Annotated in this window: 48 protein-coding genes; 23 read left to right on the forward strand and 25 right to left on the reverse strand. The window is 70.7% G+C overall.

Going from position 1 to position 57,671, the window contains the following annotated elements:
- Window positions 1-768, reverse strand: a 768-nt coding sequence (locus CIK71_RS05895) for an ABC transporter substrate-binding protein (protein ID WP_141393693.1), incomplete at its 3' end; no start/stop codon positions are given.
- Between the two features lie 332 nt (window positions 769-1,100).
- On the opposite strand from CIK71_RS05895, the gene CIK71_RS05900 reads away from it, so the two are divergent.
- The 3 genes from CIK71_RS05900 to CIK71_RS05910 all read left to right on the forward strand — a co-directional run bounded on the left by CIK71_RS05900 (window position 1,101) and on the right by CIK71_RS05910 (window position 4,876).
- Complete coding sequence (locus CIK71_RS05900) at window positions 1,101-2,798, forward strand: sodium:solute symporter family protein (RefSeq protein WP_096164271.1); 1,698 nt, start codon at window positions 1,101-1,103, stop codon at window positions 2,796-2,798.
- Between the two features lie 22 nt (window positions 2,799-2,820).
- Window positions 2,821-3,156: a hypothetical protein gene (locus CIK71_RS05905; protein ID WP_096164272.1), complete on the forward strand. Its 336-nt coding sequence runs from the start codon at window positions 2,821-2,823 to the stop codon at window positions 3,154-3,156.
- A 190-nt stretch (window positions 3,157-3,346) separates the two neighbouring features.
- Complete coding sequence (locus CIK71_RS05910) at window positions 3,347-4,876, forward strand: S10 family peptidase (protein ID WP_096164273.1); 1,530 nt, start codon at window positions 3,347-3,349, stop codon at window positions 4,874-4,876.
- 268 nt (window positions 4,877-5,144) lie between these two features.
- Here CIK71_RS05910 and CIK71_RS05915 read toward each other — a convergent pair whose 3' ends face one another.
- Window positions 5,145-6,575: an FAD-dependent oxidoreductase gene (locus tag CIK71_RS05915; RefSeq protein ID WP_176485564.1), complete on the reverse strand. Its 1,431-nt coding sequence runs from the start codon at window positions 6,573-6,575 to the stop codon at window positions 5,145-5,147.
- Between the two features lie 128 nt (window positions 6,576-6,703).
- On the opposite strand from CIK71_RS05915, the gene CIK71_RS05920 reads away from it, so the two are divergent.
- Complete coding sequence (locus CIK71_RS05920) at window positions 6,704-8,584, forward strand: glycoside hydrolase family 15 protein (protein WP_096164274.1); 1,881 nt, start codon at window positions 6,704-6,706, stop codon at window positions 8,582-8,584.
- Between the two features lie 20 nt (window positions 8,585-8,604).
- Here CIK71_RS05920 and CIK71_RS18215 read toward each other — a convergent pair whose 3' ends face one another.
- Window positions 8,605-8,955, reverse strand: coding sequence for a YbdD/YjiX family protein (locus CIK71_RS18215; protein WP_338022863.1), 351 nt, complete (start codon window positions 8,953-8,955; stop codon window positions 8,605-8,607).
- Between the two features lie 14 nt (window positions 8,956-8,969).
- The gene (locus tag CIK71_RS05930) at window positions 8,970-11,195 is read right to left on the reverse strand and encodes a carbon starvation CstA family protein (protein ID WP_096164329.1); all 2,226 of its coding nucleotides are present in this window, start codon (window positions 11,193-11,195) and stop codon (window positions 8,970-8,972) included.
- A gap of 435 nt (window positions 11,196-11,630) precedes the next feature.
- On the opposite strand from CIK71_RS05930, the gene CIK71_RS05935 reads away from it, so the two are divergent.
- The 6 genes from CIK71_RS05935 to CIK71_RS05960 all read left to right on the forward strand — a co-directional run bounded on the left by CIK71_RS05935 (window position 11,631) and on the right by CIK71_RS05960 (window position 18,569).
- Window positions 11,631-13,118, forward strand: coding sequence for an NAD-dependent succinate-semialdehyde dehydrogenase (locus CIK71_RS05935; RefSeq protein WP_096164275.1), 1,488 nt, complete (start codon window positions 11,631-11,633; stop codon window positions 13,116-13,118).
- Between the two features lie 217 nt (window positions 13,119-13,335).
- The gene (locus tag CIK71_RS05940; protein WP_141393694.1) at window positions 13,336-14,319 is read left to right on the forward strand and encodes a hypothetical protein; all 984 of its coding nucleotides are present in this window, start codon (window positions 13,336-13,338) and stop codon (window positions 14,317-14,319) included.
- A 107-nt stretch (window positions 14,320-14,426) separates the two neighbouring features.
- On the forward strand, window positions 14,427-14,747 hold the full coding sequence (locus CIK71_RS05945; RefSeq protein WP_096164277.1) for a DUF3870 domain-containing protein: 321 nt from the start codon (window positions 14,427-14,429) through the stop codon (window positions 14,745-14,747).
- A gap of 158 nt (window positions 14,748-14,905) precedes the next feature.
- Entirely contained in the window at window positions 14,906-16,057 is a 1,152-nt protein-coding gene (locus CIK71_RS05950) for a DUF819 family protein (RefSeq protein ID WP_096164278.1), read from the forward strand.
- Window positions 16,054-17,325, forward strand: coding sequence for a dipeptide epimerase (locus tag CIK71_RS05955; RefSeq protein ID WP_096164279.1), 1,272 nt, complete (start codon window positions 16,054-16,056; stop codon window positions 17,323-17,325). Before CIK71_RS05950 ends, CIK71_RS05955 begins: the two co-directional genes overlap by 4 nt.
- Window positions 17,326-17,441: 116 nt before the next feature.
- Window positions 17,442-18,569 (forward strand): C40 family peptidase, encoded by a 1,128-nt coding sequence (locus tag CIK71_RS05960; RefSeq protein WP_096164280.1) that lies wholly within the window; start codon window positions 17,442-17,444, stop codon window positions 18,567-18,569.
- A gap of 182 nt (window positions 18,570-18,751) precedes the next feature.
- Here the strand turns inward: CIK71_RS05960 and CIK71_RS05965 are convergent, their stop codons facing one another.
- The 5 genes from CIK71_RS05965 to CIK71_RS05980 all read right to left on the reverse strand — a co-directional run bounded on the left by CIK71_RS05965 (window position 18,752) and on the right by CIK71_RS05980 (window position 24,307).
- The gene (locus CIK71_RS05965; protein ID WP_096164281.1) at window positions 18,752-19,354 is read right to left on the reverse strand and encodes an NlpC/P60 family protein; all 603 of its coding nucleotides are present in this window, start codon (window positions 19,352-19,354) and stop codon (window positions 18,752-18,754) included.
- A 214-nt stretch (window positions 19,355-19,568) separates the two neighbouring features.
- On the reverse strand, window positions 19,569-20,504 hold the full coding sequence (locus CIK71_RS05970; RefSeq protein WP_096164282.1) for a serine hydrolase: 936 nt from the start codon (window positions 20,502-20,504) through the stop codon (window positions 19,569-19,571).
- A 116-nt stretch (window positions 20,505-20,620) separates the two neighbouring features.
- Entirely contained in the window at window positions 20,621-20,953 is a 333-nt protein-coding gene (locus CIK71_RS17670; protein ID WP_114355993.1) for a hypothetical protein, read from the reverse strand.
- A 381-nt stretch (window positions 20,954-21,334) separates the two neighbouring features.
- Window positions 21,335-22,183, reverse strand: a complete 849-nt coding sequence (locus CIK71_RS05975) for an aldo/keto reductase (RefSeq protein ID WP_096164283.1) — start codon at window positions 22,181-22,183, stop codon at window positions 21,335-21,337.
- A 411-nt stretch (window positions 22,184-22,594) separates the two neighbouring features.
- On the reverse strand, window positions 22,595-24,307 hold the full coding sequence (locus CIK71_RS05980) for an IlvD/Edd family dehydratase (protein WP_096164284.1): 1,713 nt from the start codon (window positions 24,305-24,307) through the stop codon (window positions 22,595-22,597).
- Between the two features lie 123 nt (window positions 24,308-24,430).
- On the opposite strand from CIK71_RS05980, the gene CIK71_RS05985 reads away from it, so the two are divergent.
- The gene (locus CIK71_RS05985; RefSeq protein ID WP_096164285.1) at window positions 24,431-25,447 is read left to right on the forward strand and encodes a zinc-dependent alcohol dehydrogenase; all 1,017 of its coding nucleotides are present in this window, start codon (window positions 24,431-24,433) and stop codon (window positions 25,445-25,447) included.
- Window positions 25,448-25,478: 31 nt separating this feature from the next.
- Here the strand turns inward: CIK71_RS05985 and CIK71_RS05990 are convergent, their stop codons facing one another.
- Together CIK71_RS05990 and CIK71_RS05995 are read right to left on the reverse strand one after the other, a co-directional pair.
- On the reverse strand, window positions 25,479-25,946 hold the full coding sequence (locus CIK71_RS05990; RefSeq protein WP_096164286.1) for an NUDIX domain-containing protein: 468 nt from the start codon (window positions 25,944-25,946) through the stop codon (window positions 25,479-25,481).
- Entirely contained in the window at window positions 25,943-26,578 is a 636-nt protein-coding gene (locus CIK71_RS05995; protein WP_096164287.1) for a PTS sugar transporter subunit IIA, read from the reverse strand. The genes CIK71_RS05990 and CIK71_RS05995 overlap by 4 nt, the downstream gene beginning before the upstream one ends.
- Window positions 26,579-26,862: 284 nt before the next feature.
- On the opposite strand from CIK71_RS05995, the gene CIK71_RS06000 reads away from it, so the two are divergent.
- On the forward strand, window positions 26,863-27,819 hold the full coding sequence (locus CIK71_RS06000; RefSeq protein WP_096164288.1) for a sugar-binding transcriptional regulator: 957 nt from the start codon (window positions 26,863-26,865) through the stop codon (window positions 27,817-27,819).
- 294 nt (window positions 27,820-28,113) lie between these two features.
- Here the strand turns inward: CIK71_RS06000 and CIK71_RS06005 are convergent, their stop codons facing one another.
- Window positions 28,114-29,010, reverse strand: a complete 897-nt coding sequence (locus CIK71_RS06005; protein ID WP_096164289.1) for an aminotransferase class IV — start codon at window positions 29,008-29,010, stop codon at window positions 28,114-28,116.
- 263 nt (window positions 29,011-29,273) lie between these two features.
- Here CIK71_RS06005 and CIK71_RS06010 point away from each other — a divergent pair, with 263 nt between their 5' ends.
- Window positions 29,274-30,266, forward strand: a complete 993-nt coding sequence (locus tag CIK71_RS06010; RefSeq protein ID WP_241964261.1) for a DMT family transporter — start codon at window positions 29,274-29,276, stop codon at window positions 30,264-30,266.
- A 31-nt stretch (window positions 30,267-30,297) separates the two neighbouring features.
- Here the strand turns inward: CIK71_RS06010 and CIK71_RS06015 are convergent, their stop codons facing one another.
- The 3 genes from CIK71_RS06015 to CIK71_RS06025 form a co-directional block, all read right to left on the reverse strand.
- Window positions 30,298-31,119 (reverse strand): hypothetical protein, encoded by an 822-nt coding sequence (locus CIK71_RS06015; protein ID WP_241964260.1) that lies wholly within the window; start codon window positions 31,117-31,119, stop codon window positions 30,298-30,300.
- A gap of 341 nt (window positions 31,120-31,460) precedes the next feature.
- On the reverse strand, window positions 31,461-32,777 hold the full coding sequence (locus tag CIK71_RS06020; protein WP_217990145.1) for a GHMP family kinase ATP-binding protein: 1,317 nt from the start codon (window positions 32,775-32,777) through the stop codon (window positions 31,461-31,463).
- Entirely contained in the window at window positions 32,774-33,607 is an 834-nt protein-coding gene (locus tag CIK71_RS06025) for a nucleotidyltransferase family protein (RefSeq protein WP_245857335.1), read from the reverse strand. The genes CIK71_RS06020 and CIK71_RS06025 overlap by 4 nt, the downstream gene beginning before the upstream one ends.
- Before the next feature lie 150 nt (window positions 33,608-33,757).
- On the opposite strand from CIK71_RS06025, the gene CIK71_RS06030 reads away from it, so the two are divergent.
- Entirely contained in the window at window positions 33,758-34,180 is a 423-nt protein-coding gene (locus CIK71_RS06030) for a DUF2695 domain-containing protein (RefSeq protein ID WP_096164291.1), read from the forward strand.
- Here the strand turns inward: CIK71_RS06030 and CIK71_RS06035 are convergent.
- From CIK71_RS06035 to CIK71_RS06055, 5 genes are read right to left on the reverse strand one after another with little or no spacing between them, the layout of a single operon-like run.
- Window positions 34,168-35,313 carry a cysteine desulfurase family protein gene (locus tag CIK71_RS06035; protein WP_096164292.1) on the reverse strand — a complete coding sequence of 382 codons (1,146 nt, stop codon included), beginning with the start codon at window positions 35,311-35,313 and terminating at the stop codon, window positions 34,168-34,170. The genes CIK71_RS06030 and CIK71_RS06035 overlap by 13 nt on opposite strands.
- A gap of 18 nt (window positions 35,314-35,331) precedes the next feature.
- On the reverse strand, window positions 35,332-36,327 hold the full coding sequence (gene nadC / locus CIK71_RS06040; RefSeq protein ID WP_096164293.1) for a carboxylating nicotinate-nucleotide diphosphorylase: 996 nt from the start codon (window positions 36,325-36,327) through the stop codon (window positions 35,332-35,334).
- Window positions 36,321-38,048: an L-aspartate oxidase gene (gene nadB, locus CIK71_RS06045; RefSeq protein ID WP_096164294.1), complete on the reverse strand. Its 1,728-nt coding sequence runs from the start codon at window positions 38,046-38,048 to the stop codon at window positions 36,321-36,323. Before nadB ends, nadC begins: the two co-directional genes overlap by 7 nt.
- Window positions 38,049-38,050: 2 nt before the next feature.
- Entirely contained in the window at window positions 38,051-39,397 is a 1,347-nt protein-coding gene (nadA, locus tag CIK71_RS06050; RefSeq protein ID WP_096164295.1) for a quinolinate synthase NadA, read from the reverse strand.
- Window positions 39,398-39,424: 27 nt separating this feature from the next.
- Complete coding sequence (locus CIK71_RS06055) at window positions 39,425-40,111, reverse strand: NUDIX hydrolase (protein WP_096164296.1); 687 nt, start codon at window positions 40,109-40,111, stop codon at window positions 39,425-39,427.
- A 192-nt stretch (window positions 40,112-40,303) separates the two neighbouring features.
- On the opposite strand from CIK71_RS06055, the gene CIK71_RS06060 reads away from it, so the two are divergent.
- Together CIK71_RS06060 and CIK71_RS06065 are read left to right on the forward strand one after the other, a co-directional pair.
- Complete coding sequence (locus CIK71_RS06060) at window positions 40,304-41,731, forward strand: MFS transporter (protein WP_096164297.1); 1,428 nt, start codon at window positions 40,304-40,306, stop codon at window positions 41,729-41,731.
- Entirely contained in the window at window positions 41,718-42,446 is a 729-nt protein-coding gene (locus CIK71_RS06065; RefSeq protein ID WP_096164298.1) for a hypothetical protein, read from the forward strand. Before CIK71_RS06060 ends, CIK71_RS06065 begins: the two co-directional genes overlap by 14 nt.
- A gap of 33 nt (window positions 42,447-42,479) precedes the next feature.
- Here CIK71_RS06065 and CIK71_RS06070 read toward each other — a convergent pair whose 3' ends face one another.
- The gene (locus CIK71_RS06070) at window positions 42,480-43,154 is read right to left on the reverse strand and encodes a GntR family transcriptional regulator (protein ID WP_096164299.1); all 675 of its coding nucleotides are present in this window, start codon (window positions 43,152-43,154) and stop codon (window positions 42,480-42,482) included.
- A 91-nt stretch (window positions 43,155-43,245) separates the two neighbouring features.
- Window positions 43,246-44,706, reverse strand: coding sequence for an FAD-dependent tricarballylate dehydrogenase TcuA (gene tcuA / locus CIK71_RS06075; protein WP_096164300.1), 1,461 nt, complete (start codon window positions 44,704-44,706; stop codon window positions 43,246-43,248).
- Window positions 44,707-44,920: 214 nt separating this feature from the next.
- Between tcuA and CIK71_RS06080 the strand changes: the two genes are divergently transcribed.
- The 4 genes from CIK71_RS06080 (at window position 44,921) to CIK71_RS06095 (ending at window position 49,850) form a co-directional block, all read left to right on the forward strand.
- Window positions 44,921-45,904 carry a Bug family tripartite tricarboxylate transporter substrate binding protein gene (locus CIK71_RS06080; RefSeq protein ID WP_096164301.1) on the forward strand — a complete coding sequence of 328 codons (984 nt, stop codon included), beginning with the start codon at window positions 44,921-44,923 and terminating at the stop codon, window positions 45,902-45,904.
- 8 nt (window positions 45,905-45,912) lie between these two features.
- Complete coding sequence (locus tag CIK71_RS06085; RefSeq protein ID WP_176485565.1) at window positions 45,913-46,653, forward strand: tripartite tricarboxylate transporter TctB family protein; 741 nt, start codon at window positions 45,913-45,915, stop codon at window positions 46,651-46,653.
- Complete coding sequence (locus tag CIK71_RS06090; protein ID WP_096164333.1) at window positions 46,653-48,179, forward strand: tripartite tricarboxylate transporter permease; 1,527 nt, start codon at window positions 46,653-46,655, stop codon at window positions 48,177-48,179. The genes CIK71_RS06085 and CIK71_RS06090 overlap by 1 nt, the downstream gene beginning before the upstream one ends.
- Window positions 48,180-48,326: 147 nt before the next feature.
- On the forward strand, window positions 48,327-49,850 hold the full coding sequence (locus tag CIK71_RS06095) for an OFA family MFS transporter (protein WP_096164334.1): 1,524 nt from the start codon (window positions 48,327-48,329) through the stop codon (window positions 49,848-49,850).
- A 116-nt stretch (window positions 49,851-49,966) separates the two neighbouring features.
- Here CIK71_RS06095 and CIK71_RS06100 read toward each other — a convergent pair whose 3' ends face one another.
- On the reverse strand, window positions 49,967-51,178 hold the full coding sequence (locus CIK71_RS06100; RefSeq protein WP_096164303.1) for an NAD(P)/FAD-dependent oxidoreductase: 1,212 nt from the start codon (window positions 51,176-51,178) through the stop codon (window positions 49,967-49,969).
- Between the two features lie 286 nt (window positions 51,179-51,464).
- Between CIK71_RS06100 and CIK71_RS06105 the strand changes: the two genes are divergently transcribed.
- Window positions 51,465-52,970 (forward strand): glutamate-cysteine ligase family protein, encoded by a 1,506-nt coding sequence (locus CIK71_RS06105; RefSeq protein ID WP_096164304.1) that lies wholly within the window; start codon window positions 51,465-51,467, stop codon window positions 52,968-52,970.
- Window positions 52,971-53,076: 106 nt separating this feature from the next.
- The gene (locus tag CIK71_RS06110; protein WP_096164305.1) at window positions 53,077-54,087 is read left to right on the forward strand and encodes a bile acid:sodium symporter family protein; all 1,011 of its coding nucleotides are present in this window, start codon (window positions 53,077-53,079) and stop codon (window positions 54,085-54,087) included.
- A gap of 146 nt (window positions 54,088-54,233) precedes the next feature.
- On the opposite strand, the gene CIK71_RS06115 is transcribed toward CIK71_RS06110, so the two are convergent.
- Window positions 54,234-56,033: a BCCT family transporter gene (locus tag CIK71_RS06115; RefSeq protein WP_096164306.1), complete on the reverse strand. Its 1,800-nt coding sequence runs from the start codon at window positions 56,031-56,033 to the stop codon at window positions 54,234-54,236.
- Window positions 56,034-56,251: 218 nt separating this feature from the next.
- Window positions 56,252-56,791 (reverse strand): DUF2306 domain-containing protein, encoded by a 540-nt coding sequence (locus CIK71_RS06120; RefSeq protein ID WP_096164307.1) that lies wholly within the window; start codon window positions 56,789-56,791, stop codon window positions 56,252-56,254.
- 82 nt (window positions 56,792-56,873) lie between these two features.
- Between CIK71_RS06120 and CIK71_RS06125 the strand changes: the two genes are divergently transcribed.
- Entirely contained in the window at window positions 56,874-57,527 is a 654-nt protein-coding gene (locus CIK71_RS06125; protein ID WP_096164308.1) for a MerR family transcriptional regulator, read from the forward strand.
- Window positions 57,528-57,671 lie beyond the last annotated feature (144 nt).

Here is a 57,671-nt window from a genome sequence, read left to right on the forward strand (position 1 = left end):
CCGATGTCCTGCGACATAACAGATCTTGTCGGCCAGGATGCCGTCCCAGAACTCCGCCATCCGCATCGAGGCGTCGTCGGTCATGTCCACGATCCAGCCGTCACCCTCGGGCCGGAACCAGACCGCGCCGGTCTGCATCGCCCAGGCGATCGGGTGGGAGCCGTCGGAGGGGTCGAGGCTGATGAGCTTCTTGCCGGCCTCGGAGACGATGCCCGCGGTCTCGCGGAACTCGTCCCAGGTGGCGGGGGCCTGCAGCCCGAGCTCGTCCTCGAGGACCTCCCGGTTGTAGAACGTGGCCACCGGCCCCGTGTCCTGCGGGACGGCCCAGTAGGAGTCGCCCACCTTGACCTGGGAGATCGCGCCCGGGTCGAAGGCGTCCGCCTGCTCGGCGAAGCCGTAGCGGGTGAGGTCCACGAGCGCACCGGCCAGGGCGAACTCGGGCACCTGCCGCAGCTCGACCTGCGCGATGTCGGGGCCGCCGCCGGCGGCGACCGCGGAGAGGATCTTGGCGTAGCCGCCGGTGTTGCCACCGGGGATCCAGGTGGTCTCCACCCGGATCCGGTCCTGCGTCTCGTTGAAGACGTCAGCGACCTTCTGAAGGTCCTTCAGCCAGGCCCAGTAGGTGACGGTGACAGGACCGTCGGATGGCGGGATGGTCGCCTCAGCATTGATGTTGCCGGGGTTCGGCGGGGCGCAGGCGGCGAGCGCTGCGGCCATGCCGGCGGCTCCCGTGCCCGCGAGTGCCGCACGCCGTGTGAAGCTGCTCATGAGGGATGGTCTCCTTCCTCCTCGTCGAGGGTGAACGTTCACGATAGCCGGGTTGCCGTCGAAATCGTCACCCATGATCAGGTCGTGACCTGCGGGTGTGCCACGTCACAGCTCGCATGCTTGGCAACTTCACGAATCGCCTGCGCTCAGGATTGTGCTGTGATATGCGCATCGTCCACCGCCTCGGGGCGTCCGCGGCGGTGGGGAAATACTTTCACAGTGGTAGCGTGACCGGCCGGTAGCCGAGGCTGCCGCCGCCCACGAGCACCCCCATGCGACTGCCGAGGGCCCTGTTCACCCCGCCTCATCCCCCCTCTTCAAGGATCATCCCTATGGTCGACATCCGCCTGGATGCTCAGTGGATCGACTACGCGATCATCGCGTTGTACTTCGTGTTCGTGCTCGGCGTCGGCTGGTACGCGAAGCGCGGAGTCTCGAATTCGATCGAGTTCTTCCTCTCCGGCCGCTCGCTGCCCGCCTGGGTCACCGGCCTCGCCTTCATCTCCGCCAACCTCGGCGCCGTCGAGATCATGGGCATGTCCGCCACGGGCGCCCAGTACGGCATGCCGACCATGCACTACTTCTGGGTGGGCGCGATCCCCGCGATGCTGTTCCTCGGCGTCGTGATGATGCCGTTCTACTACGGCTCCAAGGTGCGCTCTGTCCCCGAGTTCATGCGCATGCGCTTCGGCACCGGGGCGCACCTGGTGAACTCCCTCAGCTTCGCGGTCGCCCAGCTGCTGATCGCGGGCGTCAACCTGTCGCTGCTGGCCACCATCGTGAACCGGCTGCTGGGCTGGCCGCTCTGGGTGGGCCTGGTGCTCGCCGCCGCGTTCGTGCTCTTCTACATCACCGTCGGCGGCCTCTCCGCCGCGATCTACAACGAGGTGCTCCAGTTCTTCGTGATCGTCGCGGCCCTGCTGCCGCTGACGCTGATCGGCCTGCACCGCGTGGGCGGCTGGAGCGGCATGAAGGAGCGCATCGCCGGTGACGGGATGCTCGGCTCCGAGCAGCTGCACTCCTGGCCCGGCCAGGCACTGTCCGGCTTCGACAGCCCGGTGCTGTCGGTCGTGGGCATCGTGTTCGGCCTCGGCTTCGTGCTCTCCTTCGGCTACTGGACCACGAACTTCGTCGAGGTGCAGCGTGCGATGGCCTCCAAGTCCATCACCGCCGCCCGGATGACGCCGATCATCGGCGCCTTCCCCAAGATGTTCATCCCGTTCATCGTGATCATCCCCGGCATGATCGCTGCGGTGCTGGTGAACGAGCTGACCGAGTTCAAGCAGCTTGAGAGCGCGGGCGACGCCGCAGGTGCGGCCGCCACCGGCGTCAACTACAACGACGCCCTGCTGCTGCTCATGCGCGACGTGCTCCCCAACGGTCTGCTGGGCGTCGCGATCGCCGGTCTGCTGGCCGCGTTCATGGCCGGCATGGCCGCGAACATCTCCGCCTTCAACACCGTGGTCACCTACGACCTGTACGAGCAGTACGTGAAGAAGGACGCCCCGGACGCCCACTACATCAAGGTGGGTCGGATCGCGACCGCCGTCGCCTGCGTGATCGCGATCTTCACGGCGCTGATCGCCGGGCAGTTCTCGAACCTGATGGACTACCTGCAGACGCTCTTCGGGTTCTTCAACGCCCCGCTGTTCGCGACGTTCATCCTGGGCATGTTCTGGAAGCGGATGACCCCGACGGCCGGGTGGACCGGTCTCGTCGCAGGCACCCTCTCGGCGGTCGCGCTGTGGAGCTCCTCGACCTTCTTCGACGCGTTCGAGCTGCCCGGACAGGGCCTTGCCTTCGTGAGCGCGGCGACCGCGTTCGTCGTCGACATCGTGGTCTCCGTGGTCGTCACGCAGTTCACCGCCCCCAAGCCGGTCCACGAGCTGAAGGGCCTCGTCTACTCCGAGACCCCGAAGGCCGATCTGGTCGACGCCGACGAGAAGGACCTTCCCTTCTGGCGCCGCCCCGTCCCCATGGCGGGCATCGGCCTCGTCCTCGTCGTCATCCTGAACATCGTCTTCGCCTGAGCGCGGACGGAGGAGAACACCCATGAGTGCACACAAGGATCAGAATCCGGGCGCGGCCGCGGCCGACGCCCCTGAGGGCGCGAAGGTCGAGACCGCCGGCGCGTTCGACATCCGCAATTTCATCGGCACCCTGCTGGGCCTGTTCGGCCTGATCCTGGTGGCGATGGGGCTGTTCGCGTTCAACGACGCGGAGGCCGCGAAGACCGAGGGGCTCAACGCCAACCTGTGGGCGGGGCTGGCCATGGTCGTCGTGGCGATCCTCTTCGTCCTGTGGACGAAGCTTGACCCGATCCGCATGGTGGTGCGCGAGAACGAGGAGGGAGCCGACGTCCCCAAGGACATCGCTCCCCTCGACTGACCCGGCCTCTGCCGGCGGCCCCGCGCCCATCCGTCGGCCGACGCCCCACAGCGCGCGCCCGCCCCAGGGGTGACGCTCCGGATATGCACGAATCCCCCGATCTGCGCCCTCAGCGGCACGGATCGGGGGATTCGTGCCTCCTGCCCCGCGTAGCATCGACGCCGACGCCGCACCCGACGAAGGAGCACGAGTGACCGAGCAGACCACCACCCCCTCCCCCGACAGCCCGACAGGCAGGAGCAGCACGAGCAGCACTGCCCCGCCCGAGGATCACCTGGTCACGACCCTGCACTCGCTCGACCTGCCGGATGGTCCGCTGAACTACACCGCGACCACCGGCACCGTGGTGCTGACGGAGGAGCCCGAGGGCGAGGAGTACGGGCGCGGCTGCGCCTATGCCGAGCTGTTCTCCGTCTCCTACGTCGCCACCGCCTCCGGCGCCTCCTCGGCCGACGCCGCCGAGCGCCCGGTGCTGTTCGCCTTCAACGGCGGCCCCGGCGCCTCGACGGTCTGGCTGCACCTGGGCCTGCTGGGCCCGCGCCGTGTGGACTCGGGCGACGCCGGCTCCCCCGCCGATCCGCCGCATCACCTGCTGGACAACCACGAGACGATCCTGCGCCATGCGGATCTCGTGGTGGTCGACGCGATGACCACCGGCTACTCACGGCCCGCCCCCGGCGCGAAGCCGGCCCGCCACCACGGCCTCACCGCGGACCGCGATCTGATCGCCTCGTTCGTCATCGACTGGCTGACCCGCAATCAGCGCTGGACCTCCCCCGTCTTCCTGGCCGGCGAGTCCTACGGCACCACGCGCGCCTCGGCCGTCGCCGCGCGCCTCATGGATCGCTACTACCTGGCGGTCGCGGGCATCGCCCTGATCTCCCCCGTGCTGGACTTCGGCACCATCAGCTTCGATCCCGGCAACGACTGCCCCTACGTGCACTACCTGCCCACCTATGCGGCGATCGCGCATGCGCACGGCAAGCACGAGGGCCGCCTGCTGCAGGACGTGGTCGACGAGGCCGAGGCCTTCGCCGAGCAGGAGTACCCGGCGCTGCTGGCCGCGGGGCTGCGCCTGTCGACCGAGCAGGTCCGTGAGGCGGCCGCCCGCATCGGCGCCCTGATCGGCGTGGATCCGGGCTGGGTGGAGCGTGCGGACCTGCGGGTGGAGCACATGGCGTTCCTCGCGGAGCTGCTGCGCGATCAGGGCCTGGTCACCGGGCGCATCGACGGCCGCTTCACCGCGCCGCTCGGCGACGGCAACGCGGCCTCGATGGAGACCGATCCGTCGATCGACCAGCTCGCCCCGTCCTACACGGCGACCATCAACCAGTACCTGCGCGCGGAGCTCGAGTTCTCCAGCGACGTGGTCTACGAGATCATGTCCGGCCGGGTGCATCCGTGGAGCTACAAGGACTTCGAGAACCGCTCCGTCGAGGTCGCCTCGGATCTGTCGCGCCTGCTGCGGAAGTCCCCGCACACCACCGTGCTGGTCTCCCACGGCTATCACGACGCGGCGACGCCGTTCCACGCCAGCGAGCACGTGCTCGCCCAGCTCGCGATCCCGCGCTCGGACTACGACGAGCGGATCCGCATCGAGTACTACGAGGCCGGGCACATGATGTACTGCCACGAACCCAGCCGCCTCGCGCTCTCCCAGCACCTCGCGGAGTTCGTGACCGGTGAGGACGCCGCCGTGGACGCCTCACCCGAGAAGTAGCCTCCACGCGCAGCCCAGCGGTCGATCCAGAACGCGCGTCCCCGCCGCGGGCCGGAACGCACGCCCCTGACCGCCCCCGACCGGCTCCTCTCGCAGTAGTGCACCGCAGCGACCGATGCCACCTCGCGCATCGGTCTCTGCGGTGCATCATGGGCGGTCCGTGGCACGGGCCCGCGGGTTCGGGGGCGTGCGAGCGCGGAGGCCGGGGCAGGGCCGGGCGGGTGAGGGTCGGGGCCCGGGCGATAGCGGCCGAAGGCGCCGCACGGTCTCACCCCTCGTAAGGGGCGAGCTTCCCGAGGGTCTCGTTGAGCGCCTCGGTCGAGGAGGGATGGGTCCAGATCCCGTCACGCAGCTGCGTGGCCGTGGTGCCGGTGCGCATCGCGAGCGCCACGAGGTTGATGACCTCCTGGGCCTCGACGTGGAACAACCGGGCTCCGAGGATCTCGTCGGTCTCCGCGTCGACCACGTACTTCACGATCCCGCGAGGGTCGCCCAGGGCCTTCGGGCGCGGCATCGCCTTGATCGTGGCGACCTTCTGGGAGGCGACGAGGATCGTCCGGCCCTCGGCGAGCGCTTCGTCGGCGGTGAGGCCCACGGTCGCGAGCGGCGGGGTGAGGAAGGTGGTCGCAGGCACGGCGACCCGGTCGGTCGTGGTGCGCCGGCCGCCGCCCTGCAACTGGGACAGGACCACGCGGTTGTCGTCCAGGGAGAGGTACGTCTGCTGGGCGCCGCCGTGGACATCGCCCATGGCGTAGACGCCGTGGGCGCTCGTGCGCAAGTGCTCGTCGACCACTACAGCGCCACGCCCGTCGGTGTCGACCCCCGCGGTGTCGAGTCCGAGGCCGGCCGTCGCGGGGCGTCGCCCGGTGGCCAGCAGCACGGCCTCCGCCTCGAGCGTGCGCTCCTCACTGCCCACGCGTACGACGACCGCTGCAGCCTCGGCCCCGTCCTCGATCCGCACTGCCGAAGACTCGTGCAGCAGGTGGATGCCGGCGTCCTCGAGCACCTCGGCGACCTCGGCGGCGACGTCCTCGTCCTCCGCCGGCAGCAGGCGCTCGCGTCGGTTCACGACGGTCACGTCGGATCCGAATCCGGCGAACATCGAAGCGAACTCCAGACCGATGGGGCCCGCACCGATCACGACGAGACGCTCAGGCAACGGGTCCACGTGCTGCAGCGAGGTCGAGTCGTGCACGCGCGGTGAGTCGATGCCGGGCAGGTCGGGACGCGTCGGGGTGGCGCCGGTGTTGACGATGACGACATCGGCCGACGCGGTGAGCAGGTCATCGCCTCCGGTGACCTCCACGGTGCGTTCGGCGGTGAAACGGGCGCGGCCGTCGATCAGGGTGACGGCATCGAGCTCGGCCAACATGTGGTGGTTGACCTCGCGCATCTTTCCTACGACCGTGTCACGGCGGGAGACGGCGCGGCTCCAGAACTGCTGGGCGTCGTCATCCTCGCGGCGCTGCTCGGCGTCGTGGACGAGCGTCTTGGTGGGCACGCAGCCGATGTTGATGCAGGTGCCGCCGTGCATGGTGTCGAACTGCTCGACCATGCCCACTCGGGTCCCGGTGCCGCCGAGCGCTGCGGCGAGCGTCTTGCCGCCCTTGCCCCAGCCGATCACCAGCAGGTCGAAATCCAGGTGAGGGGTATCGCCGTCGTTCCGTATGGTCGTGGAGGTAGAAGTCGAAGTGCTCATAGGGCAACAGTACCCCCGGGCCACGGCGGGCGATCGCCCAGAGGGGCTTCGGTCCGCGCCGCACGCCACATCTTCATCGGCCTGCGCGATCCGATCCCCGCCAGATTCTGCGGGTGCAGACTGGAAGCATGACCAGTGTGCCCATCGAAGATCACGCCCTGCTCTCGGACCAGCGCGCCTCGGCGCTCGTGACACGAGAGGGGGACATCGACTGGCTGTGCCTGCCCCGCTTCGACTCCGCTGCCCTGTTCTGTTCCCTCCTCGGGGAGGACGAGCACGGGCACTGGTCGCTGCGGATCGCCGACGGTGAGGTCGTCTCCCGCCGGTACCTGCCGGGCACGATGGTGCTCGAGACGGTGTGGCGGTCCCCCACCGGCACCGCGGCGGTCACCGAGCTGATGCCGATCGGAGACGGCGGACGCCCTCGGGGCCAGGGTGGTGAGGATCCGGCCGGAACCGCGCCCACCGCGCTCCCCTTCGGCGCCACCTCGCTGGTCGGCGACGTCGACGACCAGGCGGATCTCGTCCGCAGCGTGACCTGTCTCGAAGGCGAGGTCCACGTGGTGCAGCAGCTGGCGATCCGCTTCGACTACGGACAGACGGTGCCGTGGGTGCGGCGCGGTGATGACGCGGGTGGCGACAAGGTGCTGATCGCCGTCGCCGGCGGGGACGGCATCGCCCTGCACGGGCCCGCGCTCACCGCCCACGGCCGCATGCACCGCGGTGAGCACCGGCTGCGGGCCGACGAGACCGCCGCCTGGGTGCTCACCTGGTTCCCCTCCTGGCAGGGAGTGCCCGGCGCCGTCGATGTGGAGGACGTCCTGCAGCGCACGGTCGCCGAGTGGACCGGGTGGCTCGGCCAGATCCGTGTGCAGGAGGAGTACTCGCAGCCGGTGGCCCGCTCCCTGCTGGTGCTGCGCGCGCTGACCCACCGGCGCACCGGCGGGATCATCGCCGCCGCCACCACCAGCCTCCCCGAGGACATCGGCGGAGTGCGCAACTGGGACTACCGCTTCTGCTGGTTGCGCGATGCCGCTCTGTCCCTGGAGGCGCTGCTGGCCCACGGGCATGTGGATGCGGCCAGCACCTGGCGCGACTGGCTGCTGCGCGCGATCGCCGGCGATCCCGAGCGCCTGCAGATCATGTACTCGATCACCGGCGACCGGAACCTGCCCGAGCGCGAGCTGGCGCATCTGCCCGGTTATGCGGACTCGGTGCCGGTCCGTGTCGGCAACGGTGCGGCCGACCAGTACCAGGCGGACGTGGTGGGCGAGGTGATGATCGCCCTGGGCGCGATGCGCGAGGCGGGCCTGGAGGAATCCGAATGGTCCTGGCCGCTGCAGAGGGCCCTGGTCCGCTACACCGAGGCCCGCATCGACCAACCGGATCAGGGCATCTGGGAGATGCGCGGCGACCCTGCCTTCTTCACCCACGGCCGGGTGATGGTGTGGGCGACGTTCGACCGCGCCGTGCACGCCGTGGAGCGTCACGGGCTAGCCGCCGCTCCGGATGAGCTCGAACGCTGGCGCCGCCACCGTGATCAGGTGCGCGAGGAGGTCCTGAGCCGCGGCGTCGGGGCCGACGGCGCCTTCACCCAGACCTATGGCAGCGCCGAGGTGGACGCTTCCCTGCTGCAGATCCCGCACACCGGCTTCCTCCCGGCCGACGACCCCCGCATGCTCGCCACCGTCGCCCGGATCGAGCAGGACCTGCGCACCGAGGAGGGTCTGATCCTGCGCTACCGCACGCAGGGCCAGGACGGGCTGCCCGGGGACGAGCACCCCTTCTTGGTGTGCTGCTTCTGGCTGGTCGAGCAGTACGCCGCCGCCGGGCGCGTCGACGACGCCGAGAAACTGCTGGACCAGCTGCTGACCTGCGCCAATGACCTGGATCTGCTGGCCGAGGAGTACGACGGCAGCGCCGGGCGCATGATCGGCAACTTCCCCCAGGCCTTCAGCCACCTCGGCCTGATCCGGGCCGTCGACGCGCTGGCCCTCGCACGCAGCTGACCGGCGCCCGCTCGCCCTGCTCAGCAGCAGCGGCCCTGCGGGTTCCGGTCCTCCTCGGCGTACTTCTCCCGCCAGAACTCGCGCTCGCTCAGCGGTGCGTGGGTGCAGCCCGTGACGCGGTGATGGGTCAGGTACTTGTCGTAGGCGTCGGAGCCCATGATGCCGCGCGCGAACCGGCGCACCTCACGCAGGACGACGCCGACCCGGGCGCGGACGTCGGCCGCGGAGCCGGCACCGCGGGCACCCGCGGCACCCGTGCCCGCCGCCCGAGCGCCCGCCGCCCCCGTTCCCGTTCCCGTCGCACTGGTGCCCACGCCCGCGCTCGCGCTCGTGCCCATCATCCGGGCGTCCGTCGTCCGAGAGCCGGTCATTCGCGCGTCCGTCATCAGTGGTGACCCCCTCCGGCAAGGTCCTTCTCCGGGTGCTGGCCGAGATACTCGGTCCAGCGGCCCTGGAGCTCCTTCTCCGCCGGCGAGGCCACCATCCCGGACGGGGCGAAGTACTCGGACTCGACGTACGGATCCTCGGTGTCCAGGATGTTGTGGCCACGCAGCGCCTGCAGGGTGCGCCAGAGCGAGACGATCATGACGATCACGGCGCACACCACGAACAGGATCGACAGCGAGCCCTGCACGGCGGTGTTGAACACGACCGTCTGCATGTCCTCGACGTTGGTCGCCAGGCCCAGGCTGGTCTCCCCCGCGGCGAGCGCGTCGCGATAGGCGATGTGGTTCGCCCAGTAGCCCACCTGCGGGTCGCTGGAGAAGATCTTCAGCAGTGAGCCGTACACGGTGATCACGGCGGTGAAGAGCATGGGCACGGCGATCGTGAGCAGGATCCAGCGGTGGCCCTTACGGGCGAACACCACCAGGCAGATCGACAGGGCCACGGCCGCGAGCAGCTGGTTGGCGATGCCGAACAGCGGGAAGAGCGTATTGATCCCGCCGAGCGGGTCCATGACGCCCATCAGCAGGATCGAGCCCCATCCGGCCACCATCAGCGCGGTGGTGATCCAGGCGCCCACGCGCCAGGACGGGTCGCGGAAGCGCTCGTGCGCGCCGCCGAGGAGGTCGCCGAGCATGAAGCGGGCCACGCGGGTGCCGGCGTCGACGCTGGTGAGGATGAACAGCGCCTCGAACATGATGGCGAAGTGGTACCAGAACGCCATCATCCCGGCGCCGCCGACGACCTTGTGCATGATCCCCGCCAGACCCACGGCGAGCGTGGGGGCTCCGCCGGTGCGCGAGACGATCGATGCCTCGCCGACGTCCTTCGCGGTCTGATCGAGAGTCGCGGCATCGACGTTCACACCGGTCAGGCCCAGGGAGTTCACGAACTGCGCAGCACCTTCGGCGGTGTTGCCGGTGGCGGCGCCCGAGGAGTTCATGGCGTAGTAGATGCCCTGGTCGATGGAGACCGCGGCAACCAGCGCCATGATCGCCACGAAGGATTCCATGAGCATGCCGCCGTAGCCGATCATGCGGGCCTGGGACTCCTTCTCCACGAGCTTCGGGGTGGTGCCCGAGGAGATCATCGCGTGGAACCCGGACAGCGCCCCGCAGGCGATCGTCACGAACAGGAACGGGAACAGTGCGCCGGTGAACACGGGGCCGTCGGTGCGGGAGGCGAACTCGCTCATCGCGGGGGCCTCGATCACGGGCCGCACCACGACGATCGCGAGGGCCAGCATCACGATGGTGCCGATCTTCATGAAGGTCGAGAGATAGTCGCGCGGGGCGAGCAGCACCCACACCGGGAGCACCGCGGCGAGGAAGCCGTAGATGATGATCGCGACGGCGAGCCAGGTGCGCTCGATGTCGAACAGCTCGCCGCCCCAGCCGGATTCGGCGACCCAGCGGCCGGAGATGATCGCGAGCAGCAGCAGCGCGCAGCCGATCACGGAGACCTCGAAGACCTTGCCCGGGCGGATGTAGCGCAGGTAGATGCCCATGAAGATGGCGATCGGGATGGTCAGCCCGACGCTCCAGACGCCCCAGGCGCTCTCGCCCAGCGCGTTGACCACGACCATCGCGAGGATCGCGACGATGATCAGCATGATCGACAGGGTCGCGATGAAGGCCGCGATGCCGCCGACGAGTCCCAGCTCGTCGCGGGCCATCTTGCCCAGCGAGCGTCCGCCGCGGCGCATGGAGATCACGAGCACCAGCAGGTCCTGCACGGCACCGGCGAGGATCACGCCGACGACGATCCAGATCGTGCCGGGCAGATAACCCATCTGGGCGGCGATGACGGGGCCCACGAGCGGCCCGGCGCCGGCGATCGCGGCGAAGTGGTGGCCGAACAGGATGCGGCGGTCGGTGGGGACGAAGTCCTTGCCGTCGTAGGCGTACTCGGCAGGGGTCGCGCGGCGGTTGTTCGGCCGCACCAGCTTGTCCTCGATGAACTTGCCGTAGAAGCGGTAGGCGATCAGGTAGGAGCACACGGCGGCGAACACGAACCAGATCGCGTTCACGTTCTCGCCGCGCCAGATCGCGACCATGAACCAGCCGGCGCCACCCAGCAGGGCGATCACCGCCCACAGGGCGATCTTCGTCGGAGTCCAGCGCCTGTGCTCGCGCTCGTGCGCCGGGTCGACGACGGTGGGCGGCATGGTGGCTGCGGTGGTGGCCTCGGGGCCGGGTGAATCCGGTGCGCCGGGCGATCCGGGTGCGCCGGAACGGCCGGTGCCGGAGTCCGACGCGCCGGATGAGGGTGAGCCGGGGGCGGGCGTGCTGGGCACGGGGATCCTCCTGGATCGACGTTGACCTGGGGAAGGCGAGGAGCAGGGATGCTGCCGCCGTGCCATGGCGCCGGGTGGCAGCGGGAACCGATGCTACGCCTTCGCCGACGCCCCGACGTACACAGGGCACAGGGCACAGGGCACAGGGCACAGGGCACAGGGCACAGGGCACAGGGCACAGGGCACAGGGCACAGGGCACAGGCATGGTCGTCGAACCGTCCGGTCGCGACCACCGCTCCCCTGCACCCCCTCCGTGCACCGGGGTGCAGACTGGGGGAACCATCCGTCGATCGAGGAGGAACACCATGTCTGCTGCGACCACCCGCCCCACGATCACCCCGGCTCGCATCTCCGACCTGCTCGAGCGCGTCCCCCGCAGCTCCTTCGTCGGCGGCTCGTTCCTCGGCGGCACCCCCTCGCTGGCCGTGCTCGACCCGGCCACCGGCACCGCCCTCACCGAGGTGGTCGACGCCGATGCCGCGACCGTCGGCCGCCAGGCGCTCGACGCCGCCGTCGCCGCGCAGGACGACTGGGCCGCCACCCTGCCCCGCGAGCGCTCGGAGATCCTGCGCCGCGCCTACGAGCTGTGCCACGAACGGGCCGACGACCTGGCACTGGCGATGACCCTTGAGATGGGCAAGCCGCTGGCCGAGTCCTACGGCGAGGTCACCTACGGCGCCGAGTTCCTGCGCTGGTTCAGCGAGCAGGCGGTGCGCGCGCCGGGCGAGTTCCGGCATGCCCCGTCGGCCGAGCACGCGATCCTCACTGTGGCCCGTCCCGTCGGACCCGTCCTGGCGATCACGCCCTGGAACTTCCCGCTGTCGATGGGCACCCGCAAGCTCGCCCCGGCGCTGGCCGCCGGCTGCACCGTGGTGCTCAAACCCGCCCAGAAGACTCCGCTCACCTCGCTGCTGCTGATGGAGATCCTGCGCGACGCCGGTGTGCCCGCAGGCGTCGTGAACTGCGTGGTCACCTCGGATTCGAAGGGGCTCTCCTCCACGGCGATGTCCGATCCCCGCCTGCGCAAGGTCTCCTTCACCGGCTCCACCGGCGTGGGACGCACCCTGCTGTCCCAGGCTTCCGAGCACGTGCTGAAGGCCTCGATGGAGCTGGGCGGGAACGCCCCGTTCCTGGTGCTCCCCTCGGCCGACATCGACACCGCGATCACGGCCGCGATGCCCGCGAAGTTCCGCAACAACGGCGAGGCCTGCACGGCCGCGAACCGCTTCTACGTCCACTCCTCCGTCGCCGAGGAGTTCACGCAGCGCCTGGTGGCCGAGACCGAGAAGCTCGTCGTCGGCCCCGGCATCGAGGACGGCACGACGCTGGGCCCGCTCATCGACGACGCCGCGGTGCAGAAGGTCGAGGAGCTGGTCACCGACGCCGTAAGCCGCGGAGCACGCGTGCTCACCGGAGGGAAGCGCCTGGATCGCGAGGGCTTCTACTACGCGCCGACGGTGCTCGCCGATGTCCCCTCCGACGCCCGCGTGAACCACGAGGAGATCTTCGGCCCCGTCGCCCCGATCATCGTGATGGACGATGTGGATGCCATGATCGCCGCCGCCAACGACACCGAGTTCGGGCTCATGAGCTACGCCGTCGGCGCCGACCTCGCCGAGGTCACAGACGCTGCGGGCCGCATCGAATCCGGCATGGTCGCGGTCAATGTCGGCGTGGCCTCCGACGCCGCCGCGCCCTTCGGCGGGATCAAGGAATCCGGTCTCGGCCGCGAGGGCTCCCACGAGGGTCTCGAGGAGTACCTCGAGATGACGTACGTGCGCCTGCCGGTGTGAGCGGGCATCGCCCGGAGGATCTCCCGATCGCCCAGGTGGCACCGTGAAAGCGCTCGCCGACCCGACGACGACGAGCACATGAACTCGCGTTGACCGATTCACATCGATCTGCGCGGATCGGTTGCGAGGTGCGTCACAGCCCGATACGGTCGCCGAGGAACCCTTCCCTCACCCTGCCGCCGGCGCTCCTCCGTGCACGGCGCATCTAGGAGCCGACGTGCGCACCCTTTATCGCTCGATGACCGTCCTGTCCACCCTGGCCCTCGCCTCCGCCGGCGTCGCCCTCGGAGCCGGTTCGGCCTCCGCAGGGCTGACCACCTCCTGCGAAGGCGATGCCTCCGATACGACTGTCCCCGGCGAGCTCGTGGTCAAGGAGGGCAACTCCTGCGTGCTCGACTCCGTGACCATCAACGGGTCGGTCGAGGTCCAGGCGGGCGCCGATCTGCTGATCACCAACTCGAGCGTGGCCGAGGGCGTCGAGGTGGCCGCCGACGGCTACTTCGACTCCACCGGCTCCGAGGTCGCGGGCGACGTCACCTCCACCGCCGGCTACGGCGTGTACCTCGACGAGACCGCCGTGGACGGCGCCTACACGGGCGACGCCGGCGAGGGCGCCGATCCGTTCCTCTACTCCTACGACTCCTCGATCGCGGGCGAGGTGACCGTCGGTCAGGGTCTCGTGCACCTCCAGACCGTGAACGTGGGCGGGCCCGTCTCCACTGAGGGCGCCCTCTACACGGACATCGTCGATTCCACCCTCGCTGACGACCTCACCGTCAGCGGCAACGCCGAGGGCGCCACCTTCTGCGGCAGCGAGGTCGACGGTGCGTCGACCTTCACTGGCAACACGGGCGTGCAGATCGGTACCGGCGGCGCCATCATCGACTGCGAGGACGGCAACTACTTCGGCTCGGACCTGACGGTCTCCGACAACACCGACGGCGTGGACGTCTCCTCCACCATCATCCGCGGCGCGCTCTCCGGTGAGGGCAACGACCCGGCCCCGACCGGCAGCGACCTCCGCGTGCGCGGTGAGGTGAGCGGCCAGTTCGTCGACCTCTCGCCGGCATCGCAGAAGATGTCCCTCAAGGCCCAGTCCGCCGTGGAGAGCCACTCCTCGACCCTCGACACCAAGCGCGATGAGCGTCGCGCCGTCGCCGAGGAGCAGGCCGAGCTCTCCGGTCCCGCGAACCTGGGCTGATCCGGGCGCCTGCCCCGCATCCCGGGGCAGGCGCGCGGCAGGTCCCACCGGTGCCCGCTGCAGCGGGACCGGCCGCGAGCTGGGCCGGTCCCGCATAGGCTTCGGCCATGGGCACCACCATCTACCTCACCGGCGAGTCCAAGGCCCCCAGCAACAATCCGATCACCGAGCAGTGGGGATTGTTCTTCATCGGCCTCATCGTCGATACTGAGACCCACGTCATCCGCGAAGCGGACTGCACCGCCATGCTGTCCCTCACCGTCGAGTTCGTCCGCGAGCTGCTGGTAGGGCGTTCGCTGCTCGAGGATGACGCGCTGGTGGAATCGATCACCGACAGGTACCACGGGTCCTCGCAGAGGGCGCTCGCCACGGCAGTGCGCAACGCCGCCGCGAAGTACCGCGACTTGTCGGCCGGTGCCGCCGTCTAACTCCATACCCGCCACCGTCAGCCCGGAACCTCACCGAACCGGATCCCGTCGGAAGCACGCAGGCCACGTCTCCTGGAGACGTCGGTCCGCCGTGCTTCCGATTTTTTTATCCCCGGATGGCGGCGCCACCGACCACCCCTCACCGAGGAGATCTCCCGATGATCACCAACGGCCTGCTCATGCTCGGCGTCCTGCTGGCGCTGTCATGCGTGCTGATCGTGCTCGAGCGCACGACCGGCTGGAAACTGTTCAAATTCGTGCCCGGCATGGTGCTGATGTACCTGCTGTGCGCCACGCTCAACTCGTTCGGCGTGTTCGGCGACGACGACGCCACCCGCGCACCGATCGAGCAGGTCAAGGACGTGCTGCTGCCGGCGATGATCTTCCTGTTCCTGTTCGGCTGCGATCTGCGAAAGATCATCAGGCTCGGCCCCAAGCTGCTGCTGACCTTCTTCGTCGCCGCCCTCTCGCTGACCGTCGGCATGATCGGCGTGTACGCCGTGTTCCAGGGCTTCCTGCACAGCGAGGCCTGGAAGGTGTTCGGTGCGCTGCTCGCCTCCTGGACCGGAGGCAGTGCCAACATGGTCGCGGTGCAGGACATCCTGCAGGCGCCCGAGTCGATCTTCGGCTACGCGCTGATCACCGACACGCTCGGCTACTCCGTGTGGCTGATGCTGATGTTCGCCTCCGTCGCCGTCTCCCCGCGGTTCAACAAGTGGACCAAGGCGGACACGTCCTACCTCGAGGTCCACGAGGGCGCCTTCGACCAGGAGAAGAAGCCGGTCACCACGGCATCGCTGGCGATCGTGGTGTTCGGGTCGATCTTCGTCTCCACCCTCTCGATCTGGGTGGGCGAGCTGCTCCCGGAGTGGGGCGAGGTCGTCAACGCCACTACCTGGACCATCCTCATCGTCTCCGTGCTGGGTCTGCTCGTGGCCCTCACCCCGCTCGGGGAGACCGCCGGCTCCAGCGAGGTCGCCGGACTGATGCTGTTCGTGGTGATCGGGCAGATCGCCTCGGGCTCGGACTTCACCGCGATCACCCAGGCCCCGATCTACCTGGTCATGGGCGCGCTGGTCCTGCTCATCCACGCCGCGATCATGGTGGTGTACGCCAAGCTCACCAAGACCGAGCTCTTCTCTCTGGCCGTGGCCTCGACCGCGAACGTCGGCGGCATCGCCTCGGCGCCCGTCGTCGCCGCCGCCTTCAACCGCCAGCTGGTACCCGTCGGCGTGCTGTTCGCGCTGATCGGCTCGTTCATGGGCACGTTCGTGGGTCTCATGGCCGCCCAGCTGATGGCGGCGCTGTGAGCGGGCAGCCAGGGCCTGAGCACCTCGATGAGCCGCTCGTCGTCGTCGCGGTGCGCCGGCATCGCCATCGGGCCCCGCTGCTTCGCCCCTTCGTCACCGCTGCGCGGCGCACGGAGGCCGTGGAGTACGTGGTCGCCGAGGTGGAGCTGGCCGACGGCACGATCGGGCAGGGCAGCGCAGCGGAGACCGTCGCGATCACCGGGGAATCGGCCGACACGATCGAGGCAGCTCTGGAGGGCCCGCTGCGCGCAGCGATCCAGGGCCGTACCGGCACGATCGTGGAGCTGTCCGCCCGGGTCGCCGGCGCGCTCGAGGGCTCCACGAGTGCGAAGGCCGCGCTCGAGATCGCGCTGCACGACGCCTGGGCCAAGGCCCTCGATGCTCCGCTGGTGGAGCTGCTGGGCGGCCGGCTCACCGATGGCCTGCTCAACGACATGACCATCTCGTTGGAGGATCCGGAGGTGATGGCCGGGCATGCCCGCGAGGCCGTCGCCGGCGGAGAGCAGATCCTGAAGATCAAGCTCGGCCACGACATCTCCGAGGATCGCGAGCGTCTGGCCGCCGTGGTGGCCGCCGTGCCCGACGTCCGCCTGCGGCTCGACGCCAATCAGGGCTGGGGGCCGGAGCAGGCGATCGACATCATCACCGGTTTCCTGGCCGACGGCCTGCCGATCGACCTGGTCGAGCAGCCCGTGGCGGCCGCGAACATCGAGGGCCTCGCCCGCGTGACCGCTGCGGTGGACGTGCCGATCATGGCCGACGAAGCCGTCTGGAACGCCGAGGACGCCCATCGTCTGGTCGAGTCCGGCGCCGCGGACCTGCTGAACATCAAGCTCGCCAAGACGGGCGGGCTGCGCGGAGCCCTGGAGATCGCGGACGTCGCCCAGAAGGCCGGGGTGGAGTGCATGGTCGGCGCCATGATGGAGCCCCGCATCTCGATCACCGCGGCAGCCCACCTCGCCGTCGCGCATCCGGCGATCACGATGATCGACCTGGATCCGCCGTTCTGGTTCGCGTCCGACGAACCCGCCGGCGGGTACACGCAGGAGAACGGCTGGTTCCGTCTGGCGGGCGGGCCGGGCCTCGGGCTCGAGCTGCTCGCCGCCGACGTCGACCCGGCTGACGCCGATCTCGTCCCGACCCACCCGGTTGGACTTTCGGCCGGTGCAGAACCGTCGGCCGCCGTAGAACCATCGGACCCGTCGGGCCACTCGAACCCGTCGAACCCGTCGAACCTGTCGGACCCTCGCGCAGGAGGTGGTAGGTGAGCGACAGAGACGGCCCGTCGCCCGGCGCTGCCGGGCGCCGGACCCGCTTCCCCGCATGACCTGTGCATCCGTCATCTGATGCCCCGCACGCGTCGGGGCACGTCGAAGGAGATCCCATGTCCTTGCACGTTCCCGAACCCCAGCTGACCCGACGCGGCGGCCTGCGCCTGGCTGCGACCGGCACCGCCGGACTCGCCGTCGCCGGCGTCGCTGCCATGGCCCCTGCGGCGATGTCCGCGCCTGCGAGGGCCGACGCTCCTGCCGGACACCCGCGGAATCAGCCCGCACCGGGCGCCGATCTCGCGCCGGGCGACACCGCCCATGTCGCCGTCACCGCGACCACGTTGTGGGTGGAACCGGACAGCGCCCGGCCCGACGTCGATGCCCCGTCGCTCACCAACCCCGTCGACCTCGACGCCTGGAACGCGAACATGGAGGACACCGAGACTCGACGCTGGCTGACCGGCGAGCTCGAGACGCAGGCCGTTCTCGGCAGCGAGGTGATCGTCGATGAGATCGACGGCGACTGGGCGCACGTGGTGGTCACCGCACAGGGCACCCCGCGCGACCCACGCGGCTACCCGGGCTGGGTGCCGACGGTGCACCTGGTGGCGGACGAAGGCTTCGCCCATCGCGCCGCCGCATCGCCCACGGCGACCGTCACGGCGCTGACCAGCACACTCACCGGGACGCCGTCCGGGAACCACCCGAGCATCGACGTCTCCTTCGACACGGTCCTGCCGGTGCTGGGGCGGACCGGGAAGGCCGTGCGCGTGGCCGTACCCGGCGGTCGACCCGCCTACCTCCCGAAGGACGATGTCGTGGTGCGCGAGCAGGGCGAGGAGCCGCCGCTGCCCACTGCCGAGGACATCGTCGCCACCGGCGAGCGGTTCCTCGGGCTGCGCTATCTGTGGGCGGGGGTGAGCGCGTACGGCTTCGACTGCTCCGGCTACACGTACACGCTGTTCCACCATCACGGCATCGCGATCGACCGCGACGCCGGGGACCAGATGAACCATTCGGGTCTGGACCCGGTGGAGCGCGAGGACCTCCAGCGCGGCGACCTCGTGTTCTTTGCGACCGAGCCCGGTGGCGATTCGATCCGCCACGTCGCCCTCTACCTCGGGGACGACCAGATCATGCAGGCCCCCAACGCCGAGCGCAGCGTCGAGATCATGTCGCTCACCGAGTACGACCCGACCGGAGAATACGCCGGCGCCCGGCGTGTTCAGCTCGCCGACTGACCACCGGGGCCCGGCCCGGCGGGTTCAGCTCGCCGACTGACCGTCTGGGCCCGGACCCGGACCGGCGGTGCGTCGGATGCACGGTCTGCGTCGTCAGCCGACCGTGCAGCCGAGCTCGCCGCTCGCCCTGTCAGCCGGTCCCGTCAATCGGCCCTGTCATTCGACCGTGTCAGTCGGTCCCATCAGTCGACGATGAGGTCGTACCGGAACGGGTGGAAGTTGTCGAGGCCGTCGTACGGGTAGGCCGCTGTGCGGGACGTGGTGCCACCGGCACCGTAGGACTGCTCGAGCACGTTGTACCCGCCGTCGACCCATCCGTTGAACAGCACCACGTGCCCGACGCCGCCCTCGGAATCGGCGTTCTTCTGGAGGATGAAGTCGCCCGGGAGCAGGTCGCCCTTGGAGATCGCGTGCGAGATCTCGTAGCCGCCGTCGGGATGCAGGGTCTCGGTGGTCAGACCGGTCGGGTTGTCGTCGAAGCGGGCTGCCAGGGCCATCGAGACGAAGCCGGAGCAGTCCATGCGCCAGAGGATGTCCTGATCCTCCTCCGGACCGATATCGAAGTTCTCCATGCTGTACGCGCGGGGATCGTCGACCCAGAACATCGCGCGCTCGATGACCTCGTCGCGCGAGATCTTCTCGTTGAAGCCGGGCACCGGGGCCGCCGAGGCGGACGGCGCGAACACGGTCGGGACGGCGGCGCCGGTCACAGCCGCCGCACCGGCGACGCCGAGGCCGCGGAAGAACGTCCGACGGGAGTGCGGGGAGAGTTCCTGATCAGTCACGGTGGATACCTCCGTGTCGTCTGCACGGCCGCCGTGCGCCCGACCTCCGGTCGATCAGGCAGCGGTCCCGTGCGGGATCGTGCCCTCCACTGTGACCACGGTCACGACGCGGATTTCAACCCCTCCAGCGTCACCCTCACATTTATTTTACTCACCGTTCATCGGCTGACCTGGGCTTTTCGCACTCCGTCCGGCCGACGTGGGCGTCCTGTGCTCAGGCCGTGGCAGCGGGCAGCAGGTCGCGCACGAGCTGCGCGATCCGCGCGTCCGCCTCCTGCGGCTGGAGGCCGGAGGTCATGGCCGCGAGCACGTGCAGCTCCTCCCCGTCGGGGTCACCGAGGAAGGCGACGTCGTGCCGGTAGCCGTCGACCCATCCGGATTTCGAGCCGTGGTCGACGTCCTCGCGCACCGCGGTGGTGATGAGGGGGATCTGCTGGGCGCGCAGGGCCGCTCGCGCGAGCTCGACGGAGGCGATGGACAGCGAGGGCTGAGGAGACTGCGCGGCCCGTGGGTCCCATGCGGAGTGTCGGGCCTGCGTGGACCGTCGGGGTTGCGCGGACTGGCGGGACTGCGCGGGCAGCGTGGCAGGGTGCCTAGCGCGGTGCGCGTCGGGGCCTGCCGTCGCCTCATCTCGCCGCACGAGGGCGAGCATCGTGCGAGCCAGATCGTCGGCGCTGGTCTCGTTGGTCCTCCCGGCTTCCAGGGCGGCCGCGTCACCGATCAGGCGTTCCACCCGGGTCGCGCCCAGCTCGAGACGCTGGATCGTCTCGTCGACGGCGTCGATCCCGATGAGCTCGACGAGATGGTTCGTGGCTTCGTTGCTGGAGCGATCGATCATCCGCCGCAGCAGGTCCCGCACCGAGATCGCGGCGCCGTCGGCCGGATGCGTGGGGTCGAGGTGATCGCCGCCCAGGGTGAACCGGGTGCCGTCGCAGCAGGTGAAGGTGCGGGTCGCGGGGACAGTCGCCTCCAGATCGAGCGCTCCGCCGTCGGCCGCGCGCAGAGCCGTCAGCAGCACGTGCAGCTTGATGGTGCTGGCCGCGTAGTACGGCCGATCCGCCCCCTCGGCCGCGAGCACTCCCCCGGCCCGGTCGATCAGGCAGAACGAGACGGAGACCCGGTCAGGAGCGGCGGCAGTGGGGATCGACATGTCTCGACCCTACGGACCGCACGACGTCGTCGGCCACGACGCGCCGTGCCCGAGCCTCCGGGGCACGCACGACGCGTTCCCTCCGCGGGAACAGGTGTCGCGATCAGAAGTCGCGATCAGATGTCGCGAGGGCGTGCGAGCGGATCGTCCTCGACGAAGGGCTCGTCCTCGAAGGCCTCGACGGCCTCGTCGTCCCCGTCGAGCTCGCTCACCTCGTCCAGATCATCGCCCTCGGAGATCATCTCGTCGCCGTCGCGATTGCCCTGGTCGGCAGCAGCGGAGTCCTCCTCCCCCAGCTCGCGGGGGAAGTCGGCGGCGTCCTCGGACCGGGTCGCGGCATCCCTCTCACGCTCCAGCTCGAGGATGCGGTCGGCGCTCTCGACGCCGTCGGGGCCCGTGAAATCCTGAGGCTCCTCGCCGGTATCGGTGTCGTACGGGTTCTCGCTCATGGTGATCCTCCGACTGTGATTCGACTGCGTGCTCCCGACCCTACGACGTTGCGAGGGATGACGTGGAGGCGACCGCAGACCAGGCGGTCCGGGCCGAGCCAGGCGGGCCGGGCGGGCGGAGTGCGCCGGGCGGGCGGAGTGCGCCGGGCGGCACGTGCGGGCCGAGTGCGCCGGGCGGGCCGGGCGGCACGGGCGAGCCGAGCGGGCCGGCGGGCCTGGCGAGCCAGGTCGTCCGGATGGCACGGACGACGCCCGGTGCACCACGGGCCCGGCCTCCCCCGCCGCTGCGGGAGGGGCCGAGCCCGACATGGGGTGTCGACAGCGGGCGAGGGACGCTCACCGACCGATGGTCGACGACGGGCCGTCGGCGCCGTCCTGCGGTCAGGCGCCCTGGTGCGCGATCATGTCGTCCGGGTTGCCGCCCTGACGGCCAGCCTCACCCTTGTGCAGGCCGGTGATCTGCGCGATCTCGTCATCGCTGAGCTCGACCTCGAGGGAGGCGAAGTTCGAGATGATGCGCTCGGGCGTCACGGACTTGGGGATCACCACGTTGCCCAGCGCCAGATTCCAGGCGATGACGACCTGCGCCGGGCTCGCGCTGTGGGTCTCGGCGATCTTCTGGACGACGGGGTCCTCGAGCTCGCCGCCGCCCTGACCCAGCGGCGACCAGGACTCGGTGACGATGTTCTTGGAGGCGTGGAACTCGCGCAGCTCGGGCTGGTTGAAGTACGGGTGCAGCTCGATCTGGTTGAGCACGGGCAGCACACCGGTCTCGGCCTCGAGCTTCTCGAGGTCCTCGATGCGGAAGTTGGACACCCCGATGGAGCGGATGCGGCCCTGCTCCTGCAGCTCCACGAGCGCCTTCCAGGTCTCCACCGCGAGACCCTTCGACGGTGCGGGCCAGTGGATCAGGTAGAGGTCGAGCTCATCGAGGCCGAGGTCGGCCATGGTGGCGTCGAAGGAGGCGAGCGTCTTGTCGCGGCCCTGGTCCTGGTTGGGAACCTTGGAGGTCACGAACACGTCGTCGCGCTCCAGGCCGGCAGCCTTCAGGGCGCGCCCCACGCCGGCCTCGTTGTTGTAGCCGCGGGCGGTGTCGACGTGGCGGTAGCCGGCCTCGAGGGCCTTGACGACGACGTCGGCCGCGACATCGTTCTCGACCTGCCACACGCCGTAGCCGAGCTGCGGGATGGACCGGCCGTCGTGGAAGGTGACAGAGGGAGAGACAGGCATGATGCTCCTCGAGATCGGGACGCGGCGCCGTGCCGCACTGCAATGACCCCACCAGGCTAACGCTTTCCCTCTGCCTCTGACCAGCGCCGACGCCGCCCCCTCGGCGCGGGGCGCGATCCTCTCCCCCGGAGCCCCTCTCCACCCGGCGATCTTCTCCGCCCGGCGACGCGAGAAATGTACCGGCACGACCGATGCTGCGCCCGACATCGGTCGTCCGGGGACAAAACTGGGCGCAGAACGCGAAGCGAGGAGTGGAGAACCCCGAGCGCGCCAGGCGAGCGGGATGCGCGCGTGCGCGGCCGGTGCAGCATGACCAGCGCAGCACGACCACCGCAGCACGGCCAGTGCGGCACGCTCACCGCAGCACGGCCAGTGCGGCACGCTCACCGCAGCACGACCAGTGCAGCACGGTCAGTGCGACTCGCGCGGCACCTCGGAGCCACTGGCGCCGACGAGGAAGTCCAGGTCGGCGCCCGTATCTGCCTGCTGCACGTGGTCCACGTACAGCCGCTCCCAACCGCGCTGCGGGTTCGCGAAGGCCTCGGTCATCGCGGCCGACGGCTCGCGCGCGGCGAGCTCCTCCGCGCTCAGCTCCACGTCGAGGCGTCGCCCGGCGACGTCCAGCACGATCCAGTCGCCGGTGCGCACCAGGGCGAGAGGTCCGCCGGCGGCGGCCTCGGGCGCGACGTGCAGCACCACGGTGCCGTAGGCGGTGCCGGACATGCGACCGTCGCAGATCCGCACCATGTCGCGCACTCCCTGCTCGAGCAGCTTGGTGGGCAGGGGCATGTTCGAGACCTCGGGCATGCCCGGATAGCCCTTGGGGCCGCAGCCGCGCAGGATCATCACGGAGTCGGCGTCGACATCGAGCTCAGGGTCGTCGATCCGCTCGTGGAAGTCCTCGATGCTGTCGAACACGAGCGCCCGGCCCCGATGCTGGAGCAGGTCCGGAGTCGCGGCGGCGGGCTTGATGATCGCGCCGTCGGGGGCGAGGTTGCCGCGCAGCAGGGCGATGCCGGCGTCGGCCTGGAGCGGGCTCTCGCGCACGGAGATCACCTCACGGTCAAAGATCTCCGCGGCGTCGAGATAGTCCACGAGCGGCCTGCCGGTGATGGTGAGCGCCTCGGGGTCCAGCAGGTCCTTCACCTCACGGAGCACGGCGAGCAGGCCGCCGGCACGGAAGAGGTCCTCCATGAGGTGGCGTCCGGCGGGCTGGAGATCCACCAGCAGCGGCACGCGGGCACCGATGCGGTCGAAGTCCTCGACAGTGAGGTCGATCCCGAGCCGGCCGGCGATCGCCAGCAGGTGCACGACAGCGTTGGTGGAGCCGCCGATCGCGGCGAGCGCGACGATCGCGTTGTGGAAGGAACCCTTGGTGAGGAAGGTCGACGGGGTGCGCCCGTCCTTCACGAGGTCCACGGCCAGACGACCGGTGAGCTGAGCGGCCTCGCTGAGACGGGCGTCGGCCGCGGGAGTGCCGGCGATGCCGGGGACGATCGTGCCCAGCGCCTCGGCGACCAGCGCCATCGTCGAGGCGGTGCCCATGGTGTTGCAGTGCCCGGCGCTGCGGATCATCGCAGATTCGGAGCGGGTGAAATCGTCCTGGGAGAGCTTCCCGGCGCGCACCTCCTCGCTGAGCTTCCACACCCCGGTGCCGCAGCCCAGCGGCGCCCCGCGGAAGGTGCCGTTGAGCATCGGGCCGCCGGGGATCACCACGGCGGGGATGTCCACGCTGGCGGCGGCCATGAGCAGGGACGGGATCGTCTTGTCGCAGCCGCCCAGCAGCACGACGCCGTCGATGGGGTTCGCGCGCAGCATCTCCTCGGTGCTCATCGCGGCCATGTTCCGCCAGAGCATCGCGGTGGGGCGCACGTTGGTCTCGCCGAGGGACACGACGGGCAGCTCCTGAGGCACGCCCCCGGCCTCGAGGATCCCGTTCTTCACGAACTGGGCGACGCCGGTGAGGTGCGCGTTGCAGGGGGTGAGGTCGCTCGCGGTGTTGGCGATCGCGATCTGCGGGCGCCCACGGAAGGCGTCGTCGGGCACCCCGCGACGCATCCACGCACGGTGGATATAGGCGTTGCGGTCCTCGCCCGCGTACCACTGGTTGCTGCGGAGCTCCATTGCTGATCCCATTCCCCGGCGCGGCCGTCTACTACTGTGTGCAACGCCTGCATGCTACGTCACACCGGACCCTCGCTGACCGACGAGTCCGCAGGTGGGACCCACCTCGACAGGAGACCTCCGATGCGCGCCCTCATGATCACCGCCCCTGGCGAGGCCGCCGTCCACGACGTCGACCCGCCGGTGGCCGCTCCCGGCGAGGTGGTCGTGGACGTGGAGCGCGCGGGCATCTGCGGCACCGACGCCGAGTTCTACTCCGGGCATATGGCCTACCTGCGCTCCGGGCACGCCCGCTTCCCGATGCGCATCGGGCACGAGTGGATGGGCACGGTCGCGACCGCCGGCCAGGGGGTGGATCCGGCATGGATCGGCCGACGGGTCATGGGCGACACCATGCTGGGCTGCAGCACCTGCCGGCGCTGCCGGCGCGGGGCTCAGCACGTGTGCGAGGACCGCCAGGAGGTGGGCATCCGGGGGCATCGCCACGGCGCCCTCGCAGAGCAGGTCACCGTGCCCGCGTCGTCGCTGCATCACCTTCCCGACACCCTCGACCCGGCGCTCGGGGCACTGGTCGAGCCCGGCGGGAACGCCCTGCGCGCCGTGCAGGGCGCACGCCTCTCCCCCGGTGACCGCGTGCTGATCATGGGCCCCGGCACGATCGGACTGCTGTGCGCGCTGTTCGCCCGGGCGGCCGGCGCCGAGGTGCATGTGCTGGGCCTGCCGGGCCCGGGGCTGGACTTCGCGCGCACCCTCGGGCTGGAGAACCTCTGGACCCAGGAGACCCTCCCGGACCTGCCCCTGGACGCGATCATCGATGCCGCGACCTCCTCCGAGCTGCCGGGCTGGGCGCTGTCCCGGGTGGAGCCGGGCGGGCGACTGGTGCTGATCGGTCTCGCCGGGGAGCCCAGCCGGATCGATGCCCGCGACCTCGTGCTCGGGGACGTCACCGCCGTCGGCGTGCTGAGCGCCTCCCCCGCCCTGGAGGAGACCATCGCGCTCTACGCCGCGGGCACCGTGGATCCGCGCCCGCTGATCGCGGCGACCATCGGGCTCGACCAGGTGGCAGACGTCCTGGCGGACACGCGTCCGCCCGGGGCCGGTCCGGGCCCGAAGATCCACATCGATCCGCGTCGACACTGACCCGCAGCGCTCGGTGCTCAGAGCCCAGCTCTCAGAGGCCGCAGACTCCCAGCGACATCGGTCGGCTGGAGGGATCCGCTTCGAGCCACCGGGCAAGCTCCACGGGATGCACGGTGTAGTCGCCGAGCGAATTCAGCGGCAGCCAGGCCGTGCCCGCCTGCCCCGGGTCGGGCTCGGTGCCCTCGCCGGGTTCCTCCCCCTCGCCCAGACCGCACCAGTAGGCGACGTTGACCTGGTGGAACGGCGGGATCGGCGTGCCGTCGACCATGCGTCTGTCGGTCATGATCTCGAACAGGCACGCCACCTGATGCACCTCGACCCGCGCCCCGATCTCCTCGCGGCATTCGCGGATCATCGCCGCGACCTGGTCCTCGCTGTGCTCCTGGCCGCCACCGGGCAGCGCGAACACGTGGGTGCCGTCCGGATCGATGTAGCGGTTCATGAGCACCTGTCCGTCGCGGACGATCAGTGCCTTCACTCCCAGTCGCGGAGTCCTCACGCGCTCTCCCCTTCGGTGCCGTCCGTCTCGGTGCCGTCCATCTCGGTGCCGTTCGACTCAGTGCCGTTCGACTCGGTGCCGTTCGACTCAGTGCCGTTCGTCGTCGGCCCGGGGTCGACGGTACCGCCGGCGAGGCGGGAGGATGCACGCTCGGCCAGCTCGTCGTCGTCGGCCGCAGCCAGCAGATCCTCGACCGCCGACCGATCGCGCAGCAGCCCCATCAGACGCTGGAGCGCCGTGAGGTGCGCTCGGGCGTCGGTGAGCAGCGGCATCACCACCAGACGCACGTCGACCGTCCCGCCGGAGCCGCCCATCTCGCCGAAGGGCACGGGGCGGGCAAGGCTCGCGATCGCGAGGCCCGGGGTGAGCACGTGCTCGGGGTCGGCATGCGGGATCGCGGTGGGGATCGGGGTGGGCAGACCGGTCGGGTACTGCTGCTCGCGGATCCGCAGCGCTTCGGGGAAGTCCAGGTCCACGGCGCCGGCGTCGAGCAGCCGCCCGGACAGCGAGCGCAGCACGTCCTCCGCGTCGGAGACGTCCAGGTGGGCCACCACGACGGAGAGGTCCCAGGGCACCGGCGCCCGCGCGCCGTCGTCGGCTGCGGCATCGTGCGGTGGCGGAACTGAACTCATGGGGCCTCCCTCATCGGTGGACCGATTCTGTCATCTGCACCGCGGTGCACTGCGTACGCTGGACATATTCGCCCCGGGCGCGTCCCCGCATCCCTGCGTCGCCGCGCCTCCCGGAGCGGTGTCCCGCAGCGCCCCACCAAGATCCTCTTCCCAGGATCCAGCGCCTCACACCCCGCCCTTCCACCGAGCGCCTCGTATCCCGCCCGCAGGCCCAGCGCCGCGCGCCGAGCCCGCACACCAAGCACCTCGCACCTCGCACCGAACCCATCAGACCAGGAGTGCCCATGCCCGCACCTCGCGACACCTCCGTGATCGTGCGGGCCGCCCGGCTCTACTACGAGCAGGGCCGCTCGCAGACGGAGGTCGCCTCCGAGCTGGGGCTCTCACGCTCGAACGTCTCCCGGATCCTCACCCAGGCGCGGGACCGCGGGATCGTCGAGATCGCGATCCATGACCCCGACGGGCCGCCGCGCCGCGACGAGGCCCTCGAGGCAGCACTGCGGGCAGCGTTCTCCCTGCGCGAGGCCCACGTCGTCTCCGCCCCGCGCACCTCGGCCATGGAGTCCGTCGCCCGCGAGGGCGCCGGCGTGATCAGCGCACGGGCCACGCAGGTGGCCAGCATCGGCGTCTCGTGGGGGCAGACGATGCAGAGCGTGGTCGCCGAGCTCGAGACCCAGCATCTGCGGCCGACGCCGCGCGTCCTCCCCCTGGTGGGTGGGCACAGCTCCCTGGACCAGTTCGACTCCGGCGAGTCCGTGGTGCGTGTGCTCGCCTCCCGGCTCGGTGCCCGGCCCGAGACGCTCTACGCCCCCGCGGTGCTCGAATCGGCAACGACCGTGAGCAGCCTGCGCGCCGAGTCCAGCATCGGCTCGGTGCTCGAGGCCGCCGCGCGAGTGGAGCTCGCCGTGGTCGGCATCGGCTCGATGGGCGTGCACTCCTCGCCGCACGTGCTCAGCCTGATGGCGCTCAGCGACGCCGAGCGTGCGGCCTTCGAGGCGCAGCATCCGGCCGGTGACGTGTGCGGACGTTTCATCGATGCGCACGGGATCCCGCTCGGGGCGCCGACGGATCAGCGCGTCCTGGCGGTGACCTTCTCCGAGCTGCTGCGCATCCCCGAGGTGCTGGGCATCGCGGCGGGGGTCGAGCGGGCCCCCGGTGTGCTCGGGGTGCTGCGCAGCGGCGTCATCGACACGCTCGTCGTCGACACGGACCTGGCCCGCGAGCTCCTCGCCCGCACCTGACGTGCGTCGGCCCGCACCACGCACCCCGAACCGCTCCCCTTCCGGCCGCACGCACCACGCACCCCGTTTGTCCTCACGCGCAACGGGTGCCCTCCGCAAATGTGAGCTGGGGACCTATGTGGGCTGCTCGCATAGGTCCCCAGCTCACATTTGCGGCCGCCGCCGGGGCAAGGCCAGGCGAACCGGGCGAACGAGGCCAGCCGGGCAAGGTCAGGCGAATGGGGCGGGGCCAGGCAAGCGGGGCGAACAAGGCCGCCGAGCCGTGGCCAGGCGAGCGAGGACGGCGGAGCGGGGTCAGGCCCTGCCGGTGAGGAGGTCCTCGAAGCGGGCGGTGAGCCCGAGGTCCACGGGCAGCTCGGTGTCATCGAGGTGCGTGATCGGAGCGGCGAGGCGGGTCGAGGAGAGCAGCCAGGCACCGTCGGAGGTCGCAACGTCCTGCAGGCTCATCAGCTCCTCACCGGCCTCGTAGCCCTCGTCCTGCAGGGCGGCGAGCAGAGTGTTCACGCAGGTTCCCGGCAGCACACCCGCGCTCACCGGGGTGGTGAGGAAGGCGTCGCCGCGGCGCACCAGCAGGGTCGACGTCGGCCCTTCGAGCACGTATCCGTCGGTCGCGACGAACAGCGCGTCCTGTGCGCCCCGGCGCTTCGCCTCGCGGACGGCCGCCATGTTCACGGCATAGCTGAGCGTCTTCGCGCCCTGCAGCAGCCAGGGGCTCTCGTCGAAGACGGTCGTGGAGAGTCCACGGTCCAGAGAGGCCACCCGGATCCCGGTGCGATAGGGGGCCCAGTCGGCGGAGACGTGGGCGTCGATCCAGCAGGTCGGGGTGTCCTCGCCCTCGATGCCGCGGGAGTACATGACGCGGATCGTCAGCTCAGGGACGTCGGCATGCGCCTCGATCGCCGCGTAGACCGCGGCCGCGATGACCTCCTGGTCCGGGGCGGGCAGCTCGAGCAGAGAAGCGCTGCGGGCGAGGCGCGCCAGGTGAGGGCCGACGTTGATCGGCGTGCCGTCGAAGGCTCCGATGGTCTCGAAGATGCCGTCGCCGCGCGTCACGACCAGATCCGTGATCGACAGCTGCGCGACGGCAGGATCGGCCAGCCGGAACGGAGCGCTGCCGTCGGCCGGAGCTCCCGCCGCTCCGGGGACGAGGACGAGAACCGGTGCGGGGGTGTCCGTGCTGGACGAGGTCATGGCGCTGCTCCTGGTCGTGACGTCTCAGGCTCGAGACGCTGGGACGTCCAGGGTAGACCCCGTCTCCAACGCCCTCGCTCCCCTGTGAGGCCGACCGGGCCCCTGCAGGTCCGCGCGAAGGACGCGCCAGGCCGCTCACCGAGCGTGCGGAGCCGCTCGAAGGACGCGCGAGACCGCCCACCGAGCGTGCTGGCCCGCTCGAAGGACGCGCGAGACCGCTCACCGAGCGTGCGGGGCCGCTCACAGGTCGTACAGTTCCCCTCGTGACAGGACCTGCCTCGCACGCCACTCCCCAACCACCTGCCGGCACCACCGCACCGTCCCGGGCGACCCACCGGCCCGCGCCCTGGTGGGCCGTGCCGGCAGCGATCGTGTGCGGCGTGATGGGCGCGATCCAGGCCCGCATCAACTCCGACCTGGCCGCCGAGCTGGACGACGGCTTCGCCGCGTCGGCGATCTCCTTCGGCACCGGGCTCGTGATCCTGCTGCTGCTCCTGGTGATCATGCCGACGGTGCGCCATCTCGCCGCCCGGTTCTGGCGGGAACTGCGCAGTCGCGAGTTCCCCTGGTATCTCGCGATCGGGGGCGTGGGCGGCGCCGTCTACGTGCTCGGGCAGGCCTTCTCCGTCTCCCTGCTCGGGGTGGCGCTGTTCATCGTGTGCGTGGTCGCCGGGCAGACGGTCACCGGGCTCGTCGTGGACCGGGTGGGGCTCGGCCCCGGCGGGGTCCGTCACCTGACCCCGTTGCGGGTGCTCGGGGCAGCCCTGATGGTGGTCTCGGTGGTTCTCGCGATGTCCCGGGGATTCAGCACCCAGGCGCCCTGGTACCTGCTCGCGCTCCCGATGGTCGCGGGGGTGGCGATGGGTCTGCAGCAGGCGACCAATGGTCGGGTCACCCAGCACAGCGGGCATTTCCTGGTCGCGACGCTCGGCAACTTCGTGGTGGGCACTGCCGTGCTGGCCCTGGCGGCGTCGATGCACATGCTGGCGGCCGGAGCGCCCCAGGCACTGCCCCCGAACCCCCTGCTCTACCTCGGCGGGCCGATCGGCATCGTGTTCATCGCGATGGCCGCGTACCTCGCCGGGCCGCTCGGCGTGCTGACCTTGGCGATGTCGACCATCGCCGGGCAGATCGTGGGATCCGTGGTGATCGATGCGATCGCCGCTCCCGGGCACCTCACTGTGACCACGGTCGCTGGAGCCGCGCTCACGCTGCTGGCCGCAGTCCTCGCCGCCTCCAGTCGACGCCGGGCCTGAGGGGCCGTCCCTCAGGGAGAGATCAACGAGGTCAGTCGGTGTGGAGCGTGACCAGGCGGCCGCGGTCACGCCAGGCGATGCGCAGGTCCAGCGGGTCCCCGGGCACGTCGGCGTCGATCAGGTCGACGCGGGCGCCCACCGGGGCTGCGCGCAGATCGGCGACCAGGAGAGCGCCGTCGGGCAGGGCGTCGATCCCGGAGGCGGAGGCGTCCTGCAGGGGGACGACGGCCGTGTCCTGCCCGGCAGCCCCCTCGTACTCGTCCTCGTCCTCCCCCGCGCCGACGATCGCGGCGAAGAGGTGCTGGTCCATGAGCTCCTGCGCGGCCTCGGCGCGGGCATCGCCCTTCGTGTCGGGCTCGTCCCCCCGCTGAGCCAGAGCCTGCAGCGAGGCCTCGAGCGCGTCGGCGAAGCGCTCGAGGTAGGAGAGCAGATCCGGGGCGGCGAGCTGGAGGGCGAGGTCCTCGCCGATGCCGTAGACCACACCGGGTGCACCGTCGTCATCGAGGGTGAGGACCACCGCGACCTCCGGGGTCTCGTACAGCGGGTAGAAGGTGGTGGCCTTCCCCAGCAGCGTGTACGGGCCCACATCGGTGCGGTCCTCGATCAGGAGCATCAGCACGGGGATCCCGCACAGCTCGATGCCGCCGAGCTCGTCGAGGATCTGCTCGAGAGCGGGCGGCGGATCCGCGGCCGTGTCCTCCTCCGCGAGGGCGGCCCCCGGGACGAGCGTGACGTCCTGCTCGTGGGTGCGGGCCAGCGAGGCGATCCGGTCGAGGATCGGGCGCGCCTCCCGCAGCGGGATCACAGGGGCTTCGGTGGGCCAGGGCAGGGAGGAGTTCATCGGTGTGCTCACGGTGTCATCGTGGCACAGCACCTCGCGCCCGGCCCCGGTCGGGGGCTGCACTCCGCGCACGGCGTACCGGATCCGCCGCGGATCACAGAGCCTCCCCCGATCCGACGTCCCCTGCGCCCCCGATCCGACGTCTCCTGCGCCCGCGATCCGACGTCCACTCTTGCCGCGGTCCGACGTCCCCTCTTGCCGCGGTCCGACGTCTCCTCCGGCCGACGGGCCCGGTCGACGCCGTCACGTCGATAGCCCCCGATCCGACGCCGTCACGTCGGCGGACCCCACTCTCACGTCGTCACGTCGACGGACCTCGATCCGAGGCCCGCAGGCGTCGGCCCGAACGCGTCTCAGCTGGCCAGACGACGCGCAGCGCCTCCGGGCCGGGTGATCGCGGTGGTGGCGTCCGCGCGGCCGGGGAACTCGGCGCGATAGGCGTCCAGCCAGCGGGCGGCGAACTGCTCGGCCCCGTCGGCCGGCACCAGAGCCCACGCGCTGCCGCCGAAGCCGGCTCCGAAGGCGCTCGCGGCATGGGCGCCCACGGTGCGGGCCAGGCGCGGCAGAGCGATCGTCTCGGGGACCTGGTTGCGCAGACCGTCCTCCGCGCCGGCCTGGGACTCGTCGACCAGGCGGCCGAACTCCTCCAGGTCTCCCTCCTCGAGGGCGAGGGCCGCGGCGGGGATGATCCGCTCGGACTCGGCGAGGAACTGCTCGAGGCGGCCGACGAGGTAGTCATCGTCGGCCGCGAGCTCCCGCAGTCGGCGCACGGCGCCGGGCCCCGAGGAGACGGCCTCGGCGAGGGAGGCGTCGTCTCGGCCGGTCGCCTCCTGCCAGCGGTGCAGGATCGAGGAGACCGCGAGAGAGACCCGGTTGTAGTCGTCGCGGGCGGCACCGGTCTTCGCGGCCTCGACACCGCTGACGGCGACCACGAAGGTCAGAGAGTCGTCGACGTCGATGGTGCGCTCGTGGCGCACCGGACAGAAGGAGTACTGGACGAGGGCCCCGGGCCGGCCGCACAGCATCGCGGTGTGGTCCTCGCTGCCGCCGAAGGTGCCCACGCCGCGATCCCCGGCGAGGCTGCCGAAGCTCTGCCCGTTCTCCGCGGTCCCGAGGTATTCGCCGAGCTGCTCGGTGGTGGTGATCTCGCGGGTGAAGACCGGATCCGCAGCGATCCCGGAGAGGTCGATGAGGGCGAGGGCGAGGCCGACGACGAGCGCCGAGGAGCTGGACATCCCGGCGGCGAGGGGCAGTGTCGAGGTCACGGTGACGTCCGCCCCGCGCAGCCGGCCGGGGAAGTTCTTCTCGAGCCGGTCGGCGACGGTGCGGACGTAGCCGCCCCAGTGCCCGTCGGCCTGATCGGCGGGGCGAGCCCCACCTGCATCGAGGTCGATGGTGACGGTGCCGTGGGCGACCTCGGAACGCACCTCCAGCACGCGGTCCTCGCGGGCGGTGGCGGTGACGGTGTGGCCGGTGTCGACCGCGGCGAGCAGGGAGCGCCCGCCGGCGTAGTCGGTGTGCTTGCCGAGCACCTCGATGCGCCCGGGCACGAACCAGCGCACGGTGTCCGAGGGGACGCCGTCGGAGGGCGTCCCCTCGGTGCGAGCATCGTCGGAGTGGGCGCCGTCGGGACGGTCACCGGCGAGCAGGGAAGCGAGGACGTCGCTCACAGGCGCACCTCGATCCCGGCGAGGGCGCCCTGGACGGCGGCGACATCGCCCCGCGAGGACATGTCCAGGACGCCCACGGCGGCAGGCACCACGGTGAAGGTCTCGCCCTCGGCGACCAGCAGGCGCACGGCGTCGATGATCTCGAGCTCACCGCGCACGGAGGGCTCGATGCGCGCGCAGGCGTCGAAGATCGCGGGGGTGAACAGCCAGGCGTTCATGGAGACCGGGGCGGAGTCCCCATAGGCGGCGAGCGTGGCGGCATCGGGTTTCTCGACGATGTCGCGCAGATGGCCGCCCCCGTCGGCCGCGACGAGAGCGAAGGCGCGGATGCGCTCGGCGGGGATGTTGGAGTCGGTCACGAGGGCCTCGCGGTCGAAGCCGACCAGGGCGCTGCCCGGGGCTGCGGCGAGGGCGGCGAGCGCCTCGCGCGGGTAGTAGTTGTCGGAGTTCAGCACGATGACGCGCTGGTCGCCGGCGAAGTCGCGGGCCGCAGCGACGGCATCGCCGGTGCCCAGCGGTTCGGCCTGCACGGCGGTGGTGACGGTGACGCGGTCCCCGCTGACGGCGGCGGCGTACTCGCGCAGCACGTCGTGCTCGGGGCCGATGACCAGGCAGATCTCGGTGATGCCGACGTCCGCCAGCACGGAGATCACGTAGTCGAGGAAGGGCCGGCCCACGTCGATGAGGGCCTTCACGCCGCTCGCGGCGACGGCGGCCTGCTTCTCGTCGAGCTGGGCGGCGTCATCGGCCTTGCGCATGCGCGTCCCGAGCCCGCGGGCGAGGATCACGGCGCGGCGGACGGCGGGGTTCGAAGGGGTCTGCTCAGTCACGCCGAGAGTCTACGGGGGACCTCGGCCGGGCTCGGAACGTTTCACCCGGATCACCGCCCTGCGGCCGGGCCTTTCCTCCCCAGCACGCCCCCCTCCACAGCCGGGCGCTTCCGCCCATGCACACCATGAGGGTGATGATCGACTGGATCCATGACATCAACCCCTCTCGACGAAGCCGAGGAGTACCTGCGGGACCTGGCGCGGCGGATGACCGATCCTGCCGACGGCGAGTGCCTCCACTGCTACGTCTTCCGCATGCTCACCTTCGGATGTGCCGGACTGCGATGGGCCCGGCGCTACCGCGAGGCGAGGGCTCCAGCCGCGACCGCCCTCGTGCGGAGGCTGCGATCCCGCGGCGCAGGCTGTGACTGCGAGATCTTCTGGAACGCCTTCACCCTGCGATCAGAGTTCATGGTCGTAAAGGCGTGGATGGATCCCGACCTCGGCCCGATGAAGGAAGACCCCGAGTATCCCGACCCGATGCCGGCGTGCCGCGGGGTGCGACGGGGCTCCACCCAGCCGTGCGCTCTGTGGCGTGCGCAATCTCGGTACGACCGGGGCTACGGCTGGTGACGACCCGTTTCAGGGGCGATGACCTGGCCGACCAGCGTGCCGACGGCTTCCAGCTGCTCGGCGGTGATACCGGCGGGCAGGGTGAAGCGCACAGCGGTCTGCGCCACCTCGCGAGGGATGCCCAGGGCGGTGAGAACGTGGCTGGGCTCGTCGCTGCCTGCCGCGCACGCCGAACCGCTCGAGGCGATCACGCCGCGCTCAGCGAGGTCCAGCAGGATCGATTCCCCGCTGCGCCCGGGCACGCAGAACGAGGCGTGCCCGGGAAGTCGGCCCGGGCCCGGTGCCGCGCCGGTCAGCAGCACGCCGTCCCGCGCGGCGAGGACCTGCTCGATGAAGGCGTCCCGTCGCGGCGCCAGGCGTGCCGCCTTCTCCTCCCGCTCGGCCTCGGAAAGCTCCAGGGCGACGGCGAGCGCGACCGCGAAGGCCACGTTCTCGGTGCCGGAGCGCCGAGCGTTCTCCTGGCCTCCGCCGTGGACCAGCGGTTCCACGGGCAGCCGCCCTCGGATCATCGCGGCGCCGATCCCCTTGGGGGCGCCGATCTTGTGCCCGGACAGGGTCAGCGCGTCGACGCCGAGTCCGCGCAGGTCGATCCAGCCGGCGGCCTGGACGGCGTCGGTGTGCACGAGCGCGCCCGAGGCGTGGGCGATCTCGGCCAGGGCACGGATGTCGTGGACGGTGCCGATCTCGTTGTTGGCCAGGCCCAAGCTGACCAGAGTGGTGTCCTCACGCAGCGAGGCGCCGAGGGCCTCCGGGGTCACGGTCCCGTCGGGCAGCACCTCGACGAAGGACACCTCGAAGCCGTGCACCCGCTGGAGGAACTCGACGCTGTGCAGGACGGCGTCGTGCTCGAGCGGCGAGGTGACCAGGTGCTTCCCGCGAGGAGAGGCGAGGGCGAGGCCCTTGATCGCGAGGTTCGCGGCCTCGGTACCCCCGGCGGTGAACACGATGTCGCTGCGGCGCGCACCGAGCACGGCGGCGACCCGCCCGCGGGCATCGTGCAGGCCTGCCGCAGCCGCCTCGCCGACCTGATGATGGCTGGACGGGTTCCCGAAGGTGCCGGTCAGGTAGGGCCACGCGGCGTCGAGGGCCTCGCGGCGCACCGGGGTGGTGGCCGCGTTGTCGAGATAGAGCATGTCCAGTCCTCCGGGCGATCAGACCGTGACCGTGGCGGCGGCGGCGAGCGTGGTGTCCAGGCCGAGGTCGAGGTTCCGCACGGAGTGGGTGAGCGCACCAGAGGAGATGACGTCCACTCCGGTGCGGGCGATCTCGCCGACGGTCTCGAGGGTGACGGTGCCGCTGGCCTCGATGATCGCCCGACCACCGACGATCTCCACCCCGCGCGCGAGGTCCTCCAGGGAGAAGTTGTCGAGCATGATGATGTCGACACCGCCGGCGATCACGGGCTCGATCTGATCCAGACGGTCCACCTCCACCTCGAGCCGCGTGGTGTGGCCGAGCTGGGCGCGGGCGTGGCGGATCGCCTCGGTGAGGTCCAGGCCCTGCTGCTGCAGGATCGCGAGGTGGTTGTCCTTGGCCATCACGGCGTCCGAGAGCGAGAAGCGGTGGTTCACTCCCCCGCCGCTGCGGACGGCGTGCCGCTCGAGCGCCCGCAGGCCCGGAGTGGTCTTGCGGGTGTCGGTGATGCGCACCCCGGCGCCGTCGACGGCATCGACGAAGCGCCTGGTCAGCGTCGCGATCCCGGACATGCGCTGGGTGAAGTTCAGGGCGATGCGCTCTGCCTGCACAACGGCACGAGCCGGTCCGCTCACGGTCGCGAGCACGTCGTCGGCCTCGAAGCGGTCCCCGTCAGCGGCGTGCGCGGTGACCTCGACGGCGGGGTCGGTGAGGCGGAAGGCGGCGGCGAACACGTCGATCCCACTGAGCACGCCGGGCTCGCGCGCAGTCAGCTGCGCGGTCGCGGTGGCGTCAGCGGGAAGGAAGACCTGGCCGGTGAGGTCGCCCCAGGGGGCGTCCTCCGCGAGGGCGGCGGAGACGACGCGATCGATCTGGGCGGCAGGCAGCGTCGAGGACGCGCCAGGTGCAATGCGGGATGCGGCGCTCGGAGCGGCCGCGCCGGTCGGGACAGTCGGAGCGGCCGCGCCGGTCGGGGCAGTCGGAGTGGTCGGGCTGGTCGGGGCGTTCAGCATGCGAGGGCCTCCTGGGCGGAGTCGGGGACGGAGATCGGGGCGTCGAGGCGGTGGTGGGCACCGACGGACGCAGGCCGGTTGAGCGCGTGGGCGGTGAGCAGACGCGCGAGGTCGAGGAGGTTGCGGTCCTCGAGCGCGCGCACCGTGGTGAGCACGGACGGTGCCGGGCTGCGCCACGCGTTCAGCTGCGCGGCGGCGCCGGCCAGCTGGCTGCCGGTGCGCAGCAGTCCGGCCCGGCTCCACATGAGGTCCTGCAGGGCGGCGCGAGACCAGGCTCCGGCCGACTGGTCTGCTCGGGCCGCTCGGTCCACGGGGGCCGACGGGTCCGCTCGGGCCGTTCGGTCCACGCCGGCCGACGGGCCCGTCGGGGGCGACGGCTCGGCAGGCGACGGCTCGGCAGGCGACGGACGATCCGGACGAGCTGTCACGGCGGTGCCGGTCAGGACCGACAGCCCTGGCGCGGACCCTGCTGGCACGGAGACCGCCCACGGGGCCTCGGCGGGTCCGGCACCGACAGCCCCGGCTCCGCACCCGGACAGCGCCACCTCGACCGCACGGGCGGCGAACACGGCAGCCTCGAGCAGGGAGTTGGAGGCCAGGCGGTTCGCGCCGTGCACGCCGGTGCGGGCGCACTCCCCCGCGGCAAGCAGCCCGGGCAAGCTGGTGCGGCCGTCCAGATCCGTGCGGATCCCGCCCATCCAGTAGTGGGCCGCCGGGGTCACCGGCACGGGGGCGCGGCCCCAGTCGAAGCCCGCCGCACGCACGGCCGCGTCGATCGTGGGGAAGCGCTCCCGCAGCCGCATGGACCCGATCCCGGTCGCGTCCAGGAGCACGGGCCTGCCCTCCTGAGCGTCCATGACCCGGGCGATCGCCCGGGCCACGACGTCACGGGGAGCGAGCTCGGCGCGCGGATCGAGCTCAGGCAGGAAGCGTCGGCCCTGCTCATCGCGCACCACCGCGCCCTCCCCGCGCACCGCCTCGGAGATCAGGAAGGAGCCGGGAGCGGCGAGCGCCGTGGGGTGGAACTGATAGAACTCCAGGTCCTCGAGCGCGGCCCCGGCCCGTGCGGCGGCGGCGATCCCGTCGCCCGTGGAGACAGCAGGGTTCGTGGTGTGGGAGAAGAGCTGGCCGGCGCCGCCTGTCGCCAGCAGCGTCGCTCGCGCCCGCACCATGCATCGGGTCCCGTCGGCCGTCATCAGCTCGGCGCCGACCACCCGGCCGTCCTCGACCCGCAGATCCACCAGTGCCGACTGCTCGCGCACTGCGATCCCCCGCTCCCTGACCGTCGCGACCAGGGCGTTCTCGATCGCCCGTCCGGTGGCGTCACCGCCGGCGTGGAGGATCCGCGGCCGGGAGTGGGCGCCTTCGAGGCACATCGCGTAGCTGCTGTCGGGCCCGCCGGTCCGGTCGAAGGCGACTCCGAGGTCGATCAGCCGGCGGATGGCCGTCGGCCCCTCCTCGCACAGCACGCGCACCGCGGCCTCGTCGCACAGTCCCGCGCCCGCACCCAGTGTGTCCCGGGCGTGGGCGGCGGCGGAGTCGGCGGGGTCGAGCGCTCCGGCGATGCCGCCCTGGGCGTAACGCGTCGACCCCTCGCCGAGCTCCGTCTTGGTCACCAGCAGGACGTCGGCGGTGCGGGAGGCACGCAGCGCCGCCGTCAGCCCGGCGATCCCGGAGCCGACCACCAGCAGGTCGGTGTGCACCTCGTTCCGGGCGCCCATGCTCAGCGCTCCGAGGTGGTGGTCACCGGCGCGGGCTTCGCGGCGAGCATGCGCTCGAGCGCAAGGCGGGCGGGCTGGGCGACGTCCTCGCCGACGGTGATGCGGTTGATGACCTCACCGGCGAGCAGCGACTCCAGCGCCCAGGCGAGGTAGCCGGGGTGGATGCGGTACATCGTGGAGCACGGGCACACCACGGGGTCCAGGCAGAAGATCGTGTGCTCGGGGTGCTGCGCGGCCAGGCGCTGGACCAGGTTGATCTCGGTGCCGATCGCGAAGGTGGTCGGCTCGGTGGCGCCCTCGATGGCCTTGCGGATGTAGTCGGTGGAGCCCGATTCGTCCGCCGCGTCGACCACCGGCATCGGGCACTCGGGGTGCACGATGACGCGCACGCCCGGGTGCTCAGTGCGGGCCTGCTCGATCTGCACGGTGGTGAAGCGCTTGTGGACCGAGCAGAAGCCGTGCCAGAGCACCACCTTCGCGTCCTGCAGGGTCTGCTCGTCGTTGCCCCCGAGCACCTGGCGCGGATTCCACATCGGCATCTCCTCCAGGGAGATCCCCATGGCCTTGGCAGTGTTGCGGCCCAGGTGCTGGTCAGGGAAGAACAGCACCCGCTGCCCTCGTTCGAAGGCCCACTCGAGCACGGTCGAGGCGTTCGAGGAGGTGCACACGATCCCGCCGTGGCGGCCCACGAACCCCTTGATCGCCGCGGAGGAGTTCATGTAGGTCACGGGGATCACCGGCAGGCGGCCGTCGGCGACGGGCACTTCGCCGCCGTAGACCTCCATGAGCTGCTCCCAGCACTCCTCGACCTGGTCGATGTCCGCCATGTCCGCCATCGAGCAGCCTGCGGCGAGGTTCGGCAGGATCACGGCCTGGTCGGGGCCGGAGAGGAGATCGGCGGTCTCCGCCATGAAGTGGACGCCGCAGAAGATGATCGCCTCCGCCTCGGTGCGGGCCTTGGCGGCGTTGGCGAGCTGGAAGGAGTCGCCCACGTAGTCCGCGTACTGGATCACCTCATCGCGCTGGTAGAAGTGCCCGAGCACCACGGCCCGGTCGCCGAGCTCGGCCTTCGCGGCACGGATCCGACGGTCCAGCTCCTCGGCGCTCGCATCGCGGTACTCCTGCGGGATCTCGCCCTGGCGCGGGGCGGCGGCCGGGGTCGGATCGGCCATCGAAGCACCGGGGCCGTAGCCGGGGTCGCGGGCGTCGACGTCCCACGGGGCGTCCAGCAGCTCGGTGGAGCAGGTGCTGCCGGAGGTGGCGCCGGCGGAGATGTCGCGGATGGTCAGGTCGACCGAGGCTGTGGTGGCTGTGCTGGCGGTGGTGGCTGTGCTGGCTGTCGTGGTCATGGTGATGCTCTCCGTGGGGTGAGGCGGTCAGAGACCGGTGAGCGGGCCGTTGTCGGCGAGGTGGATGGACTGGTCGTGCCGGTAGAGGCGAGCAGGACGGTGGCGGCCGCCGGTGCGGAAGGCCTCGGTGGCCACGAGCCGTCCGGCGGTCTCCATCTGGCGGCGGAAGTTCGCCGGGTCGAGGGTCCGCTGCAGCACGGCCTCGTGGACGGCGCGCAGCTCGGCGAGGGTGAAGGTCTCCCCGAGGAAGGCTGCGGCGATGCGGGAGTACTCGACCTTGTTGCGCAGGCGCCACAGGGCGTACTCGACGATCAAGGAGTGGTCGAAGGCGAGCTCGGGCAGCTCGTCGGCCACGAACCACTGCACGTTCACGCCCGCCTCGCCCGCGTCGGCCTCCTCGGGGCGCACGAGCGCCCAGTAGATGACCGAGACGGTGCGCTCGTCGGCCGTCGAGGCGCGGTCGAGACCGCCGAAGGCGTAGAGCTGCTCGAGGTACTGCGGGGTGAGCCGGGTGGTCTCGCGCAGGTTCCTCGCGGCGGACGCGGCGAGGCCTTCGTCCGACGCCAGAGGACCCCCTGGAAGAGCCCATCTCCCCTGGTGAGGAGCACGGATGCGCCGCACGAGGGGCAGCCACAGCACCGGTCGATGGGTGCGCGGATGCGGGCGCAGGGCGAAGATGACCGTCGAGACGGCGAGGGACACCTGGTCACCCATGAGCAGACACCTCCAGTTAAAGTCATCGGAACCTTTACGGATGCGAAGACATTAGGGTCGCGAGGACCAGAAGTGCATGACGTGACGCGATCGTGTGACCTGTGACACGAAACCGCTGACTTTAACTCGCGCGCTGAGAACCTCGGTAACCGTCTCCACCTCTCGCGCAGAACACGGCAGGAAACCAGCCCCATGACCGCCCCCACAGCCACCACCGCCCCGATCCGGCGCGCTCCGACGCGCGTCGCCTGGGCGTCGATGATCGGCACCTCGCTCGAGCAGTTCGACTTCTACCTCTACGCGTACTTCTCCGCGTTCTTCGTGGGGCCGCTGTTCTTCGAACCGCTCGGCGCGGCCGGCGCCACACTCGCCTCCTTCAGCACGATCGCGGTCTCGTTCGTGATCCGGCCCGTCGGCGCGCTGATCTTCGGGCACATGGGCGATCGACTGGGCCGACGCACCACCCTGCTGTGGACGGTGGGCCTGATGGGGGTGGCGACAGCGCTGATCGGCGCGCTGCCCTCGTATGCGCAGGCCGGCTGGCTGGGCGCGATCGGCCTGGTGGTGCTGCGCCTGGTGCAGGGCATCTCCCTGGGCGGTGAGTGGGGCGGCTCCGTGCTGCTGGCCACCGAGCATTCCCATCCGCTCAAACGCGCCTTCTACGCCGCGATCCCGCAGCTCGGCTCCCCCGTCGGCTCGATCCTGTCGGCCGCGGTGTTCCTCGGCCTCACGATGACCCTTCCCGATCAGGCCATGCAGGACTGGGGCTGGCGGGTGCCCTTCTTCCTCGCGCTCCCGCTGCTGCTGGTCTCGCTCTACCTGCGCCGCGCGATCGACGAGACTCCGGTGTTCGCGCGGCTCGCCCGCACCGGCGGCCGCGCCGAGCGTCCTGTGCTGTCGATGCTGCGCGATCGGCCGCTCGCCCTGATCATCGCGGTGGGCGCCGCGCAGCTGGGCATCGGCTCGTACGCGCTGATGAACACGTACACGATGAACTACGGCTCGGTGGTGCTGGGCTACGACTACCGGCAGCTCCTCACCGCGGCCACCATCGGCGCCCTGCTCCAGCTCGTCACGATCCCCCTCTTCGGTGCGCTCGCGGCCCGCACCGGGTCGGCGCTGGTGGTCGGCGTCGGCGCCCTGGGCACGGCGCTGATCGCGTTCCCGCTGTACTTCCTGCTGCAATCGGCGGGCTTCGGGGTGCTGGTGACCTTGATGGTGGTGGGCGGGATCCTGCCCACGATGTCCTGGGCGGCGCTCGGCGGACTGATGAGCGACCTGTTCCCGGGCCGCTTCCGCTACTCGGCACTGTCCTTCGCCTACGCCGTGGCCGCCACGGTGGGCGGCGTGGTCCCGCTGGCCACGTCCGCGCTCGGGGCATGGACCGCGCAGGCATGGTGGCATCCCGGGATCGTGCTGGTCGCAATGTCGGCGGTGACGCTGGCAGCGGCCGTCGCGGCCGGCTGGGAGATGCGCCGACGCGACGCGTCCGACAGCACGGGCGACATCCCGGCCGACAGCCGGGTCGCCTCCCGGGACGTCACGCGGGAGGACCCCACGGAGGACGACGAGGCCGGGGCGGGCACTGTCGTGCCACACTCGGGCCATGGTCGGAGATGACACCACCGAGCCCGCGACACCGCCCTCGAGACGATGGACACTGCTCCTGGTGCTGGCCGCGGCGGTCGTCGTCGCCGTACTGGTCGCGGTCTGGATCGTGGCCACCAGACCACCCGCCACCGTCGCCGCGTCGTGGACGGAGACAGCTGACGATCCCGGCGACGCGAGCGACGCCCTCCGCTCCTGTCAGCAGCCCGACAGCACCGCCGCGCTCGACATCCACATCACGGAGCAGCGCGGCATCGCGAGCTTGCTCGTCGGGACGAAGGGGGACGGCAGCACCCTGACCTGCCTGGCCGTGGAGGTCGACGAGGGCTGGAACTCGATCTCCATGGTGTCCGACGTCGACGAAGAGGCGCCCGCGGTCCCGGACGACGGCGTGCTGACTCGCGCGAACGGCCTGGCCGGGATGGAGCCTGTCGCCGAGGACGCGGCGATCGGGGCGGAGACGGCCGGCTCCGACGCCCCGGCTGACACCTCGGAGCCGTCATCCCAGCACGTGCTCGCCGGCGAGGTCGGTGAGGCCGTGGTCGGCCTGAGGCTGCAGACGTCGGCCGGCCCCGTGGAGGCCACTCTCGGGGACGGCTGGTTCGGCGCCTGGTGGCCCACGGCGAACGACTCCGAGCTGAACGAGCCGGTCACCGCGCAGGTCACCCTCGAGGACGGCACCACCCGCACGATCGAACTGGCACCCGACGAGCAGGTGCCGAGCTGACCCGTTCCCCACGGGACGAGTCTTCCGTGCAGGTCAGCTCTCGCCGAGCGTCCCGGCGGTCTCCTCGAGGGCCGAGCGCCGCAGGATGTCCAAGCGGATGCCGCGAGCGGTCTCGAAGTGCCGCCTGGCGACGGCGCGGGCCGCGTCGGCATCGCGCTCGTCGATCGCACGCAGCAGCTCCGCATGCTCTTCGAGCGCCTCCTGCCATCGGTCGCCCACGGAGAGCGTCGAATGCGGGGCGTGGACCAGGTGGTGCGAGAGGCGCTCGAGCAGGTCGTGCACGACGGGATTGTGCGAGGCGGTCCAGATCGCGCGATGGAACTCCAGGTTGCTGCGGCGCAGGGCGGAATCGTCCCGTGTCTCCAGATCCCGGTCGCGCTGCACCAGCGCTTCCAGGCGCAGCACGTCACGGACGGTGCGGTACAGGGCGGCATCGCCGGCGACCTGCTCCTCGAGCAGGATCCGCACGTCGTAGACCTGCATGACCGTCTGAGGATCGACGCTCTGCACCTCGAGGCCGCGCTGGGCCCGGCACAGCAGACCCGACTGCTCGAGGCGGGAGAGGGCATCGCGCACCGGGGTGCGGGACACCTCGAACCTCTCGGCGAGCGCCACCTCGCGCAGGGCCGTCCCCGGGGCGAGCGTGCCGTCGAGGATCTCGGAGCGCAGGGTCGAGAAGATCTGCCCGCGGTCGTTCCTGCCGTTCACACGGTCCTCCGTCCTCCGGTCTCACCCGGTCCTTGGTCCTGCTCCGACGACATCACGGAGCCTATCGGCCGCATCCTGCGCGCCTGCGGGATCAGGCGATGAGCCCCGCACGACGACCGAACACGGAGCCCGCGGCGAGGCCGGAGCCGCCCGGGTAGTTCCCGCTGAACAGCCCGCCCAGCATCTCGCCGGCCACGAGCAGGCCCGGGATCGGGCTGCCCTCGCCGTCGAGCACCTGGCCCTCGGTGCTGCCGCGCAGGCCGCCGAAGGAGAAGGTGATGCCGCAGGTGACGGGGTAGGCGTAGAACGGCGCCTGCGCGATCGGGCTCGCCCAGTTCGACTTGGGCGGGGTGGTCGAGGCCTTCTTGCCGTCCTTCACGGTGGGGTCGAAGCTGGCGTCGCCGATCGCGGCGTTGAAGTCCGCGACCGTGCCGACGAAGCGCGTCGCAGGGATCCCGAGCGCCGCGGCGAGCTCCTCGAGGGAGTCGGCGACCACCTCCGAGACGCCCGGCATCTCGTACTCCTCGGCCCGCAGCATCGGCCGGGTGACGGCGTCGAACACCTGGAAGGCGAGGGAGCCGGGCTGCTCGAGGATGACCTTGCCGTACTTCGCGTAGGTGTAGTTGCGGAAGTCCGCGCCCTCGTCGAGGAACCGTTCGCCGTCGGTGTTCACGAGGATGCCCAGCGGGTAGCTCTGCCGGGTGAGGCGGTTGGTGAGGTCGAGGTTGCCCTCGTTGTGCTCGTGGAAGGCGTCCCACTGCACGCTGTGGCAGGTGGACCAGTCGCCGCCCCGGTCGGCGCCGATCGCGAGCCCCGCCCGGATCATGTCGCCGACGTTGAACGCGGTGCCGCGCACCTTGGCGGCGGCCCAGCGCTCCCCCAGGTGCTCGGCGCGCATCTCGGGATCGGCCTCGAAGCCGCCGGCGGCGAGCACCACGGACTCGGCGCGCAGCGCGACCCGCCGACCATCGTGCTCGGCGACGACGCCCACCACGCGACCGTCCTCGACGATCAGCTCGGTGGCGCGGTGGCCGTAGCGCACGTCCTCGCCCAGGCGGCGGGCCACGGCGGTGTGGTCCGCGATCAGACCCTTGCCGCCGTCGACGTTCCCTACGTGCAGGCCGCCCCAGAACAGGTAGGTGCCGTCGGGCCGGTCGTACGCCTGCCGCTCGTACATCAGGCGATAGCGCAGGCCCAGCCCCGCGAGCCAGCGCAGGGTGGGCTGGGCTTCGGCGACCAGGACGCGACTGAGGTCCGGGTCGTTGCGTCCCTCGGTGACGCGCTCCAGATCGGCGAGGTACTCCTCGGACGAATACGGGGGAACCGTGGAGACGGCGTGCCGCTCATCGGGCTCCACGAACTCCGCGAGCTCCTCGAGGCCCTGGTGGGCGATACGGGTAGCGCCGGCCGTGAAGTAGCTGTTCCCCCCGGCGGTCTGGCCCTCGCCGCGCTCGAGCACGATGACGGAGCGTCCGCGCTCCGCGGCCGCGTGCGCGGCGCTGAATCCGGCGTTCCCGCCTCCGACGACGATGACGTCCGCGTCCCGTTCCATGCTGCTCTCCTCTGCTCACCGACGGCCCTCGGCCCAGCGCCGCCACGTTCCGGACGGCCCACGCGAAGAGTGTATCCGTATGTTCACGAATGCGTACATGTGGATTCTTGGAAGACACAAGTCTTCTTGTTGCGTCTCAGTACTCCGCTGTGCATACACTCTGTGATCCTTGTCGCCGCTGGGGCGTCACGACGAAGTGCGAGGAGACTGGACCATGCGACGCAGGACTCTGCTGTACGGCGGATTCACCGCGGTGGTCGCCGGGACCACGGCAGCCGCTCTGGCCAACGGCGCCTCCACCGCCGGCGGCTCGGAGGCGCGCAGCACTCTGACGCTGATCGCCCCGGCCGCGACCGGCGGCGGATGGGACGGCTTCGCCCGCGAGAGCCAGCAGGTGCTGCGCGAGGAGTCGATCGTCAACAACGTGCAGGTCGTGAACATCCCCGGCGCGGGCGGCACGATCGGCCTGAGCCAGTTCATCCGCTCTCCCGGCAACCCCAGCTCCCTCCTGGTCACCGGGGGCGTGATGGTGGGTGCGATCGCCCTCGGCGAGGGCGAGGCCACTTTCGACGACGTGGTCCCTATCGCCCGCCTGGCCGACGACTACGCCGCCATCGTGGTCCCCGCGGACTCCGAGCTGGAGACGCTCGACGACCTGCTCGAGGCCTGGACGGACGACCCTGGCGGCACCTCCATCAGCGGCGGCTCCCTCGGCTCCATCGACCACCTGCTGAGCGGGCGCCTCGCCCAGGTGATCGGCATCGACCCCGAGGACCTCAACTACGTGGCCTACTCCGGCGGCGGCGAGGCCCTGAACTCGCTGCTCTCGCACACCACGACCATCGGCGTCTCCGGCTACAACGAGGTCGCCGACCAGGTCGAGGCGGGAACGCTGCGCGCGATCGCGATCTCCGCCGAAGAGCGCCTGCCCGGGGTCGACGTCCCCACGTTCGTGGAGCTGGGCACGGACGTGGCGATGTCGAACTGGCGCGGCGTCGTCGCCGCCCCCGGCATCACCGACGAGGTGCGCGACCAGTTCGTGGACATCGTGACCGAGATGCGCGACTCCGACGCCTGGGCGGAGACCCTCCAGCGCAACGACTGGACCGACAGCTTCCTGACCGGTGATGAGTTCGCCGACTACATCCGGGACGAAGCCGAGCAGGCCGCCGAGATCGTCGAGGACCTGGGACTGTGAGGAGCACCGTGAAGACACCCGCCCCCCGTAGGAGCGCACCCGTCGGCGCACGCCCGCTGAGCGCACTGGCTGTCCGCAAGGAACTGATCGTGGTGGTGCTGCTGGCGGCCGTCGGCATCGTGCTGCTGATCGGCTCCACCACCATGAACGTGCTCGGCGAGGACGTGATCGGGCCGCAGTTCGTCCCGGTCGTCCTCGGCGTGCTGCTGCTCCTCGCCGCAGCTCTCCTCGCCGTCGACGTGATCCGCCACCCGGAGCAGCCGCGGGACCTGGAGCAGGACGAGTTCGAGGGCAACTTCTCCGCGGACATGCTCCATGACATCTCGGGCTTGGCCGAGCCCGGGACGCCCGGCGCGCCCACCGCGGTCACCGGAGCCGTCTCCTCGAAGGACGTCGCCGCAGCCGTGGCCGCTTCCGAGATCCCCACCGACACCCCCTCCGACGCCGACGCGGTGGTCGATGCCGACGCCGAGGTCGCTGCGCACGCCACCGCCGCGAAGAACCCCTCGAGCGACCTCCGCACGCTCGGACTGGTCCTGCTGTCCATGGTCGGGTTCGTCGTGATCCTGCCGTACGCGGGCTGGGTGATCTCCGCCGCGGCCCTGTTCTGGTGCATGTGCCGCCTGCTGGGGTCGAAGCGACCGTTCTTCGACATCGGCGTGTCCTTGCTGGCCTCCTCCCTCATCCAGCTGGCCTTCGGCGGGCTGCTCGGCCTGTCCCTTCCCGCACTGTTCGGAGGCTCCCTGTGATCGACCAGCTCGCCCTGCTCATGGGCGGCTTCGCCGCCGCCCTCACGCCGTACAACCTGCTGTTCGTGCTGATCGGGGCCGTGCTGGGCACCGCCGTGGGCGTGCTGCCCGGCCTCGGCTCCTCGATGGCGGTGGCCCTGCTGCTGCCCATCACCTTCGCCCTGGATCCCACGGCGGCCTTCATCATGTTCGCCGGCGTGTACTTCGGCGGCCTCTTCGGCGACTCCACCGCCGCGATCCTGCTGAACACCCCCGGCCAATCCTCCGCGATCGCCTCGACGTTCGAGGGCCACCGCATGGCGCGCCACGGACGCGCGGCCGTGGCCCTGGCGACCGCTGCCATCGGCGCCTTCATCGGCGGACTCATCTCGACCACCGTCGTCGTGTTCTTCTCGCCGTTCCTGGTCACCATGGCGACGTCCTTCGGCCCGGCCGAGTACTTCGCACTGGCCGTCTTCGCGTTCCTCGCGATCTCCTCCGTGGTGTCCGAATCGATGACCCGCGGCCTCGCGGCCCTCATGCTCGGCGTGGCCCTCGCGCTGGTCGGCATCGACGGTCCCAGCGGCACGGAACGTTTCTCCTTCGGGATCCCCGAGCTGTTCGACGGCTTCGACATCGTCGTGGTGACGGTGGGACTGCTCGCCCTCGGCGAGGTGCTCCACGTGGCCTCGCGCATCCACCGCGACCCCGAGAGCCTGAAGATCGACCCGGGCGGGGTGGCGCGCATCAGCCGGGCGGACTTCCGCAAGGCCCTGCCCGCGTGGCTGCGCGGTGCCGCCTTCGGCACCCCCTTCGGGATGATCCCCGCCGGCGGCGCCGAGGTCCCCACCTTCCTCGCCTACGGCACCGAGAAGCGCCTCGCCGATCGGCAGGACGATCCCGAGTTCGGCAGGACCGGCTCCATCAAGGGGCTCGCCGCCCCGGAGGCCGCGGCCAACGCCACCGCCGGCACGGCGCTGGGCACCCTGCTCGCGCTGGGCCTGCCCACCTCCGCGACCGCCGCGATCCTGCTGGCGGCCTTCCAGCAGTACGGGATGCAGCCCGGCCCGCTCCTGTTCCAGCGCAGCGGCGACCTGGTGTGGACCCTGCTGGCCTCGCTGTTCATCGGGCTCATCGCTCTGCTGGCCCTGAACATCTTCCTGGCCCCGATCTGGGCCCGCCTGCTGTACATCCCCCAGCACTACCTGTACGCGGGGATCACGATCCTCGCCATGCTCGGCGTGTACGCGATCTCGTCGTCGTACTTCGACCTGTACGTGCTGATCGCGCTCGGAGCGTTCGGCTACCTCATGAGACGGTTCGGGATGCCGATGGCGCCCCTGCTGATCGGCGTGATCCTGGGACCGCTCGCCGAGACGGAGCTGCGCCGCGCGCTCGCCGTGTCCGAGGGCGACCCGTCGATCCTGGTGAGCAGCCCGATCACGATCATCGTGTACATCGTGCTGGCCGGCATCGTCATCCTCTCCGCCGTGCAGCACGTGCGCCACCGTCGTGCGGATCGCCGGGCTGCCGCCGTGGCGGGCTGAGCACGCGCGGGAGGCACCGCTGCGTCGATCCGTCGACCCCGATCGCGACACCGGCCCCAAGAGGTGGGCGGAACGGTCGGAGAACCCTATCCTCGCCCGATGGGCGTCACCGTCGACGCTCTCACCCTGTCCCCCTCCGGAGGCCTCATGACCGTCCTCGACCGTTCGGCGATCATCGCGCCGACGACCTTCAACCGCTGGCTGATCCCGCCGGCCGCGCTGGCCATCCATCTGTGCATCGGGCAGGTCTACGCGTTCAGCGTGTTCAAGGCTCCGTTCCAGAGCCACTTCGACGTCGGGGAGGTGGCGGTCGGCTGGATCTTCTCCCTCGCCATCGCCATGCTCGGCATCTCCTCCGCCATCGCCGGGACGTGGGTGGAGCGCGTCGGGCCCCGGATGGCGATGGTCGCCGCCGGCGGGTTCTGGGTGCTCGGCTTCCTCGTCTCCACGATCGGCATCTCCGCCGGTCAGCTGTGGCTGGTCTACCTGGGCTACGGGGTCATCGGCGGCATCGGCCTGGGCATCGGCTACATCGCCCCGGTCTCCACGCTGATGAAGTGGTTCCCGGACCGTCCGGGCCTGTCCACCGGCCTGGCGATCATGGGCTTCGGCGGAGGCGCGCTGATCGCCAGCCCTGCCTCGAACAAGCTGATGGCGCTCTTCGGCGGCGGGCAGGACCCCGAGCATCTGGTCGCGGGCCTCACCCCGACCTTCCTCACGCTCGCCGGCTGCTATCTGCTGGCGATCGCGCTGGGCGCCTACGTGATCCGCCTCCCCCATCCGGACTGGCTGCCGCGCGGATTCGATCCGGCCGACGCCACCAGCCATCCGGCACAGACCTCCGGTTCCGTGTCCGCGAAGCAGGCGATCCGCACGCCCCAGTTCTGGCTGCTGTGGATCGTGCTGTTCACGAACGTCACCGCCGGCATCGGCATCCTCGAGAACGCCGCCCCGATGATCACCGACGGCTTCGGCATCGCCGCTGCGGCGGCCGCCGGCTTCGTAGGGCTGCTGTCGTTGGCCAACATGGCCGGACGCTTCGTGTGGTCCACCACCTCGGACTACCTGGGACGCCGGCTCAACTACGCGCTGTACCTGAGCGTCGGCGCGATCCTGTACGTCGTGATCGCGACCGTCGGCTCCCACTCGCTGGCGCTCTTCGTGCTCTCCGCGCTGGTGATCATCTCCTTCTACGGCGGCGGCTTCTCCACCGTCCCCGCCTACCTGAGGGACCTGTTCGGCGTGTACCAGGTGGGCGCGATCCACGGGCGGCTGCTGACGGCCTGGGCGGCCGCCGGCGTCGCAGGGCCACTGCTGGTCAACACCATCGTCGAATCCCAGGCCTCCGCCGGGCACTCCGGCATGGAGCTGTACAGGCTCTCGATGTGGCTGATGGCGGGCATCCTCGCCGTCGGCTTCGTGGCGAACCTTCTGATCCGTCGGGTCCCGGAGAGGCATTTCGAGGACGAGGCGGTGGTCGCGCGGAAGCAGGAGGCGGACCGCGCCGGCGCCCATGACGCGATCAACGGCAAGGGCGGCACGGACGCCCATGCCCAGGCCGGCGCGAGCCACACGGTGGTGGCGAGCGCGCTCGCCGTGCTCGTGGTCGCGGCCCTCGCCTACGGACTGGTCGAGACCGCGATCCGCGCCGTCGCGCTGTTCACCGCCTGACCCGACCGGGGCCCTCGGGCCGGCCCGGCGGCCCGAGGGTCCCGCCTGCCGGCTCGACAGTCCCGCCTGCCGGCTCGAGGCATGGCCGGGCGACCCGCTGGCCCGGCCCGCGCGGATCAGCCTCCGGGAGTGATCTGCTGCGCCAGCTCGTCCGGGCTCAGCCTCCCCGCCTGGGATGCGGCGATGACCTCGCGCGCCGTCGGCACCGCGTCCCACGTGTTCCACAGCAGGACGCCCACCACCTCGGAGCCCTCGAGGTAGTGGACGACCGCGGCACCGTGGTCGACATCCCAGGTCTCCACGGTCTCCAGGGACGCATCGAGGCGGCCGACGGCCTCGTAGCCGTCGTCGAAGAGATCCGAGTAGAACAGCGGCGTGTACTCGTACTTCTCCTGACCGCCGACCATGTTCCTCCCCGCCGCCTCACCAGAGGCCTCCGCGTGGTCGATGTGCTCGACGTGCCGGTCGCCCAGCAGCGGATCGGTGAAGCGGATGATGTCGCCCGCCGCCCAGACGTCCGGGGCGCTGGTGCGCAGCTGCTCATCGACCACCACGAAGTCTCCGTCCAGCTCGAGCCCCGCCTCGCGGGCGAGGGAGGTCTCGAGCTGGGCACCGAGGCCGAGCACGGCGACGTCCGCCGTCTCGCTGCGGCCGTCCTCGGCGGTCAGGGTGAGGTGCTCGCCGGCGTCGATCCCGGCGAGGCGGAAGCCGCCGGTGAGGCGGATGCCCTTCTCGGCGAACACCTCGGCGACATGGGTGCTGACCGACTCGGGGAACATTCCGCCCAGCAGCCTGTCCCCGGAATGGAACAGGGTCACCTCGGCGCCTGCGGCCGAGAGCCCGGCGGCGATCTCGCTGCCGATGTATCCGCCGCCCACCACGGCGGTGCGGGTGCCCTCCTGCACCAGGTCGCGCAGATGGCGGTAGTCCGCGACGGAGCGCAGGTACGCCACGCGCGCGTCCTGCCGGGCGCCGAGACGGCGCGGGGAGGAGCCGGTCGCGAGCAGCAGCGTCCCGTAGCCGACGGTGGCGCCGTCAGCTGTCGTCACGGAGTGCGCCGTGGTGTCGATCGCGGTGACGGGCGTCCCGGTGTGCAGGTCGGCGCCGGTCTCCTCGGCGGTGTTGAGGTCCTGGGAGGCGGGATCGGGATCGTCGCCGTGCCACAGGTCCTTGGTCAGTGCGGGGCGGTAGACGGGTCCGTCGGCGTCGGCCGAGAGGATCGCGATCGTCGCGTCCGGTGCCTTCTCGTGCACCGCTCGGGCCGCTTTGTCAGCGGCGACCCCGCCACCGACGATCACGTGGTCGTAGCTGCTCTTCAGATCGGGCATGGAAGCGCTCCTTCATCGAACGTCCGCAGGACCGTCCCGCTGCATCCACGCTATGCCTGGGCAGGGCGCTCAGCAATCGTCCCGATGTCCCGCTCCCGTTCGCGTCCGGTCCCCTCGACGCGGACTGCGCCCTGTGTCGTCGGCCTCGGCACCGGCCGCTCCCGCACCGCACCCGCACCCGCACCCGCACCCGACCAGTCGTTCCGCAGGGCGGCGCCTGGTACCCGGCCCGGCACGCGGCGTGCTTGGATTGCGGGATCACCCCGCCATCGACCCGGAGGTCACCATGGGACGCGAGATCGGCACCACGGAGTACACCCGTTCCCAGCGCACCCGCTATCGCCAGGAGCTGCGCCGGAACCTGGACCTCTTCGAGTCGTTCCTGGACACGGCGGAGTTCATCGACGAGGGCACCGTCGGTGTCGAGCTGGAGATGAACCTCGCCGAGACCGAGGGGATGGCCCCGGCCCTGCTGGTCGACACCGTTCTGGAGGACCTCGACGACGAGGACTTCGTCCACGAGATCGGTCGCTTCAACCTCGAGGCCAATCTGCCCGTCACCCACCCCACCGGGACGGGTCTGCGGGACCTGGAGACCGAGCTGACCGCGAAGATGGAGCAGGCCGACGCCGCAGCCCAGCGCCATGGCGCGCGGGTGATCCCGATCGGGCATCTCCCCACCATCACCGAGGAGCTGTTCACCGGCGAGGACTGGCGAGCCCCCGGGGCCCGCTACGAAGCACTCGAGAACTCCGTGATGGAGGCCCGTGGCGAGGAGATCAACCTCCGCATCGACGGCGAGGGGAAGGGGCTGGACACCACCTTCGACTCGATCGCCCCGGAATCGGCGTGCACCTCGATGCAGCTGCACCTGCAGGTCCCGCCCGAGCAGTTCGCCGCCGCCTGGAACGCCGCGCAGGCGATCGCCGGTCCGCAGGTCGCGCTCGCCGCGAACTCACCGTTCCTGCTGGGCAAGCGTCTGTGGCACGAGACCCGGATCCCGACGTTCGTACAGGCCCTGGACACCCGTCCGCCCGAGCTCGCCACGCAGGGCGTGCGGCCGCGGGTGTGGTTCGGCGAGCGCTGGATCACCTCGATGTTCGACCTGTTCGAGGAGAACGTGCGCCTGTTCCCCGCGCTGATCCCGGAGTCCCGGGACATGGCCGAGGAACCGCTGCTCACCGAGGGCTCCTCACCACGGCTGCATGAGCTGATGCTGCACAACGGCACGGTGTGGCGCTGGAACCGCCCGATCTACGATCCCAGCACCGATGTGCCGCACCTGAGGCTGGAGAACCGTCTGCTGCCGGCGGGGCCGACGGCCGCGGACATGGCCGCCAACGCCGCCTTCTTCTACGGGATCCTGCACACGCTGGTGCACGAGCGCCGCCCGCTGTGGTCGCGGATGAGCTTCGAGCAGGCCGACGAGTCGTTCCAGCAGTGCGCTCGGTGGGGTCTAGAGGCACGCGTGCGCTGGCCGAAGGTGGGGCGCGTCCGCGTGGCCGATCTGCTGCGCGATCAGCTCATCCCTCAGGCCATGGACGGGCTGCGGACCCTCGGTGCGGATGCGGAGGTCACCGAGCACTACGGGCAGATCCTCACCGAGCGCACGGGCACGGGGCGCAACGGCGCCCGGTGGCAGATCGACACCGTCACCTCGCTCGAGCTGCGCGGGGCGAGCCGCCCCGAAGCGCTCGCGGAGATGACCCGGCTGTATCGCGAGGGCGTCGACTCCGGCGAGCCGGTGCACGCCTGGCCCGTCCCCGCGAGACAGCGGTCGCGCACGTCCTGAGCGCCGAGCGCCGGGGGCGCTGTCCGCGCCCCCGGCACCACCCGCACCATCGTCCACATGTCGAGATCAGGGTCTCGCATGACGGGAGCGGTCGTAGTGTGCGCGCATGACCCATTCCTCCGCCCCGGCGAAGCCCGCCCTCACCTCCGAGGACCGCTCCGCCCGCATCGCGGTGAGCGTGTTCCCCGCACTGATCCTCCTCGCCGCCGCCTTCGGCTTCTTCGTGCCGGATGTCGGCCAGATGCTCGCGCCGCACACCAGCCTCTATCTCGGCGTCATCATGTTCGCGATGGGATTGACCCTCACCCTGCCGGACTTCGGCCTCGTGGCCCGTCGGCCGCTGCCGGTGCTGATCGGGGTCGTGGCGCAGTACGTGATCATGCCGCTGGTGGGCCTCGGCGTCTCCCTCCTGCTGCAGCTCCCGCCGGAGCTCGCCGTGGGCGTGATCCTGGTGGGCTGCGCCCCGGGCGGCACCAGCTCGAACGTCATCACCTATCTCGCCAAGGCGGACACCGCGCTGTCGGTGACGATGACGTCGATCTCGACCCTGCTGGCACCGCTGCTCACCCCGCTGCTGACGCTCTGGCTGGCCGGCTCCTACCTGCCCGTGGATGCCGGCAGCATGGCGATGTCCATCGTGAAGATGGTGCTGATCCCCGTGATCGGTGGTCTCGTGGTGCGCCTGGTGCTCGGGAAGCTGGTCGACACGGTCCTGCCGGCCCTGCCCTGGGTCAGCGTCGCCGGCATCTCGCTCGTCGTCATCGCCGTGGTCAGCGGTTCCACCGAGGCGATCGTTTCCGCGGGCGCCATCGTGCTGCTCGCTGTGGTGCTCCACAACGCCTTGGGCTACCTGATCGGCTACTGGGCCGCCCGCTTGCTGCGCCAGGGAGAGCGCGCCGCCCGCACCACCTCGATCGAGGTGGGCATGCAGAATTCGGGGCTCGCCGCGACGCTCGCGGCCAGCGCGTTCAGCCCTGCCGCCGCCCTGCCCGCCGCGATCTTCTCCATCTGGCACAACCTCTCCGGTGCGATGCTCGCGATGTACTACCGCCGCAGCGCCGACCGCCACCCGGCCGCTCATCCGCAGAAGGGTCGCCCTCAGGTCGATGCCGCCTGAACCGTCCCCGGACAGCACGAAGGGCCGACGCACCGCTTCCGCGGGCGTCGGCCCTTCGTCGTCCCGGACCCTGCCGGATCAGCGCACCGTCCGGATCCGTGCACCGTCCAGTGCCGTGCCTTCGTGCGGTCGGCGGGGCGGCCCGGTCAGCGCGACTGCGGGCGTCCGTCCTCGGGCAGCTCAGGGCGGGAGCTTCCCGTGCGGGCCGCCAGGCTTCCGCTCCCGGCTGCCCCTTCCGGCTCGACCTCCTCGACCTCCTCGTAGGGGTCGCGCATGATCGGGATCTCCGTGGTGTACGTCGGCTCGACGACGTAGTCCTCGGTGTCGAACTCGGCGTCGTCCTCGCGGCGCTCGTACTCCTCGGGGGGCAGCACCTGCGCCCATTCGCGCGTGCGCATCCTGGGCATCTCACCGGCGTCCTCCTTCAGCGCGCGCAGCAGCGCGTACATCTGGAACCAGCCCATGATGAAGAACGGCAGACCCACGAGGATGATCGTCGACTGCAGGGCGGTGAGCCCGTCCTCGCCGGAGAACACCAGCAGGGCGGCGGTGACCAGGGCGATCGACACCCCCCAGAAGATTCGCTGCCCCAGCGGGTTGTAGTCCTCATGGCCGTTGGCCATCGAGTCGGTGACCAGGGCGGCGGAGTCCACCGACGTCACGAAGAAGATGATCACCAGGATGATCGCGATCACCGACACGGGAAATGCGAGCGGATAGTGATCCAGGAACGCGAACAGCGCGCCAGGGATGTCTCCCTCGCCGACGACCCGATCCACCAGGCCGCCCTCGCCGTTGAGCTCGATGTCGAAGCTGGCGTAGCCGAAGATGCCGAACCAGATCACCGAGAAGCCCGCGGGGACGGCGAGCACACCGGAGACGAACTGACGGATGGTGCGGCCCTTCGAGATGCGGGCGATGAAGATGCCCACGAACGGCGACCAGGTGATGGTCCAGGCCCAGTAGAAGACGGTCCAGGTGTTCTGCCAGCCGGAGTTCGACATGGTGTCGTTCCACAGCGCGAGCTCGGGCAGGTTGACCAGGTAGCTGCCGAAGGACTCGAGCGTCCCCTTGAGGATGAACAGCGTCGAGCCGCCGGCCACCAGCACGAACAGCAGCAGCAGCACGGCCACCACGATGTTGATGTTCGAGAGGACCTTGATGCCCTTGTCCAGGCCCAGCGAGACCGAGATCAGTGCGAGCCCGCAGACCACGCCGATGATGATGAGGTTCCAGCCCGCAGTCTCGGGCACGCCGAACAGCTGATTGAGGCCGCCGTTGATCTGCAGGGTGCCCAGACCCACCGAGACGGCGATGCCGAAGATGGTGCCGATGATCGCGACGATGTCGATGAACTTGCCGATCGGGCCGTGGATTCCCTCGCCGAGGATCGGCTGGAAGATCGAGCTCACGCGGGGCGGCAGGTTGCGCTTGTGGATGAAGTAGGCGAAGCACAGCGCCGGCAGCGTGAAGATCGTCCAGGTGTGCAGCGTGAAGTGGTAATACGTGAAGTTCATGGCGTCCCGGGCGGCGCCCCAGGTCCCGGCCTCGAGGCCGAGCTCCACCCCACGGGGCGGATCGCCGAAGTGGCTGATCGGCTCCGCAACGCCCCAGAACATGAGGATCGAGCCGATCCCGGCCGCGAACAGCATCGCGAACCACGCGCCGCCGGAGTGCTCCGGAGGCTCCTCGTCCGGTCCGAGCTTCACGCGGCCGAAGCGGCCCATCGCGATGAACAGCAGGAACGCGAGGAACACCGTGACACCGAGGATGTAGAACCATCCCAGATTCGTCAGCAGCCAGTTGGAGGCCGCCGTGGTCGCCTTGTTCAGAGGCTCCGTGAAGGCGATCGTCCCGACCACGAAGGCGATGATGATCGCCGCCGAGCCGAAGAAGATCACCGGCGATGTTCGCAGGCGGAGGGCGTCATGGAATTTCGTCAGCATCGTCTCGACTCCTCGTCGGGGACGCGCGGAGTGGTGCATGCCGTGCACTCCGCGGCGGGCGGGCCTTCAAGAGCGGTGGTCAGTGCGGGCAGTATTCCACGTCGCGCAGGCCCGGGCACGTCTTCCGCACTCGCGAGCCAGATTTTTCGGTCATCCGTCCTGCCGTCCCGGGACCTGCGGACGAGACGACCGGCCGGTCAGCCCCGGCGCTCGGGAGCTCACGGCTCCGGCTGACTGAGCGGCCCGGTCGCAGGCTGCCTGCTCGGCTGCGCGCTCTGATCGTCGATGGCGATCCCGTTCCCGTCAGCCCTCACGCCGCGGATCATGAGCGGCGCGAAGCACCCCACCAGGAGGGCCACGCCGAGCACTGTCATCAGCACCATGGGCAGATCGCTGTGCAGCAGCTGGGGGATCAGTCGCGTGGGCACCAGGGCAGCGAAGGCGAACGCGGTGAGGGTGCCCAGATAGGACCCGATCATGAAGCCGCGATGCACGCCGACGTTCCCGCGACGGATCGCGGCCAGGGAGATCACCATGCAGGTGAGGGTCCACAGCGAGAGACCGTGCAGCCAGGAGAACCCGTCGGGCATGATCCCGAAGCTCGAGCCGCACACCACCAGCATCGCCGCGACCCACGTCCCTCCGAGGATCCGGTGGGCCCGGTCGCGTCGTGGCCGCAGGATCTGCAGCGGCCCCAGCAGGAGCACGTACAGCGCGGCGACGGCGTGGACGGCGATGACTGGCGTGAGCGACCCCATGCACCAGACGATAGTGTCACTATCCAGGACCGCGCCATCAAGATAGTCGCAGGTCCCCGCACTATCCAGGGACGGTGAAGAGATGCTGCTGCAGGAACTGGCCGCAGCGAGCGGGTGCAGCACGGCCTCGATCAAGTACTACCGGCGCGAAGGCCTGCTGCCACCGGGGGCGAGACTCACCGCCACTCGTCAGGAGTACGGCCCGCGCCATCTGGAACGCCTCGAGCTGATCCGGGTGCTGCGCGAGATGGCCGACGCCCCGATTCCCCGGATCCGCCGCCTGGCCGCGCTGCTCGACGATCCGGCCGTGCCCTTGATCGCCGCGCTCGAGGAGGCGCAGGCGATCATCCTGGGTGCTGACGTGGAGCCGGCGGGAGGCGAGCGCCCGCGGGACGAGCATCCGTCGGTCGCGGTGATGCTCGAGCGCCTGGGATGGCCGGACATCGACTCCGTCCCCCGGCGAGCGCTCGACGCCCTGGTCCGGACTCTCGAGAGCTGGGAGATGCCGTCGGACCCCGAGACGCTGCTGCACTATGCCGAGCCGATGAGCCGGATCGCACAACGGGAGCTGGAGTATCTGCGCATGGGGAGCGCCGCCGGGCAGGAGCCGTCGGACGACGCCGTGGTGCTGCGCGCGGTCTCCGGCACGATCGCGTTCGACCGACTGGTCCATGTGCTGCGGGCGCTCGGCCACACGTCGCTGAGTGTGCAGGCCAGCGAGCTTCCCAGGGAATGAACAGCACCGTCGCAGAGCTTTTTCCAGGAGACCGTGTGTACTCGTCTCAACGCGTCACCGGAGGGACCGCCGACTGAGGAGGAAGCGGACTTCCCACTATTCCGGAGGCGCGGGGGAAGGGATGGCCCCGGCTCGTGGGGACGA

This window comes from Brachybacterium alimentarium (assembly GCF_002332425.1).
Lineage (GTDB): Bacteria > Actinomycetota > Actinomycetes > Actinomycetales > Dermabacteraceae > Brachybacterium > Brachybacterium alimentarium.

Excerpts from the sequence above, each read along its gene's own strand:
- CIK71_RS05900 (WP_096164271.1), top strand. The coding sequence starts at position 1,101 with ATGGTCGACATCCGCCTGGATGCTCAGTGGATCGACTACGCGATCATC.
- CIK71_RS05905 (WP_096164272.1), top strand. The coding sequence starts at position 2,821 with ATGAGTGCACACAAGGATCAGAATCCGGGCGCGGCCGCGGCCGACGCC.
- CIK71_RS05915 (WP_176485564.1), bottom strand. The coding sequence starts at position 6,575 with ATGAGCACTTCGACTTCTACCTCCACGACCATACGGAACGACGGCGAT.
- CIK71_RS05920 (WP_096164274.1), top strand. The coding sequence starts at position 6,704 with ATGACCAGTGTGCCCATCGAAGATCACGCCCTGCTCTCGGACCAGCGC.
- CIK71_RS18215 (WP_338022863.1), bottom strand. The coding sequence starts at position 8,955 with ATGACCGGCTCTCGGACGACGGACGCCCGGATGATGGGCACGAGCGCG.
- CIK71_RS05930 (WP_096164329.1), bottom strand. The coding sequence starts at position 11,195 with ATGCCGCCCACCGTCGTCGACCCGGCGCACGAGCGCGAGCACAGGCGC.
- CIK71_RS05935 (WP_096164275.1), top strand. The coding sequence starts at position 11,631 with ATGTCTGCTGCGACCACCCGCCCCACGATCACCCCGGCTCGCATCTCC.
- CIK71_RS05945 (WP_096164277.1), top strand. The coding sequence starts at position 14,427 with ATGGGCACCACCATCTACCTCACCGGCGAGTCCAAGGCCCCCAGCAAC.
- CIK71_RS05950 (WP_096164278.1), top strand. The coding sequence starts at position 14,906 with ATGATCACCAACGGCCTGCTCATGCTCGGCGTCCTGCTGGCGCTGTCA.
- CIK71_RS05960 (WP_096164280.1), top strand. The coding sequence starts at position 17,442 with ATGTCCTTGCACGTTCCCGAACCCCAGCTGACCCGACGCGGCGGCCTG.
- CIK71_RS05970 (WP_096164282.1), bottom strand. The coding sequence starts at position 20,504 with ATGTCGATCCCCACTGCCGCCGCTCCTGACCGGGTCTCCGTCTCGTTC.
- CIK71_RS17670 (WP_114355993.1), bottom strand. The coding sequence starts at position 20,953 with ATGAGCGAGAACCCGTACGACACCGATACCGGCGAGGAGCCTCAGGAT.
- CIK71_RS05975 (WP_096164283.1), bottom strand. The coding sequence starts at position 22,183 with ATGCCTGTCTCTCCCTCTGTCACCTTCCACGACGGCCGGTCCATCCCG.
- CIK71_RS05980 (WP_096164284.1), bottom strand. The coding sequence starts at position 24,307 with ATGGAGCTCCGCAGCAACCAGTGGTACGCGGGCGAGGACCGCAACGCC.
- CIK71_RS05985 (WP_096164285.1), top strand. The coding sequence starts at position 24,431 with ATGCGCGCCCTCATGATCACCGCCCCTGGCGAGGCCGCCGTCCACGAC.
- CIK71_RS05995 (WP_096164287.1), bottom strand. The coding sequence starts at position 26,578 with ATGAGTTCAGTTCCGCCACCGCACGATGCCGCAGCCGACGACGGCGCG.
- CIK71_RS06000 (WP_096164288.1), top strand. The coding sequence starts at position 26,863 with ATGCCCGCACCTCGCGACACCTCCGTGATCGTGCGGGCCGCCCGGCTC.
- CIK71_RS06005 (WP_096164289.1), bottom strand. The coding sequence starts at position 29,010 with ATGACCTCGTCCAGCACGGACACCCCCGCACCGGTTCTCGTCCTCGTC.
- CIK71_RS06030 (WP_096164291.1), top strand. The coding sequence starts at position 33,758 with ATGACATCAACCCCTCTCGACGAAGCCGAGGAGTACCTGCGGGACCTG.
- CIK71_RS06035 (WP_096164292.1), bottom strand. The coding sequence starts at position 35,313 with ATGCTCTATCTCGACAACGCGGCCACCACCCCGGTGCGCCGCGAGGCC.
- nadC (WP_096164293.1), bottom strand. The coding sequence starts at position 36,327 with ATGCTGAACGCCCCGACCAGCCCGACCACTCCGACTGCCCCGACCGGC.
- nadB (WP_096164294.1), bottom strand. The coding sequence starts at position 38,048 with ATGGGCGCCCGGAACGAGGTGCACACCGACCTGCTGGTGGTCGGCTCC.
- nadA (WP_096164295.1), bottom strand. The coding sequence starts at position 39,397 with ATGACCACGACAGCCAGCACAGCCACCACCGCCAGCACAGCCACCACA.
- CIK71_RS06055 (WP_096164296.1), bottom strand. The coding sequence starts at position 40,111 with ATGGGTGACCAGGTGTCCCTCGCCGTCTCGACGGTCATCTTCGCCCTG.
- CIK71_RS06060 (WP_096164297.1), top strand. The coding sequence starts at position 40,304 with ATGACCGCCCCCACAGCCACCACCGCCCCGATCCGGCGCGCTCCGACG.
- CIK71_RS06065 (WP_096164298.1), top strand. The coding sequence starts at position 41,718 with ATGGTCGGAGATGACACCACCGAGCCCGCGACACCGCCCTCGAGACGA.
- tcuA (WP_096164300.1), bottom strand. The coding sequence starts at position 44,706 with ATGGAACGGGACGCGGACGTCATCGTCGTCGGAGGCGGGAACGCCGGA.
- CIK71_RS06080 (WP_096164301.1), top strand. The coding sequence starts at position 44,921 with ATGCGACGCAGGACTCTGCTGTACGGCGGATTCACCGCGGTGGTCGCC.
- CIK71_RS06095 (WP_096164334.1), top strand. The coding sequence starts at position 48,327 with ATGACCGTCCTCGACCGTTCGGCGATCATCGCGCCGACGACCTTCAAC.
- CIK71_RS06100 (WP_096164303.1), bottom strand. The coding sequence starts at position 51,178 with ATGCCCGATCTGAAGAGCAGCTACGACCACGTGATCGTCGGTGGCGGG.
- CIK71_RS06105 (WP_096164304.1), top strand. The coding sequence starts at position 51,465 with ATGGGACGCGAGATCGGCACCACGGAGTACACCCGTTCCCAGCGCACC.
- CIK71_RS06110 (WP_096164305.1), top strand. The coding sequence starts at position 53,077 with ATGACCCATTCCTCCGCCCCGGCGAAGCCCGCCCTCACCTCCGAGGAC.
- CIK71_RS06115 (WP_096164306.1), bottom strand. The coding sequence starts at position 56,033 with ATGCTGACGAAATTCCATGACGCCCTCCGCCTGCGAACATCGCCGGTG.
- CIK71_RS06120 (WP_096164307.1), bottom strand. The coding sequence starts at position 56,791 with ATGGGGTCGCTCACGCCAGTCATCGCCGTCCACGCCGTCGCCGCGCTG.
- CIK71_RS06125 (WP_096164308.1), top strand. The coding sequence starts at position 56,874 with ATGCTGCTGCAGGAACTGGCCGCAGCGAGCGGGTGCAGCACGGCCTCG.